We start from the raw sequence: 57,671 nt of genomic DNA, 5'->3' as shown, positions 1-57,671 counted from the left end.
AACGGGATCTTCCCCCAGAGCCTGCCGCAGGGGCGTGATCTCGTGCGGGGAACAGACCAGCCCATCCGCCCCGGCTTCCATGGCCAGACGGCCAAGCCGAATCACCTGTGCTTTCACACTGCCCGGCACGCCAATTTCATGCAGCCCGGCTTCATCCATGCTGGTCAGCACGGTCACACCCAGCAGCAGGGGACGGGCCTGCGCGGGAAACGTTGCGTCCACCGCCGCCCGTGCGGCAGCGATCATGGCCCGGCCGCCAGAGGCATGGATGGTCAGCATGGCGGGCCGCACGCCCGCAAGGCTGCCAATGGCGGAGGCCACGGTATTGGGAATGTCGTGCAGTTTCAGGTCCAGGAACAGCGGGCTGTCACCCGCCACGGCCCGCACCGCCTCCAGCCCGCTTGCATAGGTGAACTCCAGCCCCAGCTTGACCGCGCCCGCATGGGCGGCGGTTGCCTGCCGCCAGTTCACGGCCTGCGCCGTATCCTTGGTATCGAGGGCAACAATCAGGCGGGTGGACCGTCCACGCATTGGCGGTACTCCAGAAACGGGCAACAGGTTACGGGCCGGGACAGGCGGCAGGAATTCAGGAAGCCGGGGGCCGTTCCGTGGTAACAGGGGCTTCGGTCACGGCCATGCCCCCGGTGGATGGGGCCGCCGGCTGCGTCATCGCGGGCTGGCCTGCCGCATAGGCCTGCACCATGGGGGAATCAGCCGGGGCGGAGGCCAGTCCGGGCGGGCGGGCCCCTGCCGCATCATCAGCCGGCAGGCGTGCCCGCAGGGTGCGCAGTTCCTGTTCGGCACGGCGGGCGCGGCGCATCTGGCGCAGCACCACGATCCATGCACTGGCCGAGCCGGTGGCATAGAACAGGGCGGCCACCAGCAGGGCCAGCACGCCGGGCGAGGACGTCCATTTCCACTGCAGCCATGACAGTTCCACCGGCGCCTGGTTGCAGGCCGCGAAAATGATCAGTGCCACGATCACGGGCAGGGTAATGAAAAGACGTATCATGATCCTGTTCCCTACCCCCAACAACCGGCACCTGCAAGAAAATCAATTCATGCGACGGGCCGCTTGCGCCGCCGGCCGCCCCCATGCTTGCCTGCGGGAGAGGCACCATAAACCGGGACAGGGACAGGGCAATGGGCAAGGTTGTCGCATTCCGGACCACTGCACGCCGTGACGAATCCTGGGCGGTCGTGGCGACCACCGGGCGCGAGACACGCATCGCCAGCATCTACCCCACCCGCGCCGCCGCCGAGGCGGATTGCGAATGGCGCAGCCGGCAGGTGGCCGCCTACCGCAATTTTCTTGAACGCAATGCCGTCGCGATACCGCATTACAGCATCCGCCCCTATCGCCGCGCGGACCTGCCACGCGCGTGGCGCCCCCTGCCGGCACTGGGGTTCCTGCACGGGCGGTGCTGAACCCATGCCACCCGGACATGACAGGTCGCCCGGACACGGCGGGCGGCATGCCGGATTACCGCAGCCTGACCGGCTGGCCAAACACCAGGACATCCGCTTCGGGACAGTGCAGGACATGGGCGGGCGGCCCCATGTCCCTGTACAGCGTCGCCAGATCTTCCTTCCCGTCATCAACGAAGTAATTGAATACGGGCATGCCGTCGAAACCATGCACGTCATGCGCGTACAGGTCGGGATTATTACCCCAGATGAAGATGTGGTTCCCATCCGTCACCTGCTCGATCTGCAATGCCCAGTCCGAGGACGCCTCCAGCTTTCGCGACAGCCAGTACTGCGCCAGCCCGCCCCGCAGGCCCAGCCTGTCATGATTTTGGGAAATGCAGCTCTCAAGCGGGGAATGCCATCCGGCGAGCCTGTTTCCATGGTTGCCGATCAGCACGAAATACATGAACGCGCATGGCAGGCAGACCATCGCATAATCCGACATTTTCCTGACGGCAGCAGGATCAGGGCATGACACAAGAAAGATGATCGACCACCAGGTAACCGGCAGGGCATACCGGTAAACCGATACGTCAACATACGACACCGACAATATGCACAAGGATATTATGGATGCGGCATAGCCGTGGTAAAACAACCGCTCCTTATAAGGTGCGATGGCCTTTGCGGATATTTTCGCACCTATCCTGATGAACGGAATGATGGACAGCGCGAACAGGGCCAGACAGCAGAAGGCCCGGACACTGAAGCACGCGGAATACAGGATTTCCGGCAGGGCCAGCAGCGGGAAGTGCTTGAACACGCCCCCCAGGTTCTGCTTGTAAAGCAGTTCCTGCCCCACAAACCCGACGGTACAGGCCCCCAGCAGGAACAGGGAAGGCCCGATCCCGTCCTTCAGCGCGACCCGGACCGGGGTCGTGTCTTTCCTGTGCCGCAGCGCGAACAGGCCGGTCGACAGGGCAAAGGGGACCGCGAATGTTGTCACGAACAGGGGATCACTGAAGGTGGCGACAAGGCACAGGCAGGCTGTCGGGCAAAAATTCGCAATCCGGCCGCCCCTGCCATATTCCCAGTTCGCCAGTGTCGCCGCCAGCAGCGACAGCATGAAGGCACTGCCATGATAGGCGGGCAGGAACAGTTCCAGCAGCCCGGATACGTCACGAAGGCCCTGTACATGCACGCCAGCCGATACGCATGCCACAACAGCCGCCAGAGTAAAGGAAGACACGAACAGGGCCTGTGGCCAGGCCAGGTCGCCCATGCGCCAGATGACGGACGCCAGGCAGGCGGTCATCAGGCACAGCGAGAGCAGGAAAAAACCATCCAGCGCGACGCGCCAGTCCAGCCGGACACTTTCGGCCAGCCAGAACCAGAGCATGTCCGGAAACAGGCTGGGCACGCGCGGCCACTGGAAATGCTGCCAGGCGTGCGGTACATGCCACATCTCCCACCCCATCCGGGGCAGGACAAGACTGTCCGAATTGATGACCATATCCAGGATACCGGGCGCATCACAAAATATTCTTGTGTAAAAAAGATATGAAATGACAGTCGCACCCACGGAAAGCGACAGGTACTTCATGTTTTCCCATACTGTCATATTGGTAATTCAAAACCCTGTTCCGATCCTGACCCTATAACAGATATCCGCCGGGAACCATCAATTCCTCCATTGCGGGGCATGGCCCGGCCGGATGGAAAATATTGCCGCCTGAACACCCGTGCCTCTCCCACGCCCGTGGCCTGACGGATGCGACCCATAGCGCCGGGACACGTTGCTTTTGCATCCATAACAGGCACAATCGCCTCTCCCCGTCCGGGCTGCCGGATGCCTGTTTTCACATATGGAGTATGCATGACCGCCTCCCCTTCCACCCTTTCTCCAGTCCTGGAACAGGCGGACCGCACACTCGATGCGGCATTGGCGCGGCTGTTCGCGTTCCTGCGCATTCCCAGCATCTCCACCCAGCCCGAACATGCCGATGACTGCAGGCGGGCAGCGATGTGGCTGCGTGATGAACTTGACGGCCTCGGCTTTGACGTCACCATGCATGAAACACCCGGCCACCCCATTCTGGTCGCCCATGACCGCACGCCCCCCGCCGGGCCGCATGTGCTGTTCTATGGCCATTACGACGTGCAGCCCGTCGACCCGCTGGCCCTGTGGGCAAGCGGTCCGTTCGAGCCGGGGCTGGTTGCTGGCCCGGATGGCGCAAGGCGCATCGTCGCGCGCGGCGCGTCGGACGACAAGGGCCAGGTCATGACCTTCATCGAGGCCATCCGCGCCATCCGCGCCACCACGGGCACCCTGCCGGTGCGCGTCTCGCTGCTGATCGAAGGCGAGGAAGAATGCGGCGGCCCCAATCTTGTCCCCTTCATGGAAGCCCACCGGGATGAACTGCGCGCCGAAGTAGGGCTGATCTGCGATACCGCCATGCTGCCCGGCGTGCCCGCCATCACCACCACGCTGCGCGGCATGCTGGGCGAGGAAATCCACCTGCGCTGCGCAACGCGCGACCTGCATTCCGGCATATACGGCAACGCCGCGCGCAACCCGGCGGAACTGCTGTGTACCGTCCTGTCGTCCATCCGCGATGGTGAAACCGGCCGCGTCGTGCTGCCCGGCTTTTACGCGGGCGTGGAAGACCCCTCACCCGCGCTCCGTGCGCGCTGGCGCGAAATCGCACCCGATGACGCGACCTTCCTTGGGGAAGTAGGGCTTTCCATCCCGGCGGGCGAGAAAGGCTATACCGCCATCGAGCAGACATGGTGCCGCCCCAGTTTCGAGATCAATGGCATCTCCAGCGGTTATACCGGCGAGGGTTTCAAGACCGTGCTGCCGGGCGAGGCCGTGGCCAAGGTCTCGTTCCGGCTGGTGGCGGGGCAGGACCCCGTGCGCATCCGGCAGGCTTTCTGCGCCCATGTGCGTGCCATGCTGCCCGACGACTGCACGGTCACCTTCACCCCCTGCGGCGGCTCGATGGCCAGTGCGCTGCCCGATGATGCCTTCGGCCTGCGGCCGACCCTGCAGGCACTGAGTGATGAATGGAACACCCCGGCCGTGACCATCGGCTGTGGCGGCTCGATCCCGGTTGCGGGCGACATGCAGCGCATACTGGACATGCCTGCCCTGCTGGTGGGGTTTGCGCTGGATGATGACCGCGCCCATTCGCCCAACGAGAAATATGAACTGACCTCCTTCCACAAGGGCATGCGTTCATGGATCCGCATCCTGCACGCCATGGCCCCCGCAGATGCCTGAGGAAAACCGCCCCCTTGCCCTGACCATGGGCGACCCGGCGGGAATCGGGCCGGAAATCACGGCGGGCGCGTGGCAGGCCCTGCGCGGCGGCACCATCCGTTTTGCCGTGGTGGGGGACGCGGCCCTGATCGCGCGCCACGGCGTGCCGGTGCGCGACATCGGCACCATCGCGCAGGTGGCGGACGTGTTTGCCCAGGCAGTGCCCGTGCTGCCGGTCGCCCTTGCCGCCCCCGTCACCCCCGGCCAGCCGGACAGCCGCAACGCTGGCGCCATCACCACATCCATCGCGCGTGCGGTGGAACTGGCCCGCAACGGGCAGGCGGGCGCGGTGGTGACCAACCCGATCAGCAAGATCGTGCTGAAGAAGGCGGGGTTCGCCTATCCCGGCCATACCGAATATCTTGCCGCCCTGTGCAACGTGCCGGGGCGCGAGGTGATGATGCTGGCCTGCCCCGAACTGCGCGTGGTGCCCATCACCATCCATGTCAGCCTGCGCCGCGCGCTGGACGAACTCTCGACCGAAGGCATCATCGCCGCCACCCGCACCACCCATGCGGCCCTGATCCGTGATTTCGGCATTGCGGCCCCCCGCATCGCCATGGCCGGGCTGAACCCCCATGCGGGTGAGGACGGCAGCATGGGCACGGAAGAGCAGACCCTCATCATCCCTGCAATCGAAACCCTGCGCCGTGACGGCATGGACATCACCGGCCCCTGGCCGCCGGACACCCTGTTCACGCCCCCCGCACGCGCGCGCTATGACGTGGCGATGTGCATGTACCATGACCAGGCGCTGATCCCGCTCAAGACCATCGACATGACAAACGGGGTCAACACCACGCTGGGGCTGCCGATCATCCGCACGTCACCCGACCACGGCACGGCCTTTGACATCGCCGGGCGCGGCGTGGCCGACCCGGCCAGCCTTGTCGCCGCCCTGCGCATGGCAGGCCGGATGGCCGAACACAGGAACCCGACATGAACACCTTTCCCTCCGCCCCGGTCCGGCTGGGCGTGAACATCGACCACGTCGCCACCGTGCGCAACGCGCGTGGCGGCACGCATCCCGACCCGGTGCTGGCGGCACTGCTGGCCCAGGAATCCGGGGCGGATGGCATTACCGCCCATCTGCGCGAGGATCGCCGCCACATCCGCGATGCCGACCTTGAGCGCCTGCGCGCAGCACTTGCCATTCCACTGAACATGGAAATGGCGGCCACCGAGGAAATGACCACCATCGCCACCCGCCTGCGCCCGCATGCCTGCTGCCTGGTACCCGAACGGCGGCAGGAGGTCACGACCGAAGGCGGGCTGGACGTGCGCGGGCAGGCCGCAAGCCTTGCCCCGCGCATCACGCGCATGCGGGATGCCGGAATCCGGGTTTCACTCTTTATCGACCCTGATGCCGCCCAGATCGAAGCCGCCGCACAACTGGGCGCGGCCGTGGTCGAACTGCATACCGGCGCCTATGCCGATGCGGTGGATGAGGCCGCCCGTGCGGTGGAACTGGGCCGCCTGGCCATGGGGGCGGAACATGCGGCGCGATGCGGGCTGGAAGTCCATGCGGGCCATGGCCTGAGCTATGAAAACGTAAGTCCCGTCGCGGCCCTGCCGCAGGTGATGGAACTGAACATCGGGCATTTCCTGATCGGGCAGGCCATTTTTGACGGGCTGCCCGCAGTCATCCGCCACATGAAAGCGGTCATGGCGGCGGCACGAAGCGCTTAAAAAACAAGACGTTTTTGGTGAAGCTTTTTCCCAAAAAGCTTCGAAGAACGCCGCCTTTTTGAAAAAAGGCGGCACCCAAAAACGTCTGATCCCTATTTTTTATGGTTCAGCCGCCCGTGCCGCCCACGGTCAGGCCGGTCATCTTGAGCGTGGGCTGGCCAACGCCCACCGGCACGCCCTGCCCCGACTTGCCACAGGTGCCGATGCCGGGGTCCAGCGCGGGTTCGCTGCCAATCATGGTGACCTTGGTCATGGCATCCGCGCCATTGCCGATCAGGGTGGCCCCGCGCACGGGGAATGTGATCTTCCCGTCCTCGATCATATACGCCTCGGACGCGGCGAACACGAACTTGCCGGACGTGATATCCACCTGACCCCCGCCAAAATTGACCGCGTACAGGCCACGTTTCGTGCTGCGGATCATGTCCTCGGTCGTGGCGTCACCACCCAGCATGATGGTGTTGGTCATGCGCGGCATGGGCGCGTGGGCATAGGACTGCCGACGCCCGTTGCCCGTCGGCGGCACACCCATCAGCCGGGCATTGAGCCGGTCCTGCAGGTAGCCGGTCAGGATGCCATCCTCGATCATCACGGTGCGGCTGGTGGGGGTACCTTCATCATCGATGGTCAGGCTGCCCCGGCGCTCGGGCAGGGTGCCATCATCCACCACGGTCACACCCGGTGCCGCCACCCGCTTGCCCATAAGCCCCGCAAAGGCCGATGTGCCCTTGCGGTTGAAATCCCCTTCCAGCCCATGGCCCACGGCCTCATGCAGCAGGATGCCGGGCCAGCCGGCACCCAGTACCACTTCCATCTCGCCCGCAGGCGCGGGCCGGGCATCCAGGTTGACCAGCGCCATGCGCAGGGCCTCGTCAACCGCGCCCTGCCAGACCTGCGGTGCAAGCAGGCGGGTATAGGCATAACGCCCGCCCAGGCCGTGGCCGCCACTTTCACGCCGCCCGTCCTGTTCCACCACCACCGATACATTCATGCGTACCAGCGGTCGGATATCGGCCATGCGCTGCCCGTCGGGGCGGATGATCTGCACGGCCTGCCATTCCGCCGAAAGCGATGCCATGACCTGTACCACACGCGGATCACGCGCGCGGGCATAGGCATCCAGTTCGGACAGCATGGCGGCACGGGAGGCAAACGTGCCCTCCGCCAGCGGGTTGATGTCGGGATACAGGCGGTGGTTGGTCGCGCGCGGCCCCACGGCCAGCGTGCCGGTGCGGCCGGAGCGGATCTGGGTCACGGTCTCGGCCGCGCGGCGGATGGCACTTTCGCTGATTTCATCGGAATGGGCGAAGCCGGTTTCCTCTTCCAGCACGGCACGCAGGCCAAAGCCGGATGAGGTATCGAAGGTGGCGGAGCGGATCACGCCTTCATCAAGGGAAATGGCCTCGCTTTCACGATATTCTAGGAAAAGCTCGCCATCATCCATGCCGGTAAGCGCCTGGTTGACCAGACGCTCGGCATCCGGGCGGCCAAGGCGGGCACCGGCGCGTTCGTAAAACAGGGCATCGGTTGCGGCCAGCGGGGTAAGACCCTGAAGGGATGAGGGCATGAAGCGGCGACTCCGGTTGGCGGAACGGGAAAAAATCACGAACGCTCGGCCCATGTGGGGCCAAAAGGGCACCCAGCATAGCCGGTTTCACCCCATGGGGGAAAGCGGGTGCCTGTTCATGACAGCCACCATGCCTGAAAATGAACTTCCCTCCATCCGCACGGTTTCCCTTTGTGATACCAGACCAAGGCAGGGCATTGTGCAAAGATCAGGTTTTCATTGTTCGGAGAAATGGCGTCTCGTGAAAGTTTCCCTCCTGTGCGGTTCAAGTCTGTCCCGGTCCGCGCCCCGTCAGGCCGGGCTTGTGCTGGCCGGCCTTCTCTACGCCGGTACGTCAGCACTGGCCCAGACAGCACCCGCCACCCCACAGGCGGAACTGGCAGCTGCGCCCGCTTCCATCTCATCCGCACCGCACGGTACGGATGGGACGGCAGCGGCTCCCGCCCTTTCCACCCCGCCGCCCGCGGCCGAACCGGTAACTGACGGGGCGCAGACCTATTCCGTCCCGACACCCGAACCGCTTTCGGGGAGCGGCAGCATGCCACCCGCGCCACAGGACCCGACACCCGCCCCCCACACGCCGCCACAGGCCGCGCCCACGCAGGAGGCCACACCCGGATCAGCCCCCCCCACCGGGGCCACGGGCACGCAGCCTGCCCAGTCCGCACCACAATCCGCGCCGCAACCCGCGCCATCCGCCGCCCCGGCAGCACCGCCCGGCACCGCTACGGTCCCGGCACAGGACGGCGCACCCGCCGCCGCCCCACCGGCCCCTGCTGGCACGGCCATGCCCGCAGGCCCGGATCAGGCCAGCCAGACCGCGCCCGCCCCGCCGCCCGCGCCGGGCACCCAGCCCGCGCAGGTCGTGCACAAGGAAGGACCGGCTTCCAGCGGCAGCACACCCGTCCCCCCCGCCACCGCCCTGCTGTCCGACGCGGGGGCGCCGGCGGCACTGGCGCAGGACCTGCGGCCGCCCTCCATCGTGCTGGCGGGCCTGTTTGAGGCCATTGGCGAGGCGCATATCTATACCGATGCCAAGACCGCGGCCGACGCCATACCCGACGAGGCCCCGGCCGACCTGATGGCGGAATACAACACCGCCCGGCTGCGGCCCGATTTCTCGCTGAAGGATTTCGTGGCCCGGCACTTCACCCTGCCCGAACGCAAGACCGTATCCTACCAGCGCAGCCCCGATGAAAACGTGCGCGACTACATAAACGGCATGTGGGACGTGCTGAGCCGCCCGCCCGACACGCAGGTGGCCTATTCCTCCCAGCTGCCGCTGCCCTATACCTACGTGGTGCCGGGCGGGCGTTTCAGTGAGCTGTATTACTGGGACAGCTACTTCACCATGATCGGGCTGTACGAAAACCAGAAGATCGACCTCATGCGCGACATGATCCGCGACATGGCCTCGATGATCGACCGCTACGGCCACATTCCCAACGGCAGCCGGACCTATTACCTCAGCCGTTCGCAGGCACCGTTCTTCTCGCTCATGGTGGACCTGCTGGCCATGCATGACGGACAGGTGGCCTACACCACCTTCCTGCCCGAACTGCAGGCGGAATACGATTACTGGATGGACGGGCAGGATTCCGTGCCCCCCGGCGGGGCCTACCGCCATGTGGTCCGCCTGCCCGACGGCACGGTCATGAACCGCCACTGGGATGACATGGACACCCCGCGCGATGAAAGCTACCCGGAGGACATCGCCACCGCCGCCCAGTCCGGCCGCCCGAAGGAAGAAGTCTACCGTGACCTGCGCGCGGGGTCGGAAACGGGGTGGGACTTCTCCTCGCGCTGGCTGGCCGACGGGCATACCCTGTCCACCATCCACACCACGGACCTGCTGACGGTGGAACTCAACTTCCTGATCCCGCACCTGCAGCAGACCCTGGCGCATGCCTATGACCTGAAGGGCGACAAGGAAGCCGCCGCCCGCTACAGCCGCCTGGCGCAGGGGCGCATAGACGCCGCGCAGCGTATCCTGTGGGATGAACGGCGTGCCGCCTTCATCGACTATGACTGGAAGAAGGGGGAATCCACCTCCATCCTGTCGGGCGCTACCGCCGTGCCGCTGTTCCTGCAGATGGCAACACCGGAACAGGCCAAGGCCGTGTCCGAGACCATCCGCAAGGAACTGCTCAAGGTCGGTGGCCTGATCGCCACCGAACGCAGCGGCAGCGGCCAGCAGTGGGATTCGCCCAATGGCTGGGCGCCGCTGCAGTGGATGGCGGTCAAGGGCCTGAACCAGTACGGCTATGACGCGCTGGCCAGCGATATCGCGGCCCGGTGGATGGGGCGTGTGATCGGCACGTATGAAAAATCCGGCGTGCTGCTGGAAAAATACGACGTGGTCAATCCCTTCATCAGCCCCAAGGGCGGCAAGGGTGGCGGCGAATACCCCATGCAGATCGGCTTTGGCTGGACCAATGGCACGCTGCTTGGCCTGATGAACCGCTACCCGCAGAACACCCGCGTGGTGCTTGACCGCAACCCGGCGGCGGACCAGCCATCGCCCCAGCCCCTGCCGCCCATGAATGCCTATGGCGTGCAGAGCGACAGCGATGCCCTGAGCCGCTACACCCAGCCGACCGTAACCCTGACCCCGCGCCCGGTTGCCCCGACCCCGGCGCTGCCGCAGATGTCGACCGTGGGGGCAAGTGCCCCCACCCCCACCACGATCATACCGGGCGCGCCACCAGCCAGACCCGCCACTACGGCTACGGATACGCCGGCGGCCACGGGACAGACAGCACAACCCGCCGCATCACAACCCGCCAGCACCACAACCGGAACACCGGCGGCAGCCCCATCCGGCGCGCCCGCGCAGGCCGTGCCCGCCGCAACCGCCCCCGGGTCGGTACCGCCGGCTGGCACGGAACAGGCGGCCGGGGCCACGCAGGCGGCCACGCCGTCCTCCGCCGCGCCTTCATCAAAGGATGATGGCGCGACCACGGCCCCGTCCCCGACAGCGGATCAGGCCACACAGGACGCCACGACGGCTGGCCGCCCCGCAGCGGGCGAGAACGTGGTTCCTTCCAAATAGAACAGATCAGGGGGAGCCGCCGCAACGGGCGGCTCCCCGTTTTTCACGACCGGGAAGCGGTTCAGGCGTCAGGACGGCAGACGGACGCTTCTGTCCGTCTGGGGCCTTCATTCATTCATACCCGCCAGGGCGCGGGAGAACTGGGTGTAATCTGGCGTGCCGCCGCATTGCGAATTGACGTGATACAGGCAGACACCCGTCTTGCAGGTGATCTTCCGCGCATCGGGATTGAAGATGTCGAATCCGTCGCCCCCGATGACGTAGTTGTATTGCGATGCGGGCACATCGCCGTCACGGCCGGATGTCAGCAGATACAGGGCATGGCCCGGTTTCATGTGGCTGTAGCCACCCGACAGCCACCATCCGCCATCCCGCCCCACCAGCGCCATGCCGCACATGTCGGGCATCTGCGCCGCCTTCATCTGCATGACCATGATCCGGTTGTTGCGATGGATTTCATCCGCATAGGATGACGCAAAGACCCCCAGTTCCAGAACCACCATCCCCCCCACCACCAGTGGAAGGGGCATGACGCGGCCCGAGCGGACCAGTCCGGCAAGGGCCAGTGATGCCACAAGGATCACGATCGGGATCGCGGCATAGATGAAGGACATTTCCTTATGGGAAATGAGCGAAAAATATAACAGGATGAATAATGGAATGGATGCCATGTATTGCTGTTGCCGCATGCCTTTCCAGAACAGCCAGCATACCGGCACAAAGGCCGCGCCCCAGTAATGGAACAGTCCGAACAGGTAGAATGCCATAGGCATGCTGCCATAACGAAGGGCGACCCCTTCGTTCACGTTCATCTGGAAATTCTTGTATATGGACTGAAACGGATGGCCCAGCGTCTGGTAATCCACGATACCCAGCACACATACGGGCACGACCAGACCACCCGCGATCGGGACAATGGCACGCGGCCCCGCCAGATAGACCACAAGGGCGACTTCCAGCAGGAGTGCTGGCGCCAGATGGAAACGGAATGCAAAGGCGCAGCCGGCCAGCAGCCCGGACAGGAACAGCACGGGCGCGCGGACATGCGCCCTGCCCCGCCGTTTCATCGCGATGTAGATGACAAGCACACTCAGCACCAGCATGTTGCCGCCAATGGTTTCACCCAGCGTGCGGAAGGATGCATTGACCATGTCGGGCCAGAAGGCAGCGGCCATTCCACAGATCCATGCGCCCTCCAGCCCCTCGGTCAGCCATCCGGCCCAGACAAAACCCGCGACCAGCGCCAGTGAGCCCACCGCCAGCACACTGCGCACGAAACTGGCGCTATACCCAAGTCCAAGCGCATGACCGGCCTTCAGCATGCCCGCAATCATGTCCGGCAGCAGCCAGGAGCGGATTCCGTGGCGCCATTCCCATGTAAAGACACCATGGCCGGTAATATGATGGTAGGCTGGCTCCATATACTGGAAGAACTCGTCTGCCCGTAATGGCCCAGGGGACAGGAAAACCAGCAGGATACGGATGGCAAGCGCCAGGAACAGTATGACGGCCAGCGGCAGGTACACAGTCTCTCGGAAGGTGCCGGAACAGGATCTCATGCTACTTTTCTGCCATGACATAGCGGGAACGGGCGGAAGCGCCAGCCGTCCGGATGGTGTGGCGGCGTAATGCGGCTATCCGGTCCCGGGAGCCAGCCTGCCCGGTTCAGGACTGTCCGGGGCCGGACGGGACGGGCGTATGATAAACAGCATCATGCCACCGCCCGACAAGCCAATAAGTGTGACCATCGTGTTTCGGTCCAGCCCGAACGATGCCAGGCGTGCCCGGCCTTTCCTGCCCGTGCCGCGCCGATCCCGACACAGCCCCAGGCACGTCCCGCCTGGCAGGGAATGCCGCCGTCACCATTGAAAAAACAGAATTCCATGTCCCAACGCACAGGGCGCGCCGGATAGGGGTGATCCCCTGCGCTGAAACATTCCCGGTGCGCCATATTTGAGGAATTTCCCTGTTTCCTGCGACATTTGTCATCCCATGATGAATCTTGTCAGGAGATCGGACGTACCATATGGATAGCCCGTCTGACCGGGTGAAAGGAAAAAACTGCTTTGGGAAATCTGCGTGGAAGACAGATATTTCCAGCGCTGGCCGCCATGGGCCTCTTTGCCTTCATGGCTACGCTGTACTGTTCTGGCTTCACATCCCTCTACCGCAGTCTCATCAAGCTGTGGGGCATCCATCCCTTTCCCGTACCCTTCATCGATACCGATACGGTCCTTTCCGCGATCCGTTGCATCAACAGGGGCGTGGACGTTTATGTCGCCAACCCGTGCGACCTGCTGGACCGGGTCTATGACTATTCACCGTTATGGACCGTACTGCGCGTCTTTCCCATGACACCGGCCTGGCTGCCACCCATCGGGCTGGGGGTGGATATGGCCTTTCTCGCCTCCCTGCTGCTGCTGCCCGCGGGCCGGTCATGGCGCGATACGCGATGGATTACGGCCGGGGTCGTCTCCAGCGCCAGCCTGTTTGCACTCGAACGGGGCAATAATGACCTGATCCTGTTCGTACTGGCCGCCAGCGCGGCCACGCTGGCCTGCCGGTCATATGGCTTCCGCCTGGTCGGATATGGACTGGCCCTGCTGGCCGGACTGCTCAAATATTATCCCATGACCCTGATGCTGATCGCCACACGCGAAAGACCGCTCCGCTTCCTTGGTGTTGCGGCTGCCAGCACGCTGCTGGTGGCGCTGTTTGTCATCATCAGCTGGCATGACCTGACACGGGCACTGACACTGATCCCGACCGGTTCCTACTTTGGAGACATGTTCGGCGCCCGGACACTGGGGGGCGGCCTGACGGAACGCATGGGACTGCCAGCCACCGCGGCGCGGATCATGGAAGGCGTGATGTCCCTGGCCGCCTTTGGCACCGGTGTCAGGCTTGGCATCCATTCGCGCGCGACAGCGGCCCTGAACGAGCGGGAGCGTTCCTTCCTGCTGGTGGGGGCGCTGCTGGTCCTGAGTTGTTTCTTTACCGCACAGAACATCGGCTACCGTGCCATCCATCTCATCCTTGTGCTGCCAGCCCTGTCGGCCCTGCGTGATACAAGCAGCCTGCGCCGCTTTCGTTACGCGCTGCCACTGGCACTGGGGGCCTTATGGTCGGGCACATGGTATCATGACCTTGTTTCCATAGACGGTGCCCTGACCCACCGTCACGGCACGACCGTCGTCCAGTCGGCGCTCTGGCTGCTGCGGGAAGGAATGTGGTGGGTGCTGGTCACAATCCTGATAGCCTGCGTGACAGAACTCCTGCTTGCCTCCACCCTTGTCAGGGCCTGCCGTCCCCATGCATCGGACGGATGCATGCCATGCGATGCGGGCAACCCGCCTGTATAAAAAGTTTTTTTTCGCAATTCGTTACAGACTGTCATCACAATGCGCGATAATGACTATTCCGGTATTGAAACGTACCATCCCGCCGGAACATGCCGATGAATGTGCCTTACAGGAATAAAAAAGAAGTCCTTCTTCCGCTTGCCCTCTTTTCCCTGCTGCTTCTGGTCCGTTTCCATTCCGCCCTGCTGCAGGGTGGGCGTTTCATGGCGGAAGAAGGCAGCATATTCTTTGAAAAGGCCTGCACCTCCTCCTGGTACGATGCCCTTTTCTATTCCTATGGCGGCTACCTGAACATCGTGGCCAATGCCAGCACACTGCTGGCCTTCCACTTCATGCCGGTTGCGGATGCGCCCTATCTTACCATGGCCATTGCCCTGCTGTTCCAGCTCTGTGCGCCCCTGATTATATTGACCGCCCGGGATGCATGGCTTTCGACATTCAGGGTCCGCTGTACCGTTACCGCCCTGCTGCTGCTTGTTCCCGAATCCGCGGAAGTGTCCCTGCACAGCATCCATTCCCAATATCACCTTGCCCTGTGCTGCGGACTGATCGTGTCCATGGCGACAGAAACGGGATGGCGTGAATCCCTGCGCCGCATCCTGCTTTTCCTGGCGCCCCTCAGCGGCCCGGGAGGGGTCATACTGGCGCCGCTCTTCATCCTGCGCGCCCTGGTCGACCGTTCGCGTTCCAGGCTGGCCGAGTGCCTGATCATCAACCTGTCAAGCGCGATACAGATGCTCTTCTTCTTCCACAAGTTCAATGACAGGGTATACAACTTCAATTTCTGTGATTTCGTCCTGGTATTTCTTAGCCGCTACATCATGTACCCCTTCATCGGGTTCAAGCATTTCGTCGTCCATGCGGGCCATCATCTCCAGAAAATGGAAATGGCGGGCGATACCCCCTATTCCCTTGTGATTCTGACACTTCTCCTGATCGTACTGCTGGCCGGCATACTGGTCAGGCAGGCCATCCGCGACAGGGATGCGCGTGAAGCGGTCTGGTTCGCGCTGGCTGCGGGTCTTCATGGCTCGGCCTCGCTATACGGCGCGCTGGGCGGGGCGGTCACCGCGCTTCCGGCTGGCTGTGCCGAACGATATGTTTTTGTCGGCCAGTCCCTGTTTGCCGTCAGCATTGCCTGCCTGGCCGTGACGGGAACCCGGACCATCAGGAAAATCTGCGCGTATCTCGTACCCATCATGCTGGTGATGGGGGCCTATCATTATGTGGCCACCGGCAAGAACATGCTGCATGGTCCCTCATGGTGGGGTGAAGTCGCGCTGTGGCGGCATGACCATAGCCATGCCCTGCGGGTCTGGCCCGCGGAACCCGAATGGACCATGCATCTGCCCTGAATGATGTCCGTACGCCCCTTGCCGGGCACAGTGCACGGGGCGGAAAGGGACCTGAAATCCATCAGGACCGGGAACAGCCTGCTGATAAAAAACGAAAGTCCGGGATGTCGCCTTTTTTCAAAAAGGTGACATTGCCTGAGGCTTCCTGAAAAAAGCCTCGCCAGAAACCCTTACAATCCAGACGGCCCCCGGACGGTGGCGTCATCCGTCCGCTCTGGACAGGACCTTCGTAATGACGCGCGTCAGGTGCCAGATCAATGCAAAGGTGCCCACAACCCCTAATATCAGGATGGCGGCATGGACCCAGGAGATGCTTTCACCCGTGACAGACGTGAGACTACGGGCCGTCAGTGCCCCCATGGTGATGTAGCCCAGCAGGGCCGGCAGGGAAGCAAGCGTACCAATGAGGTAGGCCCGCATGGACAGCGAACTCATGCCCAGCGCATAACTGGTAATGGCAAATGGCATGATGGGAGAGAGACGGAACAGGCATGCAATTTTCCACCCCTCGGCAGAAAGAACCCGGTCCAGCCGGTCCAGCCGGGTCCGTTTACACAGGAACCTGTGGATAAGGCCGCGCAGGAAGGTCCGTGACAGGACAAAGGAGATCAGCGCCCCGATCATGGTGGCGGGAGCCGCCAGCAGGAAACCGTCCACAATACCGTAGGCCGCGCCGATACCCATTGCCGTGGCCGAGGCAGGCAGGATGCCGCACAGGGCAACCACAATCTGGATCAGTTCACACGCCAGCCAGCCGCGCCAGGCACTGTCTTCATGAACATTGGTCAGTACAGTCCCGATCACGGCCGCAATGTCATTATAGCGGACAAGAAACAGGATGGCGGCCAGTACGATGAAACCGAAAGCGATGGGTATGATCCTGAAACCGGTGCTGCGGTCTTTTTTCAAGACAGCATCGCATTTGCGGTCATCACCCAGCAACATGTTCATTTCTTGAATATTTTCTCACGGTAAATGCCCATCCGGTTCAACCGGTAGGAGGCGGATGTTTTCAGCACGCCCAGACCGTATTTCACGCTCCGGCGGAAATTGATGGACGAGGCTTCGGCAAAGTAGCGCGTGGGACATGAAATTTCGCCAATGCGGAACCCGGCATTGATGACCTGGGCCAGCATCTGGTTATCGAAGACAAAATCATCCGAGCACTGCTCAAGCGGTATTGTCTCCAGCACTTCGCGGCTCCAGCCACGATACCCGGTATGGTATTCGGACAGCTTGGCATTCATGAGGATGTTCTGCGTCAGCGTCAACGCCCGGTTTGCCACGTATTTGTACAGCGGCATGCCACCCTGCAGCGCCCCCTTGCCCAATATGCGTGAGGCAATGACCCCGTCATAATGCCCCGAAGTCAGCATGGCGGCCATCGCACGGATCAGGCGTGGAGAATACTGATAGTCCGGGTGCAGCATGATGACGATATCCGCACCCCGGGCCAGCGCGCTTTCATAGCACGTTTTCTGGTTGCCGCCGTAGCCACGGTTCGTGTCATGTTCAATCACATGAATGCCAAGCGAACGGGCGAGTTCCGCGGTATTGTCCCTGCTTGCATCGTCAGTCAGGATGATGTCGTCCACAATGTCCCTGGGGATTTCATCATAGGTCTGCTGCAAGGTCTTTCCTGCGTTATATGCGGGCAGAACCACCGCAATGCGCTTACCGTCCATCATAAAAGCTGAAGTTTCCTATCGATAGAACATGAAACCAAGGTCATCCACGCAGATGGTCTATCGTAAACCGCCCTGATTTGACATCTCTTTATGCAGCGCTAGTCGCTGGATGCGACCTGTATTCCAATCATACATCATAAGCATATCAGTCATAAACCATTCCTGTTACTGTCTTATGATGCGACATGCCGTGACGGGCACGGGAATAAGGACCCAACCCCTGGTGCCCGAAGGAATAACGACGAGCAAGCACAAGGATGTGTAGGGTCCATTTCATTGTCAATATGGATTGAAGTAAAGTTACAATAAGAGTAAATGTATCCTAAATACATTCACTTGCAGTTTCATAAAAATAAAGTAAATATTTTTTTAATATTGTTTTGTTTTGTAACGGAAATCATGCCTTCTGAAGGGAATGCTTTTGCAGGACTGGACCGGATAGCACAAGGCCATTCCTGCCCCCTCGCCACTGGACGCAGCCCGTGACGGACAACGGATGCCACGGCTTGCGCGTTATTTCTTTCGCGCGAATACGTGATGGGCAATCATCTGTCCGAACTGCAGCAGTACCTTGCGGTCCATCTTGCTTTCCCCTTCATGGCGCGAACGGAAAACAAACGGCAGTTCGACCACACGCGGCGCGGTCTTCTGCGCCATCAGCATGTCCAGCAGGATCTTGAATCCCGTGCCGGAAAGCCGGGCGACGCAACTGACAAACAGGTCACGCCGCACGGCAAAGAACCCGCTCATCGGGTCACTGATCCGCACCGACAGGAAATGCTGGGCAATGCGGATGCCCGCATCGGACAGGAACAGCCGCCATGCATTGGCAAGGCCGCTGTTATCGCCCCCTTCCACATGCCGGCTGCCGATCGCCACCTCATAACCCTGCTTCTGGATGGCATCGAACATCCGTGCCAGCAGGCGTTCATCATGCTGCATGTCGCCATCCATCACCGCAACCACCGGCGCGGATGACGACAGGACCCCCTCGATCACGGCAGAGGACAGGCCACGACGGCCAACACGCAGGATACCGCGCACGCGGCTGTCCGCCTGCGCCAGGCGCCAGACTTCGCCTATGGTACCATCGGGGGAACTGTCATCAACGAATATGAGTTCCCAGTGCAGATGCGGCAGCGCCCGTTCCACCGCACGGAACAGCGGCTCCACATTCCCGCATTCATTATAGCATGGAATGATGATGCTCAGGGCCGGACCTGATCGGACTGTCCCCCCGTCATACATATCCGGATGCGCGAGGGCTGAAGAAACTGGCATACTCGGTAAAGATCCCGGGGCTTGCATACGGATGGCGGGGCGGCGGATGCGCCATCGACGGATCACACATGACAGGGAACGGGGAATAAAGGATTTCCCGGACCGCTGCAATATCAGGGATATGCGCACCCGCAAACAGAAACAAGCCGGACGCCAAGAGCCTCCGGCTTGCAAATCTGGTCGGAGTGAGAGGATTCGAACCTCCGGCCCCTGCGTCCCGAACACAGTGCTCTACCAGGCTGAGCTACACTCCGTTGCAGGCGGCTATACAAGGCCGCCGGGCTTTAGGCAAGGGGATAAGATGAAAAGATTTACAGCGTCGCCACGGTATCGCGCGCGCCGGCCTGTGCGGGCAGCGCCTCCAGCGCCGCCATAAGCGCGGGTACATCCGGCACGACGGCAAACAGGTCGCGCACGGCGGGGGCCGCAAACCCGTCGGCAATGCAGCCTTCGATCATGGCCAGCAGGGAATCGGCCCATCCCGCGATGTTGACGATATAGATCGGCTTGTCATGCTGGCGCAGCTGCCGCCAAGTCATGATCTCGATCGTCTCGTCAAACGTGCCAAGCCCACCGGGCATGACCACAAAAGCATCGGACAGCGCGAACATGCGCGCCTTGCGGTCATGCATCCCCTCCGTCACGGTCAGGTCGGTCACCCCTTCATGCATGATCTCACGCGAATGCAGGAAGGCGGGAATGATGCCCGTCACCGCCCCGCCCGCGGCAAGGGCCGCGTCCGCCACCGTGCCCATAAGCCCCACATGGCCCCCACCATAGACCAGCCTGATCCCGGCATGCCCCAGCGCGCCCCCCAGCGCGCGGGCCTGCGCGGCATATTCCGGCCGCGAGCCGAAGCGCGACCCACAAAAAACGGCAACGGATCAAATCTGCATCGCCCCAGCTCTGCTCCTTGCAAGAATGTCAGCCAGCCACGCTCAGCGTGACAGGAATTTCAGCACAATGGTCGCACCCACGCCCGCCAACGTAAACAGGGCAGAGGTCACAAACAGCGCGCCATACCCCAGGGTCTGGATGACCAGCCCCAGCAGCGGGCCGGACAGGCCCACCGCGATATCCAGGAAAACGGAGAACGCCCCCAGCGCCGCCCCCCGGTTTTCCGGCCCCACACGCGCCACGGCCAGTACGCCCATGGCCGGAAAGACCAGTGAGAATCCGGCCCCCGTCAGCGCGGCCCCCAGCGCGGCCCCGCCGGGAGAAGCACACTGCCACAGTACCCCCAGACCCAGCGTTTCCACCAGCAGCGAGACAAATGCCACGACCAGCCCGCCCCGCCGGTCGATCTGCCGGGCGAACACGAAACGCATGAGCATGAAGGTCAGGCCAAACCCCGCCAGCGCCATGGCCGCCCCGTTCCAGTTGTTATGGGCATAGAACAGCGCAAGGCAGGCCGAGATCGTGCCAAACCCCACGGACCCGCAGGCCAGCACCAGCCCATGGGGCAGGACGCGCATGAACACCGTGCGGAACGGCATGGGCGGCCCCTTGCCGGGCACCGGGGGCACGGGCGCGTACTGGCGCGCCAGCATGAAACCGAACAGGGTCAGCGCCGCCGAGAGCGCCCCCACCACCGTCAGCCCGCCATAAGGCAGCGGCAGCCCCGCCAGCAGTTGCCCCACCGGCGCGCCAAGGGCAATGCCGCCATAGGATGTCACCCCGTTCCACGAGATCACCTGCGCGGTCCGCGCCGCGCCCACGCGGCCGATGTTCCACATGATCGCGCCCGTCGCGGTCCAGCTTTCCCCCACGCCAAGCAGGATGCGGCTCAGGATCAGCAGCCCGATCGACAGGGCCGCGAAATGCAGCATGACCCCCGACAGCAGAAGCGCCGCCCCCGACAGCGTGCAGACCGCAAGCCCGACCACCACAGTGGGCTTGGCCCCGCGCCGGTCGGCCTGCCGCCCGGCACTGGCGCGCGAGGCAAAGGTGGCCAGGTACTGCAGCGAGACCGCAAGCCCCGCCAGAACCGTGTTGTAGCCCAGCACCTGATGCACAAAGACGGGAATGACCGCCATCGGCAGGCCGATATCGATGTAACACAGGAGGTTGAACAGGACGACGGGCAGTATCCGCCGTGTCGGTGACCCAGATGACGCCTGCTGCCCGGTCATGATACGCTTGCACTCCAGAGTTTGAAAAAAACACAGGCCCTGCCCGGTCGTGGCTGGCGGCCATGCCAGCCAGCGGGCAGAATGCCTGTGGAACGACCCTTGATACCGCTTATGGAAAAAGCTGAAAAAACCAAACCACGCATTCGTTCCCGCACCACAGCACTGTGCATGACGCATGCGGGCATGATGGACACGATCAGGAAGGATGGCGTTTCATGACACAGTCTCCCACCCCGGATGCGGGTGGCTATACAACAGTTTCCACCCGTACCGCCTATGAAAACCCATGGACCCGGCTCCGTGAGGACATCATCATCCGTCCCAACGGCAGGCAGGGCCTGTATGGCGTGGTGGAACGGGGTGATTTTGTCGTGATCCTGCCGTTATGGGACGGGCCGGACGGCCCCCGCGTCACGCTGATCCGCCAGTACCGCTATCCCATCCGACAGCGGATGTGGGAACTGCCCATGGGCATGTGGGAAAATCGCCCCGACGCCACCCCCGAGGACGTGGCGCGCGGCGAACTGCGTGAGGAAACCGGGCTTGTGGCCGAACACATGCGTGACGCCGGGCTGATGTACCAGGGTGCGGGCTACACCACGCAGAAAGGCCGCGCCTTTCTTGCCACCGGCCTGCGCCAGGGACCACACCAGCGCGAGGACACGGAAGAGGACATCACCTGCCACACCGTAACCCTGGCCGAGATGCAGGCCATGATCGTGGATGGCCGGATTACCTGCATGGTCACGATCGCGGCATTCGGGCTGATCCGCGCCCATGGCTGGATCTGACCCCCGGCCGGGCCCGTTCCCTGCAGGGCAGGCCCGGCGCACCGCCTATGCGCGGCGCAGGGGGATAAGGTAGCGCTCCAGCTTGACCCGCAGCGGCATGAGATAGGTGTTCCCCCCCGCCTGCGCCACCGTATCCATCATCTGCCGGGCAAAGGCGATGTTGGCTTCAAGGGTGGGGTCGAAATCATGGGGGAAGATGACGTGATTGGTCGTCTCCCAGTACGAACGTGACCTGGGGCCGATGACGGGCGAGATGCCCCAGAACACGGTCTCCCCCTCCAGCCAGTTCATGCACAGGTCAAGCATGCGCATGTCAAAGATCGGCTGGGTAAAGAACCCCATGGCCCCGGCTTCCTTCTTGCGCTCGATGGCCTGCATTTCCTTGTAGGGCGCGCGGCGGTAGGGGTCGAACGCGGCATAGACATCCAGGTGCGGCGCCTCACGCCGGTAACGGGCAATCACGCTCTCGCTGGTATTGGGATAGGTGCGGTGACGCAGGTCGGTCGGCGGGTCCCCCTCCACAACCAGCACTTCGCGCAGCCCGGGATCATCCGCCCCCGGCAGCGGCGCATCAGGGGCAATGTCGATTGCGCGGACATGCGGCACCACGCGCGGGAAGATGGGGCGGATCAGGCGCGCCGCCTCCCAGCTACGCAGCGGAAAGCGCAGCAGGTCGGGAATATTGATCAGCTGCGCATCGGGGAAATGCTGGCTGACCTCGCCCGCATCGCGCAGCAGGGTTTCCCTGTCACGCGGGATCAGTTCGACAGCCGTCAGGCCCATGGTTCATTCCTTTCCCGGCAGCACGCTTCAGGGCGCGCGCCCTTCCACTATGGTGCGCGCCGCATCCAGCGTATTGCGCAGCAGGCAGGCGATGGTCATCGGTCCTACCCCGCCCGGCACCGGCGTGATCAGCCCCGCATGGGGGGCGACCTCATCAAACTTCACATCCCCCACCAGCCGGGTCCTGCCGCCGGGCAGGCTCACGCGGGAGATACCGACATCGATCACGGTCGCACCGGGCCTGATCCAGTCACCGCGCACCAGTTCGCGCACGCCGGTCGCCACCACCACGATATCGGCCTGCCGGGCAAGGGCCGCCGTATCGCGCGTGTCGATATGCGCCACGGTCACGGTGCAGCCTTCCTGCAGCAGCAGCTGCGCCATGGGCCGGCCAACAAGGTTGGAGGCCCCGATCACCAGCGCGTGCTGGCCCCGCATGTCCCCCACATAATGGCGCAGCAGCAGCAGGCAGCCCAGCGGCGTGCAGGGCACGATTCCCGGCAGGCCCAGCGCCAGCCTGCCGGCATTGACCACGCCCAGCCCGTCCACGTCCTTTTCGGGCACGATGGCATTGGTCACCGCCACCGGGTCCAGCCCGCCGGGCAGGGGCAGCTGTACCAGGATGCCGTGAATTTCGGGGTCGACGTTCAGCCGGGCGATCAGGCCCAGCAGTTCTTCCTGCGATGTGGTGGCAGGCAGCATGTGCATGAACGAGCGCATGCCCGCGCGATGGGTCTGCAGCGCCTTGTTGCGCACATACACCTCGCTGGCGGGATCATTGCCCACCAGCACCACGGCCAGGCCGGGGGTGATGCGGTGCCGGTCATAAAACGCGCTGACCTCGGTTGCGATATCCTGCGTCAGGCGGGCGGCGAATCCCTTGCCATCAATCAGGCGCGCACCCGACGATCCGTGGGCATCGGATAGTGCTGGACCGGTCATCATCCCTCCAAGGCGAACATGGCAATGCGTGCAGATAAGGCAAGATGCCCGTCCGCCACAATCATCGCCCCCCGCTTTTTTGCCCGAAACAGCGAAAAAATGCGCCCGCCCCGGCAGGCATGCACGAAAATGGCCGCGACAGGACTGTCGCGGCCACAAAGCGGGCCATCAGGCTGGCGGGATGTTACTGGTCATCATCATCGGGGCTGGCGGTGTCGGCATCGTCCGCGTTGGGACTGACCGCCACGAACACACTCTGCCCGTTCCGCACGACGCGCAGCAGCACGGAATGGTTGGCCTGCAACGCCTGCCGGATGGCGGAGACGGTGGCACGCGGATTTTCCACCGGCACGTCACCCACCGCCTGGATTACGTCGCCTGCATGGATGCCCGCCTGTTCAGCGGCGGAACCGGGCTGCACGTCGCTCACCACAACGCCACGCACGCTTTCCTCCAGCCCCAGCTGCTGGCGCAGGTCGGGCGTCAGCGGGGCCAGTGTCACGCCCAGTTTCGGGCCCTTGTCGGCATCATGGGTGGTATCGCCCACCGTGCCATCGGCCGTGCCGCCCTTGCCCAGGGTGGAGATCAGCACGCTGGCCGTCTGCGGCTTGTTGTTGCGCAGGTAGGAAAGCGTGGCCTTCGTGCCCGGCACGATGGTCGCCACCTTGACCGCCAGCGTATGCGGGGTGTCGATCGGCTGGCCATTCAGCTCGGTCACGACGTCACCCGCCTTCAGTCCCGCCTTTTCCGCCGGGCTGCCCGCGCTGACGCTGGCCACCAGCGCGCCGGTTGCCGGCGCCCCCGTGGCAGAGGGCTTCATGCCAAGCGCGCTGGCCATGGACGGCGTGATGGCCTGCGCCGTCACGCCAAGGTAGCCGCGCGTGACATGGCCGGTCTTTTCAAGCTGATCGACAATGTTCTTGACCGTGTCGGACGGAATGGCAAAGCCGATACCGATCGACCCGCCGGAAGGAGACAGGATGGCGGTATTCACCCCCACCACCTTGCCATCCTGCGTGAACAGCGGGCCACCCGAGTTGCCACGGTTGATGGGGGCATCGACCTGGATGAAGGAATCGTAGGGACCATCACCGATATCACGCCCGCGGGCGGAGACGATACCCGCCGTGACCGTGCCGCCAAGCCCGTAGGGATTACCCACGGCCACGACCCATTCACCCGGCTCGACCTTGTCGGAATCACCCAGTTCGATGAAGCGCAGCTTGCCCGAGGGGGAGACCTTGAGCAGGGCGATGTCGGTCTTGGAATCGCGGCCCACGATCTTGGCGGGGAGCGCCGTGCCATCATCAAGCGTCACGGTGACCTTGGTCGCACCCTTGACCACATGGTTGTTGGTCACGACATAGCCATCGGGAGAGATGACGAAGCCCGAGCCACGCGCCTCCACGGTGCGGTGGGCCTGCTGGGGCATCATCTGGAAGGGAAAGGGGAACGGGAAGCCACCGGGCATGCCACCGGGACCACCATCCTCGCCCGTATCGGCATCCTTGATGCGTGCCGTAATGGAGACCACGGCCGGTTTGACCTGCTTGACCAGATGCACGAAGTTCGGCAGCTGCTGGATCTGGGTATCAGGGTGGATGGCCCCGGTATCATCCGCGCGCACCGGGGGGGCTGCAAGCAGGCAGCCGCCCGCGACCGTGCCGACAACCAGCGAAGCCAGCAACCTGCTGCGAAACCGGCGGGAAGTGAGGGTGTTCGACCGCAATACGTCTGACATGGCATCCCTGAACATGATGGTCCTGCTTAAAACTCGAAACATACGGGCGGGACTGGCCGCCGTGGCTTACAGTCCCATCCCCTGCATTGTGCCGCAAGAGAGCCGACCCGTGTTATACCGTTGCATGACAAATAGGTTAGGCACGCAGCTGGCGGAAGAAGTCCTGCAGCAGCGTGCCCGCCTCACGCTCACGCACGCCACCCACCGTTTCAGGCCGGTGCAGGCAGCGCGGGTGCGTGAACAGGCGTGGTCCATGCTCCACCCCGCCGCCCTTGGGGTCATAGGCCCCGAACACGATCCGCCCCATGCGGAAATGGATGGCGGCCGCGGCACACATCGGGCACGGCTCCAGCGTGACATACAGCGTGCAGTCCACCAGCCGCGCGCCGCCACGCAGGCGGGTTGCCGCGCGCATCACCTGCATTTCCGCATGGGCGGAGGGGTCATGGCATGCCTCCACCCGGTTGCCCGCGCGTGCCAGCAGCCGCCCCCCCGGCCCCGCCAGGGCCGCGCCAACCGGCACCTCCCCCCGCGCCGCGGCGGCACGGGCTTCCTCCATCGCGATATCCATGAAATCTGCCGGACGGAAACATGAACCACTCATGCCCGGCACGATACCAGCGCCCCGTACGCCGGCAAGATGCGAAGCCTGCCCGGAGACCGGAGCTGACAATTTTTTTTCTGGATCAATGCCACGTCAACCTGTCACCATACGTTACAGGCCGGTAGCCACGCTGGAGTCCGCACGCCAGCACACAGGACGCCAGCACACAGGGAAACACAGGTCGGGGCACCGGCCGTGACGCCGGTAGCCACCGACCCTTCGGGAAGGACAGGGTCATGCATACGCTCACGCTTGTTCTTGCCACGGCCGCCATAGTGGCGGGCATGGCCACGTCGGACGGTCTACGCGCCCCCCGGAGCCAGCCAGAGGAAGGCTGCGTGCTGACCTGCATGCTGCATGCCCGCACACACTGAACGCCAGCACGGGCCTGATGGATGGTGCGAAAGCCTGCCTGCAAGACCTTATGGAAACATGAAGATTTCCCGCTCTCCCGTTTCCGCGGAAATGGGGCAGCGGGGTCCCTGCATTTTCCATCAATGGATCAGTGCGGGGTGAGCGCCTAATCCCCGGTCCGGCTCATCAGGACCTCACGCCGCCCGATATGGTTGGGACCACTGACACGCCCTTCCCTTTCCATCTGCCCGATCATCCTGGCGGCGCAGGAATAGCTGACCGGCAGAAGGCGCTGGAGGAAGGAAGCCGATGCCTTGTTCTCACGCGCCACGATGGCAACCGCCCGCGCATAGAGCGCGTCCGTATAGGTCTCATCCTCCGTCTGGTCGGGATCGATGACCGCCGCATGGGTGATGGCACGCGGACCGGTCCTGCCCATGGCGGGCTGGGGCAGTTCATTCACGGTCACGATGCGCCACCCTTCCGGAAGGCGTTCGATAATGCTGAGCGACAGGTTCTGGATGGAAAAATGCAGTGCCGTATCGGCATGAATCCGCAGGGCATGGGCCAGCGCGCCCCGAATGGCCCCACCATGACTGACCACAACCATGTCCTGCCCCGCATGGCGGGCGGCCAGACGGTCAAGGCACGCCCCCACACGGGCACAGACCTGCACCATGCTTTCGCCCTGCGGCGGCTGTTCGGTCGCACTGACGGACCAGAACGGATGGGCGGGCAGGTTCAGCCTTTCGGGCAGGGTATGGTGTTCAATCCCGTGCCATTCCCCCAGTGACTGCTCGATCAGGTCCGGTTCGACATGCAGTTCGTGCTGCCCGTAACCCGCTTCCTGTATGGCGCGCGCCGTATGCTGCGTGCGCGACAGGGGCGAGGTGAACCACAGCGCCGGATGCGGCAGGCGGCGCGCCAGGGCGGCATACATCCAGCGCTGGGTCTTCAGGCTGTCAGGACACAGGGCCACATCCATCGTGCCATACAGCCGCATGCGGGCATTCTGTTCCACCAGCGCGTGCCGGATCAGCCAGAAACGGGTCACACCTTTCTGCAACTGGGGGGTATCAAGAAAATTGCCGTGATTGGTTTGTTTGCTCACGCTTGAAATCCATCGGGTATGAAAATGCGGGAAAATTTCAGGCAGGCAGGATGGCCTGTGCCTGCCAGCCGCGTGGCAGGTAGGTCTGGACCGGGGCAGCATGGCCCAGACGGGACCAGTGGCGCAGGATCAGGCTGATCTTGGCCAGGATCTGGCCGACATTGCGGACTTCGCGCCCAAGCCGTTCGGTGGGGTCCATGCCCGCATGCGACGGCTCGCCCGAAACAAGCCGTGCCCCGGCTGAAATGCGCAGCGCCCCCGCAACCGCACCGGGCAGGTTGGGATGGGCCAGTGGCACCGGCTGGCCCACATGGCACAGCACGGCGGCAAGGACAGCATCGGGGTCATCCGCCGGAACCAGATCGGACAGGTCGGTATTGAGCCAGGCGTAAAGCTGGCGTGCCTGTGGCAGGGCCAGCGGGCGGAAGGTTTCACCCGTGCTGCCGGGTGCGCGGACAAAAAAGCTCAGTATGGTGGGCAGGCAGTCCCAGGCATTGTCCAGCACGGGCCGCGCGGGGGCCACGGGGGGCAGCAGTTCCAGCGCGGGGTCCGCCGTAATCCGGCCCGCGACGGCGGTCAGGAACCCCTGCAGCCGGTCATGGATCAGGGCACGGGGAATGGCGCTTAACGCCGCCATTTCCGCCAGGGCCGCCTGCCAGCGCAGGATCAGGCCGATATTGTGCCCCTGCGGCAGCACGTCACAGGCGCGCCCCACGGGCCAGGCGTGGCGGTAGCTGTAATCCCCCAGGCCTACGGGAAGCGGGCGGGCGCCATCCAGCCTGCGCCGGACACCGGCAGGCAGCAGCAATGCGCCGCAGAACGGCGGGCCGGTAAAGAATTTGGAGCCTGTCACCATGACCATCCACCCCATGTCCAGATAGGCCCGCACGCGCAGCGGGTCCAGCCGGGCCTGACAGGCATCCACCACCACGTCAGGGGGGCAGGCTTCACCGGCCTGCGGTGCGCAGGCATGCTCCAGGGCCGCAAGGCCAGGGGCCAGCAGGCCGGTCTTGGACAGGTCCAGACGGTGCAGCAGCACATGCCGGCCCGCGCGCCGCATCCGCCATGTCAGGCGGCAGGTCTCGGCATCCACATCCGCAGGCGGGCGCACATGGCCCGCCCCGTCGCGCATGGGCACGTTGATGACAAGGGTATCTTCCGCAAACCCCGCGATCCGCGCGCCCCTGGTCACCCGATGGCCCAGCGCGGTATCGTTGGCGAAATGACAGCCCATGGCGGCCAGCGGCACGCCGCTGCCGGTTTCCTCGGGGGCCAGCAGGATATTGCTGACCGGGCGGCCACCCGGCGCCAGACCCGCCAGCGCCAGTGCATACAGTTCACAGTCCGTGCCCGAGGGCGCAAGGACCACCCCCTCATCCCCCGTCAGGCCGAAATGCGCCGCGATCCGGGCCTGTATGTCGCCATCAAGCTGGCGCGCCGTGGCATCGCCCCTGCCCTGCAATGCGCCTGCCAGCAATGACAGCCGTGCCGTCTCCGCCCCGGCAAATCCCCGTTCGGACAGCGAGGACGCCGTAGAGGACGCAAAGGTGATGGCCCATGGCCGGGGCCGGTGCGAACAGCCATAATGGTTGAGGCCGGTCGCCGCATCCACGGCCAGCCGGGCGTCGCCCCCCGTGGCCATGAGATTCTCGGTCGGGCCCAGCATGGGCCACAGCGCCAGCAGGCGGGCATGAAGGGCCACAAAGGAATCGGGAGCGACATCATGGTCCGGGGCCGGTTGCAAAGGGGCAAGCAGGGGCCAGATCAGGCGCAGCGCTCCGGGCGTGGGCACATCGGCCCGCGCCATCTCCGGCACCCATGCGGCAGGCGCGTCGGTATCCGCCCGGCCGGTATCCAGATACCAGAACAGGGCCGCCGTGCGGGCGGCGCAGAAGGCGGCGCACAGGGCATTATGGGGAGCCAGTTCCAGCAGGGGCGCCAGTTCAAGGGCATGACGCAGGAAGAAGGCCGTCTCCTCCTGCTGGCCCTGCGCGGGCAGTCCCAGCACGATGGCGCCACCGGGCAGGATGCGGAAAGGAAGGTCGAGCGCCGGGTCCAGCATGATCTGCCGTCCGCCCGCGATCACCCGCAGGTCGGGCCGTTCCAGAACACGCAGCAGCTCCTGCGTCAATGTGTGGGCAAACACCGTGTTGCTTCCTTTTCCACGTTGCCGGGCGGAACGGCCCAGCCGGCCTGTGCCATCAGGCGGTCCATATGCGCGGGCGGCATGGCCATGGCATGCACGGGAACGTCCAGTGGCAGGTGGATGCTCCGGCTCATCAGGTGTAGCGCCCCCGCCGCCCGCGCGCCATAGCGGGCATCACCCAGTATGGGACAGCCAAGGGCGGCACAATGGGCGCGGGCCTGATGGGTGCGCCCGGTTTCCAGCACCAGTTCCAGCCAGCTTATGGGGTTGCCCGCCCCGTCCTGTCCCGTGGCAAGGGTGCGCCAGCGCGTGCGCGCGGGCTGGCCACCGCGGGCCGTCACCTGCATGCGCCACTGCCGTCCCTGTTCCACACGCGCAAGCGGGGCATCCACCGTGCCGGAAGGGCCAGCGGGCATGCCCTGCACGATGGCCCAGTACGTCTTGCGCGCCCGCCCTGCCGCAAAGCATTCCTGTGCCGCGACAAGGGCCTGCTTGCGCAGCGCCACCACAAGGCAGCCCGCCGTGTCCTGATCCAGCCGGTGGGCCAGCCACGGGCCGTTGCGGTGCCGGGAAATCAGGGGGAACCAGTCCTCGACACTGGGGCCGCCCGCGCGCGCCGGATGCACCGGCAGGCCGGGCGGCTTGTCCAGCACGATGAACCGGCTGTCATGGTACAGGACCGCGCATGGCAGGGAACGGGCAGGCGGCACGGAACCACGCGGGCGGGCGGGCGCGGTCATTCGTCTTCCGTGGTACGCCGCATGAGCACTTCACGCCGCCCGACATGGTTGGCCTCGCTTACCAGACCCTCCTTTTCCATCTGCTCGATGATCTTGGCGGCACGATTGTAGCCGATCGAGAGATGGCGCTGGATGAAGGATGTCGAGGCCTTGCCTTCGCGCGCCACGACCTCGACCGCCTGGGCAAACAGGCCATCTTCCTCCGCCCCGCCTGCGGGGGCGGAGAAAGGCTTGCCGGAACTGTCTTCCTCCTGCGGGGAGATGACATCGTCATCATAGATCGGCTCACCCTGCGTGCGCAGGAAGGCGACCACGGCCTCGACCTCGCTGTCATCCACGAATGGCCCGTGCACACGCGTGATCCGGCCGCCCGCCTGCATGAACAGCATGTCACCCCGCCCGAGAAGCTGCTCGGCCCCCTGCTCGCCCAGGATGGTGCGGCTGTCGAACTTGCTGATGACCTGAAAGGAAATACGGGTGGGAAAGTTCGCCTTGATGGTGCCGGTAATCACATCGACCGACGGCCGCTGGGTGGCCAGGATCAGATGGATGCCCGCCGCGCGTGCCTTCTGCGCCAGGCGCTGCAGCAGGGCCTCGATCTCCTTGCCCGCCACGATCATGAGATCGGCCATCTCATCCACCACGATGACGAGATAGGCCAGCGAGTCCAGCGCAAGCTGCTGTTCCTCGAAGGTGGGCTTGCCGGTTTCGGGGTCGTAGCCGGTCTGGACGCGGCGGGTCACGATCTCGCCACGCGCGCGCGCTTCGGCCACGCGTTCGTTATAGCTGGCGATGTTGCGGACCTGCAGATGGGCCATGGCGCGGTAACGGCGGTCCATCTCGCGCACCGCCCATTTCAGGGCCGCAACCGCCTTGGCCGGTTCCGTCACCACCGGCGTCATGAGATGGGGAATGCCTTCATAGATCGAGAGTTCAAGGATCTTGGGATCGATCAGGATCAGGCGGCACTGCTCGGGTGACAGGCGGTAAAGCAGTGACAGGATCATGGAGTTCACGCCCACCGACTTGCCCGAACCGGTGGTGCCCGCGATCAGCAGGTGCGGCATGGCGCCCAGATCGCTGTAGACCGATTCGCCCGCGATATCCTTGCCCAGCGCCAGATTGAGCCGGTTGCGCGAATGCGCCCATTGCGGGTCCTGCAGCAGTTCGGAGAAATAGACCGTCTCACGCCGTGCGTTGGGCACCTCGATCCCGATCACGTTGCGCCCCGGCACGGTGGCGATCCGCACGCTGAGCACCGAGAGCGAACGCGCCACGTCATCCGCCAGACCGATGACGCGGGCCGCGCGGATCCCGGCGGCGGGCTGGAGTTCATACAGCGTGACGACGGGGCCTGCGTGATAGGCCACGATCTCCCCCTGCACGCCATATTCGGACAGCACGGTCACAAGATGCGTGGCGTTGGCCTGGAGCAGTTCCTCGGTCGGTTTGGTCGCGGCATCGGATGGCGGCGGCCTGAGCAGCGACAGCGGCGGGAACTGCCATTCCGGCTGCGGGGGCGGGGTGTAGCTTTCCTCCTCCACGGAGGGCACGGTCGGCGGAGGGACGTATTCCTCCGGCCCGGCCTGGGGATCTTCGGCCTGACGGCCGCCCCCACCGGAAAACAGGCGCGACAGGAAGGTCGGCCGCGCGGGTTCGGGCGCGGCTACCGGCAGGTCGTCCTCGTCCTCGGGCGTGACGATGAAGGGCTTCGTCCCGGTTACGGGCGGTTCTTCATGCCACGGCGCACGATCCGAGGTGGGGGTGGGCACAGGCCCCCCCATGAGCAGCGGCGCGGAGACATCTTCATCCATGCCCGGTGGATGCATCCAACTGGTCTGGAGCGAAACCTGCGCCGGCCGCGCGCCATCCGTCTTGCGGGCTGGCAGGGTCCCGGGCTGTTCCTGTGACCCGGCCAAGGCTATGGACCTGTCCTCGGGCGCGGATACGGCTTTTGCTGGTGGCCTGCCCTCCAGCGGCATCATGGCGGTGCCGGGCGTGGGCGGGGTGGGTACGGGCGCGCGCTCCTGCCGGGGCGTACGGAACAGCGACGTTCCCGGCCCGCCCGGGCCTTCCCCCGCCCCGGCATCGGCTTCAGCGCCGCGTGTCAGATAATCCGGATAGGCCGCCGCGGGGGCTTCATCATGCGCAGGCCGGGTCCGGCCCTTCATGTGCCGCAGCCACCCTGCCAGCGCCATGGGCTGGCGCAGGACGAAACGGATGCCCCGGCCCATCGCCTTCCATTCGGACAGCGAAAGCGCCATGGCCAGCAGCAGCAGCAGCCCGCCAAGGACCAGCCCGAGCAGCCAGACCAGCAGCGGCCCCCAGTGCCCCATGAACACGGTCGCGGCCTGGATGGACATATGCGCCACCGACAGGCCGACCGCCCCCCCCACCCCGGCATCGGTTGGCCAGAGCGGGGCATGCAGGCCCGGCAGCAGCAGGGGCAGGGCCGCGATATCCGCCGCGATGACCGGCAGGCCGCATATAAGGGCGATGAACCGCAGCATGGCCGAGGCCAGCCCGTGGTGGCGGATCAGCCGCCAGCCCCATGCCAGCAGGCAGAAAATGGCCAGCATGCCCACGATCCCGAAATCCTGGAGCATGAAGTCGGCCATGTAGGCACCCGGCCTGCCCAGCAGGTTGGCCGGTGCCTGCCCGCTGGCGGTATTGGCCGACGGATCGCGCGGGTCATAGCTCCATAATGCCATGGCAAGGCATAGCGCCACGATCCACAGCCCAAGCCCACCCGCTTCCGCCAACCGTTCGCGCAGGCGCGAGCGCACCGGGCCGGAGGAAAGCGAGTCAGGGACAAAACGGCTGAAGATCGCCAAAAATCCATATCCTGATCTGAAGGTCCACCTGCCTGCACGCAGGGACCAGAGGCATAACAGGCCGGGCCAGCGCAGGCCTTACCCGCCCATTCCCGTCAAACGGCCTGACTATAACCCTGACCAATGGACGGAAAGAAGGCCAGTTGCATAAAATAGGGCAATCTCTTACGCCGCGTCACCCTGGCCGTTCCGCCAGACATACAGCTGGGCGGCTCCATGCCTGCGTGCAAGCAGCAGCCTGTCCGTCTCCACCGGCGGGTCCTCACCCGCCGCCATTTCCACCACGACAAGGGTGGATGGCCCCAGCCAGCCCCCGCGTGCCAGCACCGCCAGCGCCCGGGCCGGCAGGTCCTGATTATAGGGCGGGTCCAGAAAGACCAGATCAACCGGTCCCGCGGCACCGGCGGGCGGCAGGCGCAGCATGTCGAGCGCGCGCACCGTACTGCGGCCCTGCATGCCGCAGGCCGCAATATTCTCCCGCAGGGCACGCAGGGCGGCGCGGTCACGTTCCACGAAGCACGCACTGGCGGCCCCGCGCGACAGGGCTTCCAGCCCCAGCGCGCCCGTGCCCGCAAATCCGTCCAGCACGCGCGCGCCACGCAGGGTGTCCAGCCCGGCCCATGGCGCATGGGCCAATGTGTCAAACAGGGCCTGGCGCACCCGGTCGGCCGTGGGGCGCGTCGTCTGCCCCGCAGGCGCGTGCAGGGTGCGGCCCCGGCATTCTCCCGCGATGATCCGCATTACGGCCTGCGCTGGAACTTGCCACCGGACAGGCCGCCGGGCACCTGCTCGCGGATGACCTTGCCGGTCACTTCCTCCAGTTCGCCCCGCGTAAGCGTACCCAGTTGGAACGGCCCGTAGGATGTGCGGATCAGGCGACTGACATGCAGGTTAAGCCCCTGCATGACCTTGCGTACTTCCCGGTTCTTGCCTTCACGCAGGGATACGGTCAGCCACGCATTATCCCCCTTGGCCGAATCCAGATGCGCCTCGATCGGGCCGTAGCGCACGCCATCGAATTCGCTCCCCCTGGCAAGGGAGGCCAGCATGCGTTCATCCACCACGCCAAACACCCGCACCCGGTAGCGGCGGATCCAGCCATTGCTGGGCAGTTCCAGCCTGCGCGCCAGTTCACCATCATTGGTCAGCAGCAGCAGGCCCTCGCTGTTCAGGTCCAGCCGCCCCACACTTATGACGCGCGGCAGGCCGGGCGGCAGCGACTCGAACACGGTAGGACGGCCCTCGGGGTCACGGTGGGTGGTCACCAGCCCGTCGGGCTTGTGGTAGCGCCACAGCCGCGTGCGGTCAGGCGCGCCCACCACGCTGCCATTCACCTGCACGATGTCCCCTGCCCCCACGAAGGTTGCCGGGTGGTTCACGACCGCGCCGTTAAGCTGCACCCTGCCCTCGGCAATCATGCGTTCCGCGTCCCGCCTGCTGGCAACGCCCGAACGGGCCAGCCATTTGGCGATACGGTCGCCCCGTTCAGCGGAAGCGGAAGAAGAATGGTCCTGTGTCATGTTCCTGCCTGCCTTGCGGCGTCGATCAACCCTTCGAACAGGAGACGGTCCCCTGCCGAGATGCCAAATTCCGGATGCCACTGCACCCCGATACAGAAAGGGTGCCCGGGCAGTTCAAGCGCCTCGATCACCCCGTCGGGCGCACGCGCGCATACGACCCCACGCCCCGTATCGTGCACCGCCTGATGATGTGACGAATTGACCGGCAGGCAATCCGCCCCCACCAGCCGCGCCAGATGTGTATCCGCCATGATGTACACGTCATGCCCCGCCTCGTCACGCGGGTTGGGCTGTTCATGCGCCAGCGCGTGCGCCAGGGCATCGGGGATATGCTGCACGAGCGTGCCCCCCAGCAGCACGGCCAGCAACTGCATGCCACCGCATATGCCCAGTATGGGGATACCCTTTGCCAGCGCGGCCCGCACCAGTGCCGCTTCCGCCGCCGTGCGGCGTGGCTTGGTCCGGACACAGGCATGGGCTTCGGTGGCGCCATACAGGTCGGGTGGCACATCAAAGGCACCCCCCGTCACCACCAGACCGTCCAGCCGGGACACCATCCGCGCGGCCAGCGCCGGGTCATGCCCGAGGGCCACGGGCAGGCCGCCACACGCGGCAATCATGTCCATGTAGTTCTGCCGGATCGCATACCACGGAAAGCATGAATAGCCGCCCGCACCCTGTAGCGCAGGGGGTTCGCCATCCAGCGTGACACCGATCAGGGGAAGCCGGGCATTCATCGCAGCCATCCCTTGATCAGGCTCAGGCTGGCGGAAGGGAATGGACAGGTCATGAAGATCCCTTCCCTGTGCTGCATGAGGGAAACCATAGCGCGGAAACAAGGCCCGGGACGCATGATACAAAAAATCCCCACCGGCGGAGCCTTGATGGGGACTTGTATATTTCCGTTTAACCCGGTGGTGGGCGCACAAGGGCTCGAACCTTGGACCCGCTGATTAAGAGTCAGCTGCTCTACCAACTGAGCTATGCGCCCACAGGGTTACCCTCTCGGGTGAGAGGGCTTCTAGCAGTCACCCCACTGGCTGACAAGGGGTTTTCTGAACTTTTTTGAAAATTTCCTACTGCTGCAGCAGCCGCAGCAGGCCATCGAACTGCTCGAGCGAACGGTAATCGATCTTTATGCTGCCGCCCCTGCCGTCAAAACTGATCTGGACCTTCAGCCCCAGCCGGGCCGCGAGATCACGTTCCAGTGAGGCGATTTCGGGATTGCGGGCGGCTTTTTCCGCCTTTTCGCGTGCGGCCGCACTCTTGCGCTCCTGCTGACGGGCCAGCGCCTCGGTCTGGCGCACGTTCAGTCCCTGCGCCAGTACGATTTTCAGCGCCGCCACCGGGTCCGCATGCGCCAGCAGGGCGCGGGCATGCCCTGCCGACAGGCTCTGGTGACGCACCGCATCGCGTACCGGTGCGGGCAATTGCAGCAGGCGCACCATATTGGCTACATGCGGGCGGGACTTGCCAATCGCACTGGCCAGCTCATCCTGCGTCAGTTCGTAATCATCAAGCAGGCGCTGCAGGCCCTCGGCTTCCTCAATGGCGTTCAGGTCGGCACGCTGGAGGTTTTCCACCAAGGCAGCCGCCATGGCATCGCCATCATCAAGCGGGCGGATATGGACGGGCACATCATGCAGCCCCGCGATCTGGGAGGCACGCCAGCGCCGTTCCCCCGCGATGATCTGGTAAATACCCGCACGTCCGGGATGCGGACGCACCAGAATGGGCTGCAGGATGCCACGCACACGAATCGAACTGGCCAGTTCTTCCAGCGCTTCGGGTTCCATCTGCTGGCGGGGCTGAAAGGGGCCGGGTTCCATTACATCGACCGGCAGGCTGGCAATGACGTCCGATACCCTGCGCCCTTCCACAGCCGGGGCGGGTGGCAGCATATTGACCTGCTCGCCCAGCAATGCGGCCAGGCCACGCCCGAGACGGGGGCGACCGGCATCCTTTTTGGTTTTCATCACCGTGCCTTCCCTTTGCGTGCCCCATGCAGGGCAAGACGGTCCGATATTTCAGCGGCCAGCGCCTGATAGGCCTGGCTGCCTGATGAGCGCTGGTCGTAATTCATGACCGGCTGCCCATGGCTCTGCGCTTCCGAGATACGGATATTGCGCGGGATCAGGGTTTCAAGCACCTTTTCCCCAAAGAAACTACGGGCATCATCCGCCACCAGTTCCGACAGGTTGTTGCGCCGGTCATACATGGTCAGCACAATCCCCTCGAGCATCAACCCGGGATTGAGAGACTGCCTTACGCTGTTTATGGTCCGTACCAGCTGGCTGATCCCTTCCAGTGCAAAGAACTCACATTGCAGCGGCACGATAACCGACTGCGCGGCCACCAGCGCATTGAGGGTAAGCAGGCCAAGGCTGGGCGGGCAGTCGATCAGCACCACGTCATACGCCACGCCCACCTGCCGCAATGCATCGCGCAGGCGGTATTCACGCTGCTCGGCCATGACCAGTTCCAGTTCCGCCCCGGCCAGTTCCGTATCCGCCGCAATCAGCGACAGGCCGGGAACGGCACTGGCCTGCACCACATGCGCAGCCCGCGTGCCATCTTCCAGCATGGCATAGGTACCGCTGCGCCGGGCATCGTACCCCACGCCCAGCCCGGTGGAGGCATTGCCCTGCGGGTCCAGGTCAACCAGCAGGACCTTCAGCCCCGATGCCGCCATGGCGGCCGCAAGGTTGATGGCCGTAGTGGTCTTGCCCACGCCGCCCTTCTGGTTGGCCAGCGCGATAATGCGGGGGGAAGATGAGGTCCCGCTTCCCGTATCATTCATTGTTATGGTCTCTGACACGCCTGATATCGCTCAATTCTAGAATCACACCATCCGCATTCGTGCGGCTTGGAATCCGGTTTACCGCCATGTGCCAGCCAGCATGGGCCGCCGCCAGTTCCTCTGCCGCATTGCGGCCTTTCAGGAACAGGCAGACACCATCGGGCCGCAGGAAACGCGCGCCCCATTCCAGCAGCAGCGGCAGCGGGGCCAGCGCACGGGCCGTTACCACCAGCGCGGGCGGCACATCCGCCTGTTCCAGTCGCTGTGCGCAGACCCGCACCTGCACACCCGCCACGCGCGCCGCCTCCCGCAGGAAGGCGGCCTTGCGCTGGTCGGACTCAATCAGGGTAACACGCGCATCGGTCGCGCAGGCAATGACCAGACCGGGAAAACCGCCGCCCGATCCCATATCCACCAGACCCGGCGCACCCGCGGGGATCAGTGCAGCCAGTTGCAGGCTGTCGGCAATATGGCGCGACCACAGATGCGGCAGGTCATGTGGGGAGACCAGATTGATCTTCTGGTTCCACCGCAACAGGATATCGGCATAGCGCTCAAGCCGCTCGTGTGTTTCACGTGAAACATCCAGACCGGACGGCAGGGCCGGGACCGCACTCATGCCGCCACCGGCCTGTGGCGCACATGGGCCAGCAATGCGACAAGGGCGGATGGCGTAATGCCGGGAATACGCTGGGCGGCCCCGAACGTAACCGGGCGCACCTGGGCCAGACGTTCCTGCATTTCCGTACTCAGGCCACCGATCTGGTGGTAATCGAGATCGGCTGGCAGGACAATCCGGCTTTCACTGGCAAGCTGGCGGATCTCGCGCTCCTGCCGGGCAATATAGCCGCTGTAACGGGCTTCGGTCATAAGATGCTGCGCCACACGGGGCGACAGGTCAGCAAACCACGGGGCGACGCGGGCAATGACGTCGGGCGTCGCGTCCGTCGCCAGCACATCCATGAGCGAACGCGCGCGACCATCGGCAGAGACATTCACACCTTCCCGCCGCAGCGCATCCGGGGTGCAGGTTTCACTGCTGGCGCGTGCCATGGCGGCATCGATCGCCGTACGGTCAGACAGGAGACGGGCCGCGCGTGCCGATCCCACGCATCCCCATTCCAACCCCAGTGGGGTCAGGCGCAGATCGGCATTATCCGCCCGCAGGGTCAGTCTGTATTCCGCACGCGACGTAAACATGCGGTACGGTTCCGAGACCCCCTGCGTAGTCAGGTCATCAATCATCACGCCTATATACGCCTGTCCGCGTGCCAGGGTCACCCCTTCCTGACCCGCCGCATGCCGGGCCGCATTGATACCGGCAATCAGCCCCTGGGCACCCGCCTCTTCATATCCCGTGGTGCCATTCACCTGACCCGCCAGAAACAGGCCGGGCAGGTTCTTGAGTTCCAGGGTGGGGGCCAGTTCACGCGGGTCAACATAGTCATATTCCACTGCGTAGCCCGGCCGCACCATGCGGCAGTTTTCCAGCCCCGGAATACTGCGCAGCATTTCAAGCTGCACATGCTCCGGCAGACTTGTGGAAATGCCATTGGGATAGACCAGCGCCCCATCCGGGTTACTGGGCAGGCCTTCGGGTTCCAGAAAGATCTGATGCGATTCACGCTGCGCGAAGCGCACGACCTTATCCTCGATGGAGGGGCAGTAGCGCGGCCCGCGTCCCGATATCACACCGCCATAAAGGGCTGAAAGCTGAAGGTTCTCGCGTATGATTTCATGCGTGCGCGGTGTAGTGGCCGTTATGCGGCACGATATCATGGGATTGGTGATGGCATCCGTCATGCGGCTGAATGCCTCGGGCACGGCATCCCCCCTGTCTTCGGCCAGACTATCCCACTCAATGCTGTCGCGCGCGATCCGGGCGGGGGTTCCGGTCTTGAGCCGTCCCATGCGCAACCCGAGTGCTGCCAGACGCCGCCCCAGTGCATTGGCAGGCCTGTCCCCCACCCGGCCTGCCGGTTCGCTCTCATGGCCAATATGGATCGTGCCACGCAGGAACGTGCCGGTGGCAAGCACCACGGCACCAGATGCAAAGCTGCGACCATCCTCGCAGACCACGCCTTCCACCCCACCCTGTGCATTCACCAGCAGATCACCCGCTGCCCCTTCAACAATATCCAGCCCTTCGGTACGCGCCAGCAGGTCCTGAATGGCCAGCCGGTAGAGCGTACGGTCCGCCTGCGCGCGCGGACCATGCACCGCAGGCCCCTTGGAGCGGTTGAGCAGCTTGAAATGAATGCCCGCACGATCGGCGGCAATTCCCATCAGCCCGTCAAGCGCGTCGATTTCGCGCACAAGATGTCCCTTGCCAATCCCCCCGATGGCGGGATTGCAGGACATGACGCCGATTGTATCAAACCGGTGGGTCAGCAGCAGGGTGCGGGCACCGGCGCGCGCGGCGGCGGCGGCGGCCTCGCATCCCGCATGCCCCCCGCCCACGACAATCACATCATATGCGCGCTTCATCCCGCCATCCCTCCTACTTGCCAATACAGAACTGGCCGAACACCGTATCCAGCAGGGCTTCCACATCCACCGCCCCAGTCAGGCGCCCCAGCGCGCGCATGGCCAGCCGCATTTCTTCCCCGCGCATTTCGGGCCACGGCATGGCCAGGGCCTGTCCGATATGGCGCACCGTCTCCTCTATCGCGGCACGATGGCGCGCACGGGTAAATGGTGCCACAGCCCGGCCTGCCGTAAGCGCGCGCGCCTTATCGGCCAGTACTGTTCTTAGCACATCCATGCCCGTGTTTGTGAGCACACTGATACCGATTGCCCCATCTGGTGCCGGAGTCAGGTCGGTCTTGTTGCACACCAGTACATCCGCCCCATCCAGACTAGGCGGCGCGGGATTTCCCGCAAAAACCTGCACCACGCAATCAGCCTGTTTCACGTGAAACAATGAACGCCGCACGCCCTCGGCTTCAATCTCGTCCTCTGTTTCGCGCAATCCGGCGGTATCGACAAGCGTTACCGGCACATTTCCCATCACCATACGCACTTCAATCGCATCGCGCGTGGTGCCCGCGCGGGATGAGACGATGGCGGCATCCCGTCCCGCCAGGGCGTTCAGCAGGCTGGACTTGCCCACGTTCGGCTCCCCCACAATGGCAAAAACCAGTCCGCGCCGCAGCCGCTCCGCCCCGGCCCCTTCGGCCAGATAAGCCTGCATCGTGTCATGCAGCTCCCGCAGGCCGTTACAGAGTTCCTGCTCCACTTCCGGCGGCAGTTCCTCATCAGGGAAGTCGATCAGCGCTTCCTGATGGGCCAGCAGGGTTCGCAGCCGGTCGGCCCAGTGCTGATACAGGCGGCTCTGGGCACCATCAACCTGTGAGAGCGCCTGCTGGCGCTGGGCTTCCGTCTCGGCCTCGATCAGGTCGGCAATGCCTTCCGCCTGCATGAGGTCCATGCGCCCGTGCATGAAGGCCCGGCGACTGAATTCACCCGGTTCGGCAGGCCGTGCCCCCAGGGCAACCAGCGCATCGGCCACGGCATTGATCACAGCCTGCCCCGCATGTAGGTGCAGTTCCGCGCTATCCTCCCCCGTATAACTGTCCGGGCCGGGGAACCAGAGCACCAGTGCCCGGTCCAGCAGCACGGGTGTGCCCCCATCCCGTCGCCATAGTCCCCGTAACGAAGCCCGGCGCGGCGCCGGCAGGCGGCCACACAGGCTTTCGACAATCCGGCCCGTACCCCGGCCACTCAGCCGCATCACCGCAATGGCGGCGCGGGACAGGCCACTGGCAAGGGCAAAGATAACGGGGGGATGACCATCACGTTCCTGCATGAAAATCTCCATAATGGCCATCGTCATTTTGCCAGTGGCGGGAACGGCGTTATCGTTCACCTCTTTGTCCTGATCAAGGTGACTCATGCCACAACTTTCCATGCATTCGCCACTGGCGCCGCTGACCGTATCCGTTGAAGACGAAAAGATTGTCGCGCTGGACTGGGGCTGGGGCCGCGATCAGGAAGAAACACCCGTCCTGCTTCAGGCCCGCGCATGGCTGGAGGCCTATTTTGACGGTGATCCCGCCCCGTGCACCCTGCCACTGGACCCTTACGGCACACCGGAACAGGTCAAGGCCTGGCGCTTCATGCTGACCATACCCGCAGGCCAGCATGTGTACTGGAAGGATGCCGCCCGTCTGGCCGATGTCACGCCCGAAACCATTGTCAGCGCGTGTGGGGAAAACCCAATTCCCATCCTGATCCCCTGCCACCGCATCGATCTGGATGACTGCCCGGATTATGACCCCGAGACCTATCCCGGCGAGGAAGGCGCGCAGGACCGCCAATTCCTGCGCAACCTGGAAACCCTGTGCGTCACTCCCAGATCCTGAACCCCTGAGCGGAACCAATGAATGCCATGAACACCGTCATCCGCGTCCATGAATATGGAGGACCCGAAGTTCTCCACGTTGAATCCCTCCCCATCCCCATCCCCGCGGCCAATGAGGTCGTGCTGCGGCAGGAAGCCATCGGGGTCAATTTCATCGACACCTATTTCCGCAGCGGGCTGTACAAATTCCCTGCCCTGCCCGCCATTCCGGGCATGGAGGGCGCAGGCACGGTTACAGCGGTCGGGGCGGACGTGCAGGATATCCACCCCGGCATGCGGGTCGCCTACCCTGCCACACCGGGCGGCTATGCCACGTACCGCACCATCGCCGCCGACCGCATCGTGCCACTGCCTGACGCCATCGGTTTCGATACCGCCGCCGCCATCATGCTGCGCGGCCTGAGCGTGCACATGCTGCTGCGTGAGGTCCATTGCGTCCAGCCCGGTGAGGACATACTGGTCTATGCCGCCGCCGGTGGCGTGGGCCTGCTCATGTGCCAGTGGGCACGACATCTTGGCGCGCGGGTCATCGGCGTTGTCTCGACCGAAGCCAAGGCCGAACTGGCCCGGGCCAATGGCGCAGCGGATGTCATTATCGGCACGGACCATGTAGCCGAGCAAGTGCGTAACCTGACAGATGGCCGCATGCTCAAGGTCGTGTACGACAGCATTTGTGAGTGCTGGTTGTAATCTCCCCAAATGTGCTGGTTGAAAATTCCCCAGTTTGAGGACTGTGCGTGATCGTCATGGGGGCATGCCCCCATGACGATCACGCGGCACATTTATCCCTGCTGATGCCAAAGGAAGGGCGAGCAGGTGATAGGACTCAGGGAGGTCGTTTTGATCCAGGAACTCAAAAGACAGGGGCTCAGCATCAGCGCCATCGCGCGCCAGACAGGGCTCGATCGCAAGACAGTGAAGAAGTATCTGGCCAATGGGCTGGAGACTCCAGCCTATGCACCGCGTAAACCGGTGGCCAGCGCAGCAGAACCTTATCGAACCTATCTGTTGGAGCGGATGGCAAGTTATCCCGGACTGCCCCATCTGCATCCATTGCCTGCCCTGCGCTACGATGCTGTTCTGAGCGTCGAGCGGCGGATCAGCCGCGAGGGGATGGTGGCGGTGGCCGGCAATTATTACAGTGTGCCTGACACTGCCCGCCGTCGCGTGGTCGAGATCCAGCACCATACACATGAAGTCCTGATCTTCGAGGAAGGGAAACTCATCGCCCGGCATCCCGTGCTGGAAGGCAAAAACCGTAAGCGGATCGAGCCAGGCCACCGCAAGGCCCCACCGGTTCAACACGCCGAGATGTTGCCGACGACACCGGCGGTGCCGATCCTCCAGCGTCCTCTGGCTTTCTACGGCGCGGTGGGTGAACGCCTGGCCAACATCAATGCCAAAGGGACCGCATGATGTCTGTCACCGAACGCATCCGACAAAGCCTGCTGGCTCTCCATATGGCACGCGCCCTCGAAACGCTTGATCACACGCTGGGCAGGCTGGAAAAGGGCGAGATCAGCGCCATCGAGGCCATCGACGATCTGCTGGCCGAAGAACTGAACCTGCGCGAGGGACGGCGCATCAGCGTAGCACTGCGCACCGCCCGCCTCATGCCGATCAAAACTATCGAGAGCTTCGACTTCTCGTTCCAGCCTTCACTCGACAGGCATCGCATCACCGCGCTGGCCCAGCTCGAGTTCATCAATCGGGCCGAGGTGTTGCATTTTCTGGGCCCGCCAGGCACCGGAAAATCCCATCTGGCCACAGCCATCGGCGTGGCCGCCGTCAGGGCCGGACGCAGCGTCTATCGCTGCTCTCTGGCAGAACTGCTCGAGGCGCTCACCAGAGCCGAACGCGAGGGGCGTCTGGCCGAGAAAATTCGCTTCTACACGCGGGCTTCGCTGCTGATCGTCGATGAAATTGGCTACCTGCCAATCACGCCAGGTGGTGCCAACCTCTTCTTCCAGCTGGTCAATGCCCGCTACGAAAAGGGAGCGATGATCCTGACCTCCAATCGCGGTTTTGCCGAGTGGGGCGAGGTCTTCGGCGACCCGGTCGTCGCCACCGCGCTGCTCGACCGGCTACTTCACCATGCTGTCGTCGTCCACATCGAAGGTGCCAGCTATCGCCTGCGCCAGCATGCCGATCTGATCCCCGAGCATACACGGGCCCACGCCAATCTGATGCCACCGGCAGCGCCAAAGCGCCGCGGTAGGCCCCCAAAGCATGGAGCTATCGATCACCTCAATGGCTGATCACCATATCCGTGCTGGGGAATTTTCCGACAGCACATGTGGGGAATTTTGAAACAGCATTTACAAGCATTGGCAAGACGACGTTTGAGACCAGCCTGTCCTGCCTTGCCCCACGCGGCCTTATGGTCAGCTACGGTAATGCATCCGGTGCCGTGACGGGGGTGGATGTTGGTACACTGGCGGCCCATGGCAGCCTGTACCTGACACGCCCGCTGCTCATGACCTATATCGCCCAGCGCCCTGCCCTGCTCCATGCCGCGCGGGAACTTTTTGGCCTGGTGGAAAGGGGCGTGATCAAACCCCGTATCGGCCAGTCCTTTGCCCTGAAAGATGCGGCACAAGCCCATATCGCCCTGGAATCACGCAAGACCACGGGCAGCACCATCCTGCTGCCCTGAGCCTTTCATAAAGAAGTTTTTGGTGAAGCTTTTTTCAAAAAGCTTCAAAAGAACGCCGCCTTTTTGAAAAAAGGCGGCACCCAAAAACTTTTATACTTTTATAAATAAATCATCAGGACATAAAAAACCCCGGCTGAAAGGCCGGGGTTTTTGTCGTCACGATAATCCGGTGCGATCAGGTATTCATCGCATCGAAGAAATCATGATTGGTCTTGCTGTATTTGAGTTTGTCGAGCAGGAAGTCCATCGCATCCATCGTGCCCATGGGGGCGAGGATACGGCGCAGGACCCACATCTTCGCCAGATCGGCACGATCAACCAGCAGTTCTTCCTTACGGGTACCGCTCTTGGTGATGTCAATGGCCGGGAAGGTCCGCTTGTCAGCCAACTTACGGTCAAGAATCAGTTCGGAATTACCCGTACCCTTGAACTCTTCAAAGATGACCTCGTCCATCCGGCTGCCGGTATCGATCAGGGCAGTGGCGATGATGGTCAGCGAGCCGCCTTCCTCAATGTTACGGGCTGCACCAAAGAAGCGCTTGGGGCGCTGCAGCGCGTTGGCGTCCACACCACCGGTCAGCACCTTGCCCGATGAGGGCACGACGGTGTTGTAGGCACGGGCCAGACGGGTGATCGAATCCAGCAGGATCACGACATCACGCTTGTGCTCGACCAGACGCTTGGCCTTCTCCAGCACCATTTCCGTTACCTGCACATGGCGGGTCGCGGGTTCATCAAAGGTAGAGGACACCACTTCCCCCCGCACGGAGCGGGCCATGTCCGTCACTTCTTCCGGGCGCTCGTCAATGAGCAGCACGATCAGGAAGACTTCGGGATGATTTGCGGAAATGGAGGACGCGATGCTCTGCAGCATCACGGTCTTGCCGGTACGCGGCGGCGCCACGATCAGCGCGCGCTGGCCCATCCCGATGGGAGAAACCAGGTCGATCACGCGCGACGTGAAATCCCGGTTCGGTGCCTTGCCTTTCCCCTTGCCGTTGGTGGGGACCTCATCCGCACCGCCAACAGCAGAATTCTCGACTTCCATCTTCAGCCGGCGCTCAGGATAGAGCGGGGTCAGGTTGTCAAAGTTGATGCGCTGGCGCACCGCCTCGGGCGGTTCGAAATTGATTGCGTTGACCTTGAGCAGGGCGAAATACCGCTCACCATCACGCGGGGCCCGGATCTGGCCCTCCACCGTATCACCGGTACGCAGTCCGAAGCGGCGGACCTGGCTGGGGGAAATGTAGATATCATCCGGTCCAGGAAGGTAATTGGCCTCTGGCGAGCGGAGGAAACCGAAACCATCGGACAGGATTTCAAGCGTACCGTCCCCGTAGATGGCCTGATCATTATCGGCCAGGGTCTTGAGGATCGTGAACATCAGCTCCTGCTTGCGAAGAGATGATGCGTTTTCAATATTCAGACTTTCAGCATAAGCCAGAAGGTCTGCTGGAGATTTGGCCTTGAGTTCGGCGAGTTGCATGCAGGATATGCCTAAATTAAGTGGGCAGTTCACGAAAGGAAGAACGGTAAGCCAGCAACTCATTGAACAGGGTGCACTGATGTGCAGGACCCTGACCCATGTCACAATCAAGATGGTTGATGCTGCTTAACGGATAAGGTGGGAATTCCAGCCAAAAACTTTAAGTCTGCCGGAATATGGAAAAGTTATATACCTTTAACCATGCGCTGTCAAGCCTCTCGACAGATTTGTAAAGATATGGCCATAACAGCGCCCAATCGGCGGACCGGCCTGTCGGCATTTGGATGACTGGCATCATCCTGGCTACCCTAGTTCCGTCCGCGCCGTGAACCGGGGGCTGGAAATCCACTTGATGATGCTTACCAGGGGACAGGAACCACTCTGATGGTCAACAGACGAAAGTACACCATTCGATGAGAACATCCGAAGCCAGGCAGAGCAGTTACCAGAATCTGAAGGCTGCTTTCGGTCGCCAGCTACGCGTCATCTATGCCCTGATCATGCGCGAGATCCATACACGGTACGGACGCGAAAACATCGGCTTCCTCTGGGTGCTCGGTGAACCCATCCTGTTCTGCGCAGGTGTTGCGATCCTGTGGACGGCCATCCGCCCCTCGCATGAACATGGCCTCCCGATGACGGCCATCGTGATTACGGGGTACGTTCCCCTTACGATGTGGCGCCATTGTCTTGGCCAGTCGATCAAGGCGTTTGAATCGAACGGCAGTCTGCTTTTCCACCGTCAGGTGACACCCGTCACGATCATCCTGGCACGTTCGGGACTGGAAATAATCGGCACCCTGATGGCCGGCCTGCTTGTCGCCTGCGGCGCAATTTTCCTGGGCTTCATGAAGCCGCCCCAATATTACGGCATGCTTTATCTTGGCTTGGCATTTCATGCCATATTCTGCACGGCAACCGCCATGATCTTCGCGTCCCTTAGCGAAATGTCGGAACTTATTGAAAAGGTAATGGGGGTTTTCAGCTATCTGTCGCTGCCCTTCACGGGCGCATTCACCATGGTCAGTTGGCTGCCGCCCAAATACCGCTGGTACATGATGCTATCCCCCAGTGTAGATAATATTGAAATGATACGCGAAGGCCAGTTTGGCCTGAATGCGCACTCTCATTACAACATCGCGTATTGTTTTGGCATAAATCTGTTCCTGATGGTTGCTGGCTTCTATCTGTGCCTGCGTGTCCGTAAATACATTCTTGTTCAGTAAGTATTCCCTGCTGCCGTTCTGCCATGTCATGTTGCAATTCATGATTGCGCCATCGCTGGCAGGACGATGATGCACAATCCCTCCCACGGCGGATGTTGCCGGACAGATGGTCACCAGCGATGAAACCGGAGGGATGCTCAAAAATAACACAAATAAATCAGTGCGTTATAATCACCCCTTTCTTCCGAAAGCACAATGCGATATCTTTGGGACTGTCCCCGCCCCTACTGTGGTTCACATTCATCCTGAATTGATATGCTCAGAAATCAGAAATTGCGTTCCAAGGCGCGTAAGGCAGCCCGCAGTGGCCAGTGGGGTGAAGCCGCCCGGTACTATCGGGAACTGTGTAAACAACGTAATCCATCGGTAAAGGACCAGATCCAGCTCGGACACGTCCTCAAGGAAAATGAGGACTTCGATGCGGCCCTGACAACCTACCTGCATGCTGCGGATACCAATCCGCATTACGTTGATGCCCAGAGGCAGGCAGGGCTATTCCTGAAGCTGCGGGGATACAGGAAGGAAGCCGCCACCTATTTTGCCCGGGCGCTGGCCATGGACGGCAGCCTGAGTGACATGCGCGACGAACTGCGCAGTGTCGGCGTCAAGGATGATACTGCCCGCGATGCCTGCCACCTGCGCGGCGGCCTGACCAGCACGGAAGTGCAGGGACACGCCCCCGGCCTGCTGGCACGCCTGCGCATGGCGTTGTCATTAAGGCAGGCCCGGGCGGCAGCCCGCAGGAAGGCCTGGCCCGAGGCGGAAAACAGCTACAGGAAAGTCCTGAAATACGCGCCCGGCCAGGTCCGGTTCCTGATCCAGCTTGGCCATGCACTGCGGGAGCAGGACAAGGCGGATGAAGCGGTTGACTGCTACCGGCGCGCCCTGCTCCTGACACCCCGCGATCCGGAACTCTATATCCATCTGGGTGCCGCACTTAAGCAGCAGGGGCGTATAGATTCCGCGCTGGGGGCCTATCTGGCGGCATGGCGGCTCAGGCCGGGCCTGCCCGCTGCGGAAAGAGAAATACGCGCAATCAGCGGTGACCTGACTGATGACCAGATAGCCGACCTGTCGGGGGCCTACCTGCGGATGGATGCATCAGCGCCTGACGCCTCCTCCCTTGCTTCCGAAGGTGGCGGGCGGCGCAGGCTTGTCGAGAAACCGGGGCTGGACCACGGACAGGGCACCATTTTCAGGTTCCTCGCAGGCTCCCTGGCATACAAGGAATAACGGACTCCATGCGTATCGTCATTGATCTGCAGTCATGCCAGAATGGCAGTCGCCACCGTGGCATCGGCCGTTATGCCATGAGCCTGACCAAGGAAATGATTACCGTCGGCAAGGAACACGAGTTCCTGATTTTCCTGACGGACCGCTTTCCCGGCTCTGTCGACTATGTTCGCAAGGAACTGGCCGGTTTCCTGCCCCAGACTTCCATTTACGTCTGCAGCCTGACGGACAGCGTGGAAGCCGCCAGCCCGGACAATGCCTGGCGCACCCGCGCCGCCGAGATCCTGCGCACGGCCTTCATCACACGGCTTGAGCCCGACATGGTATTCATCCCCAGCCCCCTTGAGGGGCTGTGGGACAATGTGGTCGTCTCGATTGATCCCGCGCCCTATCCGGTCGCGGTCACCATCCATGACCTGATCCCGCTGGAAGATCCCAAACGCTATATTCCGGCCCAGAATGACCAGGATGCCTATGCGCGCCGTATCAGCACCGTAAAACAGGCCGATCTGCTGATCGCGATTTCCGATTTCGTAGCGGGCGAGGTCAGGAATCGCATAGGCGTGGAACCGGAAAAGGTCATAACCGCCCTCAATGGTATCGACCATCGGTTTACCCTCCCCAAGCCGGGCAGTACGAACCATACGGCCCTGCTGGGTCGCCTGGGGATATCAAGGCCGTTTGTCCTCAACACAAGCCCGCTTGAATATCGCAAGAACCTTGAAGGACTTATCGCGGCCTTCGGCAGCATGTCCCGACAGGTCAGAAGCAGCCATCAACTTGTCATCGTGGGCAAGATGAACGCGGATGCTCGTCCCTATCTTGACAAGCTGGTACGGGCAGAGGGACTGCCAGCCGATACCCTGGTGCTGACGGGTTTTGTCTCTGACGAAGATCTTGTTGCACTCTATGCCGCCTGTTCCCTGTTTGCCTTCCCCGCATGGAGCGAGGGATTCGGCCTGCCCCCGCTTGAGGCCATGGCCTGTGGCGCGCCGGTCATTTCCGCCAATACGACATCCCTGCCGGAGGTCGTGGGGCGTGCGGACATGCTGGTTGATCCCTCCTCCCCCCTTGTCTTCGGGCAGGCAATGGAGCGGGTCCTCGGCAATCCAGCGGTTCAGCAGGACCTGCGTGCGTATGGCATCGAGCGGGCCAAGGCCTTCACATGGACACGCCCCGCCCGGATCATCCTTTCTGCCTTTGAAAAACTGCATGCGCAGTCCCGCGCGCGCCAGCCTGCGCAGCAGCCCATCCTGCCACAGCGTCCCCGCGTTGCCCTTGTCTGTGCGCGGATGGATACGGACAGCCATGTGGCGGGCCGCCTGTCCGGTCTGGTTTCGGCCCTGAGTGCCGGATGCGACGTCACGTTGTATTCCATGACGCCCGACGACCATCTGGACCAGTGGACGGCCGCACAGGTCGAATGCCGGACACTGGAGGCACTGGACTGGGATGCCTCGCAGTTCGACCAGATCCTTTACGCGGGGGATTGCCATGACGCCCCGGTGCTGTCCGCCCCCATGGCCGCCCATCCCGGTCTTTTCATGCAGATGCGCCCGCTGGAATCCATCGATGACGGGGAGGCTGGCACTGCCATCCTGACGCCCACGATGCAGCGTGACATCGTCGCCTCCCAGGGCCTGGCCGGGCTTGTCACGGCCAGACAGGATCCGGGCACCCTGGCACAATGGAAGGAACTGGCGGGCAGCAGTCTTTCCCTGTACGCCCTGCGGACCCTGCCGGAAGGCAGCGCGGCCCTGCCTTTGCTCCCCCTGTCCGGTGACAAACATGCGGCAGCGCATTACCGCAGCTTTGCGCAGGTTGCCGATGATGCACCACTTGTTGCCGTCGTGATGTCCCGCAGTATTACGGTTGGCAGTTTCCTGGCAGCCTTCCGTGGCCTTGGCCGCACATTGCCCGATGCACGCATGGTTATCCATGTAACGGGCGAAAGGGCGGTCGCACCGGCGTCGGAAAAGCCCACGCTCCTGCAGGGCGGCATTCACACCTTTACAGGTCCGCTGACCCCGCATTATCGCGGCCTGCTGTCTGCCGCGGATCTTATCCTGCTCGGTTCGGATCTGCCCGAAGAGCTGGCGGAACGCTGCCTGAGCGATGCACGCGGACTGAAGCGCCCCGTTGTGGAAGCAGGCGACACGCGCACAGACCTTTCACGCGAAATTGCCGATACTATCGGCCCCCTGGGCACAAACGGTGCCCAACGGGTGGAACCGACCATGCTGCCGCCCTCCCGACCGATCGGGGCATGGGTCGAAGCCATAATGGCGGCGCAAAACGAACCCATCAGCAGCACGCCTTCACAGCTTTCCCATGTTCAGGCGATCCTGCCGGGCAGCGTGCGGAAAATACGGGCGGATTCAGACGATCTGGGGGCGGTTGCGATCGCACTTGCCCATAACGAGGCCATCGAGCGGGCACCACGCCTCTTCATTGATGTCACAGCCTATGCCGCGCCTGACGCCATCCGGCGTCTTGATTCCATGGCACGGCAGCAGCTTGCTACCCTGTTCCGGCAGGGTGGCAAGGATGTTTGTGCCGTCTATGGCGCGGGTGAGCATTTCATGCTTGCCAACCAGTTTACGGGCAGGCTGGCAGGCATAAGAAATTTCTACCTGCCAGATGAAATACTGGCCACACGTCCGGGGGACCGCATCATCGGGCTGGATTTCCTGTATGCCACCCTTGAGCCGCAGGCGGCATGGCAGCAGGCCCAGGCATTTGGGGCAACGGCGCTGTATTTCGCCGCTGGCAGGATTGCCGCGCAGTCAGGATGTGATAAAGCACTTGCAGACCTGATCCTGCAATGGGCCAGGGAAGCCACGACGGAACGGTCGCTCTCCGTGGTGATTCCCGCATCGGCATGGGAAAAACAGGTCTCAAATATCCAGCTTACGGAACTGCTGGGCCGCTTGTCCGGGCAGGGCAGGGCACTCGGCATTTTCTCGCTGGAAGGCCGTCCGGCCGACTGTGAAAACAGGGAGCAGACCGGAGCCATTACCCCGGTGAAGGCATCCGCTACGGTGGACCAGGCCGTGGAGGCACTAGACCAGCAGGTGATCACGGCATCGGACAGTGAAGTGTCGATGCAGTATACCGTCATGGGTCATCTGCTGGGCAGCTATAGCCTGGCAATCATCAACCGTGCCGTCGCCACCACACTGGAACAGGCCTATCCGGAGCGCACACATTTCCTGCCGTTCGAGACAGATCCCATCAGCCATACCGAAGGCGTTCCGGCCGACGAAAAGCAGCTGATGATCGATCTGTGCGCACGGCCACAGCCCGATCCGAACCGCGAAGTGATCATCAGCCAGCACTGGCCGGTCATGCCGCCTCCATCGCATCCACGACTGGCACTTTCCCTGTTTGCATGGGAGGAAACCCGCGTTCCGTCCGATATCGTCCAGACCCTCACCAACGGGTTCGATGCGATCATCTCGCCAGCCCAGTGCGTTACGGATGCGCTGAGCCTGTCTGGCTGCCGCCTGCCCATAGACACGATCGGTCAACCGGTTGAGCTTGCCCCCCTACGGGCACTGGCGCGCCAGCGCAAGCCCGTTACCCGGCCGATGCGCCGCTTCCTGCATATCTCGTCGTGCTTTCCCCGTAAGGGCGTGGATGTCCTGCTTGCCGCATGGGCCAGGGCCTTTACGAAAAAAGATGATGTCGAACTGGTCATCAAGACCTTCCCCAACCCCCATAACGACGTGCAGGAACAACTGGATGCCCTGCGCGGGCAATATCCGGCCATGGCTCCCGTCCAGATCATCAATCGTGATGTGGAGCCAGAGGAACTACTGACGTTCTACAGGACGGCTGATGTCATGGTCCTGCCCACACGCGGGGAGGGCTATAACCTGCCCGCACTTGAAGCGATGGTGGCGGGCCTGCCCCTGATCGTGACCGGCCACGGGGGGCAGAGGGATTTCTGCGGGCCGCATCAGGCAAGGCTGATCCGCTTCACTTTTGCCCGTTCCGGCAGTCATGTCGCAGGTTCACATTCGCTATGGGTGGAACCGGATGTGGACGACCTGACGGCTGCCCTGCGCGAATATGCCGACCCCGCCAATATCGCATTGATCGAGCAGCGGCGTCAGGCGGCGCTGGTGGCTGGCAATGTGGAAAATGACAATACCGCATGGGTACGCCGCTTCAGTGGCATGGTGCGTGACCTGCTTCAGCCGCAGGACCTGACAGCGCCCAGGGTCGGGTGGGTCAGCACCTGGAATATAAAATGTGGCATTGCGCAGTATTCCAATTACCTGATCGACCATATGAGCGATGAGCAGCAACAGAATATTACTGTTTTCTCCGATCATCGTTCAGAAAAGAACAGCAATCCCATCGCCTTTACACCCGTATGGGATTATGTTCAGGACACAGCACACGATGTTGCCGCAGCCACCGTGGAGCACGGGGTTGAAGCGCTGGTCATCCAGCATCAGGATGGGCTGATGGCATGGAACGAACTGGCCAGACTGGGGCAGGACCCACGTCTTTCCGATGTCGTGACCGTCGTCATCCTTCATAATGCCCGCAATCTACGGCGTGCCGACAAACAGACAATCGAGCAGACCGTACAGGGACTGAACCAGATGTCCCGCGTTCTTGTGCACAATATCGATGACATGAACTATCTTGTCAGTCTGGGCGTGCAACGTAATCTGGGTCTCTTCCCCCATGGGGCCTTTGCACCAAAACAGACTCCCTGGCCCCGCATCCTGAAGCGAAACGACGCGCCCGTTATCGGCTGTCACGGCTTTTTCTTCCGTCACAAGGGGATCGACAGGCTGATTCAGGCCGTTGCAAAATTGCGCCGCCAGTGGCCGGGCCTGAAACTGAGGCTGGTCAATGCCCGCTTCCCTGACGGCAGTCATGATCAGGTTATCGACCATTGCCGTGAATTGGCGGCAAAAGCCGGTCTTAAAGATGCCATCGAGTGGCATCTTGATTTTCTGCCGGTAGCAGAAATCGAAACCCTGCTTGAGGGCTGTGACGTAATTGTTCTGCCTTATGACGAAAGTGATGATTCCGCCAGCGGCGCGGTACGGACCGCGCTTGCCACCATGGTGCCGCTGGTCGCCACCCGCGTGAAAATTTTCTCGGAACTGGAGGGTGCGGTCGCCTGGGCCGATAACAATGATCCTGATGAGCTGGCAAAAGTCATTGCGCCATTACTGGAAAGCCCGGAAAAACGCCGCGCCATACAGGCCGGCATGCATGATTGGCTTATGGCCCATGACTGGCAACACATTGCACGCAATCTGGAAAACATGCTTTACGGACTGGTGCGCCAGAAACGTCTGGACTGGAATCATCCGCGCAACCGTTTCGATTAAAAAGGCAACATACCTGCGCAGTGCTGTGACCGACCTATAATGGCCCTGCGCTGGTCGACCGTTCTGCCACCCCATTGGCTTCGGATGCAACGGGCCGACCATGCAGGTATGAATGTCGCCAGCCATCCGGCAGGCCGGCGATCATACCCGAACCCTTACGGGCAGGTCGCAGCCTGAGGCAACCGCCTTTAAAGAGATCTTGTACGGTGTGGCATGTTCAAACGCTTCAGGGTCGTGCATGTCACTGCAATACTCCTCTGAGCGTAAGAAATTATTCAGATGCAACGCATTGATATGAATGAAATATTTCAGGAGCCACACTCCTTTAAGGAGGCAATGCTTCTGCAGCGTTCTGAATAACGGGCTACAGATCGGATGCTTCCAGCTGAACGGCAATCAGTGTTATGCGACCTGTCTGGCCGAAAGCGCCACGGCCTGTTTCGAACACCCTATCGGCAGATGCATATTCTTGCATGCCTGCAGCAATGATACCCACTGGTTAACCGGGCCCTATGGATACAACATGCGTATTCTGCATATGGCCAGCCTACAGAAAACCTGATAAAAGGCGATCCGTTGATAGTGCCTGTGCCTCTTGGTAGTATGCATGATGCATGAGGTTATTTCGATTCCAACCGTTTTTTGCCATAATTCTCAGACACGGTGCTAAATTGACAATCTTCTGTTTCCCAAAAGAGTTGAAGCCACATCAACGTCATGTTCGAAACAGAAGATGGATCATCGCACTGACCGGGGGACTTCTGCTGCTGTCAGGCTGCAATTCCTTACCCGATAGTGGCCCGACCGAATCACGGATCAACAGTTCCCAGCGTAATCCAAAAAAAAATGCGGTTGGCTATAGCATCATCCCCATTACACCACAGCTGATCTCGTCCCTGCAAAGCGAGGCCCCCCCTCTTTTCAGCAGTCTGGACAGCGCCGATCCCCATCCGATGCGCACCAGCACCAATGATACGATTGGCCCCGGCGATGTCATTCAGGTTGCCGTCTATGAAGTTGGGACCGCGCTCTTTGGTTCATCCAGTTCAGCCATGAGCGCGGCAAGCAGCAGTTCCGGCAATGGTCTGCTGGGGGCTGCCCAGCCCTCCCCCATTCCCCTGTTGGGCGTGGATGGTAATGGCAACGTTCAGGTTCCGTTTGTGGGCCAGATCAATGTAGCCGGCATGACGGCCAGCCAGGCTGCCCAGGCCATCCAGTCCAGGCTGAAGCAGAAATCTGCCGCCCCCCAGGTCATGGTCCGGATTGCAACGGATATTGCCAATTCAGTGATGGTTTACGGCGGTGTCCGGCGCCCCAGTCGCATTCCGCTCACGCCAAACCGGGAGCATATCCTGGATGTCATCGCACTGGCGGGCGGACAGGAACATGCCAGTCAGACCCAGAATCAGGTCCAGAACCAGATGGACGAGGACTATATGGTCCGCCTGACCCGCAATGGTCGCGTGACCGAAGTCCCTCTCAAGGTCGTCGAGGATGACCCCAGCCAGAATATCGTCATGCAGCCGGGTGACCGGGTCCAGCTAACATATGAACCCCGTACCTTTACATCGTTTGGTGCAAGTGAGCACGTAAACCAGATCCAGTTCCCGACACCGATCCTGACAATGACGGATGCGATTTCCCTCATCGGTGGCCCATCGGATGCACGCGCCGACCCGAATGCCGTCTATCTCTTCCGTTTCGAGCACACGGATGTCCTTCAGCGCATGGGCATATCGGTTGACACAAGTGCCCCCACGGCACCGGTGGTTTATCAGATAGACATGATGAACCCCAGCAACTATTTCCTTGCACAGAAATTCATTATGCGGGACAGGGACCTTATTTATGTAGCCAATGCCGCCAGTAACAAATTCTATAAATTCTTCAGCCTCATCAGTACGGTCATTGCACCGGGAATTGCAGCAGCATGGATTGTCAGATAAAAGCCGCGCCCAACAAGTAGCAGGACCATCAGAAATACCTTCCATACCTGTTACAGCAAGACACCCTCCTCTCTCCTCTCCCGGAAGTCCATTTTATGAATACCGATCTACATGCTCCTGATGAAGGGTCGTATCGCCCCGAAGATGTCTCCGTGCTGGCACGGCTACTGGGCGGAATTCAGAACCGGATACGGGACAATCTGTATTTCATTATATTCGTTATTGCACCGACTTTACTGACAGTACTGTACCTGACATTAATCGCTACACCTCAATATATATCAGAAGCACATTTCGTGGTGCGCGGCCATTCATCACAGTCGGGCATCTCACTGAGCAATATCCTGCAATCCAGCGGCGGAGGAGGCGGGGTTTCCTCAGAAAATACATATGTAGTCCAGGACTATCTCCAATCCCGCGACGCAGCCGAACTTCTGATCAAGCAGAATAACCTGCTTGATGTCTACACACGTCCGGAAGCTGACTTTATTGCCCGCTTTTCCGGTCTGTCCGGGCTTGGATTCAAGAAAGACTTCGAGCATTTTTATAAATACTACCAGAATCATGTACTGGTTGAGCAGGATACGGAAACCAATATTTCCATTCTGACGGTTCGTACTTTCCGCGCAGCTGATTCCCAGAATGTTGCCCGTGCCCTTCTGAATGCTGGCGAAAACCTGGTGAACGAAATCAATCGGCGCCAGCGTGAGAACCTGATTCATATGACCTCACTTGATGTGCAGGCATCAGAGGCGAAGCTGCGCGAAATCAACCAGAAACTGGCAGAATACCGTAATGTCGTGGCCCTGATTGATCCCCTGCGGCAATCTACCCCGATGATCAGCTTTGTAACCAATCTGCAGAACATGCTGACTTCCACAAACATGCAGCTGAACCAGTTGCAGCAATCAGCGCCGAACAGCCCCCTGATTGCCGCCTACAAGCGACAGGCTGCCATTTTAGAGGAACAGATAAAGCAATCCGGCAAACTTATTACAGGTTCCGATGAGTCGCTTGTTCCCAAAATTACCGGCTATGATGACCTGATGGTACAACGCGAACTGCAGCAGCGTATCCTGGCCAGTAATGTTGCATCGCTTGAAGCTGCCAAGCAGCAGGCCAACCAACAGATGATCTATGTGGATGAAGTTGCCCAGCCCAATGCACCCGACTGGCCCGAATACCCCCGCAATCTTCTGGTTCTCAGCATCGTGTTTATGTCCCTGCTGGGGTTGTACGTGATGGGCAAGCTTCTTATTGCCAGTGCTCAGGAACGCAATCTGCACTAGATGGTCCGATCCGTTTCATGACGTAATTTGCAAAAAAGAATCCATCATGCTGCGCTGTATAGACATCGTTAAAGACTACCATATCGACAAAGGCTCCCGTCGCATACTGGACCGTGTCAGCTTCCAGATCGAACGGGGCGAAAAGCTTGGTATTCTGGGACGTAACGGCGCAGGCAAATCCACGCTGATCAAGATTATCGGCGGCGTTGAACTGGCAACCTCTGGCCGGATTGAACAGAGCATGTCTGTTTCCTGGCCCCTTGCATTTGGCGGCGCGTTTCAGGGCAGTCTGAGCGGACTTGATAATCTTCGATTTATCTGCCGTATCTATAATCTGGATTATAAGAAAACACGTAAATACGTTGATGATTTCTCAGAACTGGGAAAGCAGCTTCTTGATCCTGTTAAAACATATTCGTCTGGTATGCGGGCACGACTTGCCTTTGCGCTTTCTGTTGTAATCGAATTTGATTGCTATCTTATTGATGAAGTAATCATGGTTGGCGATGCCCGCTTCTATCAACGCTGCCGCGATGAACTTTTTACCAAACGCGCAGATCGGGCGCTGATTATCGTTTCTCATGACATGAACTTCATTAAAGAAATATGTGACAGAAGTGCAGTGATACATAATAAAAAAATGATTGAATGTAGTAGCGTTGAAGAAGGTATCGATCTTTACCATTCTCTTTAGTTCATGTGAATTTTTATTATATTATTGTGCGTGACTTCTCAAACTAGATGTTTAGCCCCAGGATTTGATGGTGCATTATTTTCACGAGAGTGGAAGGATGCGCTATGGGTCAGGTTCACCACGGGAACGCCACGACGACAGCGGCAGTCCGTCGAGCGATACAGCATAGTCAAGAGAGCCTGAGGGCTCTGGCG

Annotated in this window: 44 protein-coding genes, 2 tRNA genes and 5 pseudogenes (2 of these 51 cut by a window edge); 21 read left to right on the top strand and 30 right to left on the bottom strand. The window is 62.2% G+C overall.

What is annotated here, in order from left to right; translation table 11 throughout:
* Positions 1-531 carry the 5' portion of an orotidine-5'-phosphate decarboxylase gene (gene pyrF, locus GWK63_RS00495; protein WP_007397121.1) on the bottom strand. 177 nt of this gene lie to the left of the window's left edge, so the window shows 531 of its 708 coding nt (coding positions 1-531); its start codon is at positions 529-531; its stop codon lies off the left edge, out of view.
* 55 nt (positions 532-586) lie between these two features.
* Complete coding sequence (locus tag GWK63_RS00490) at positions 587-1,012, bottom strand: LapA family protein (protein ID WP_007397122.1); 426 nt, start codon at positions 1,010-1,012, stop codon at positions 587-589.
* 131 nt (positions 1,013-1,143) lie between these two features.
* Here GWK63_RS00490 and GWK63_RS00485 point away from each other — a divergent pair, with 131 nt between their 5' ends.
* On the top strand, positions 1,144-1,428 hold the full coding sequence (locus tag GWK63_RS00485) for a hypothetical protein (RefSeq protein ID WP_007397123.1): 285 nt from the start codon (positions 1,144-1,146) through the stop codon (positions 1,426-1,428).
* A 55-nt stretch (positions 1,429-1,483) separates the two neighbouring features.
* Here GWK63_RS00485 and GWK63_RS00480 read toward each other — a convergent pair whose 3' ends face one another.
* The gene (locus GWK63_RS00480) at positions 1,484-2,923 is read right to left on the bottom strand and encodes a hypothetical protein (protein ID WP_034927242.1); all 1,440 of its coding nucleotides are present in this window, start codon (positions 2,921-2,923) and stop codon (positions 1,484-1,486) included.
* A gap of 363 nt (positions 2,924-3,286) precedes the next feature.
* On the opposite strand from GWK63_RS00480, the gene GWK63_RS00475 reads away from it, so the two are divergent.
* The 3 genes from GWK63_RS00475 to GWK63_RS00465 are packed head-to-tail and all read left to right on the top strand — an operon-like array spanning position 3,287 to position 6,421.
* Complete coding sequence (locus tag GWK63_RS00475) at positions 3,287-4,693, top strand: M20/M25/M40 family metallo-hydrolase (protein WP_039998529.1); 1,407 nt, start codon at positions 3,287-3,289, stop codon at positions 4,691-4,693.
* Complete coding sequence (gene pdxA / locus GWK63_RS00470; RefSeq protein ID WP_007397126.1) at positions 4,686-5,675, top strand: 4-hydroxythreonine-4-phosphate dehydrogenase PdxA; 990 nt, start codon at positions 4,686-4,688, stop codon at positions 5,673-5,675. Before GWK63_RS00475 ends, pdxA begins: the two co-directional genes overlap by 8 nt.
* Complete coding sequence (locus tag GWK63_RS00465; RefSeq protein WP_007397127.1) at positions 5,672-6,421, top strand: pyridoxine 5'-phosphate synthase; 750 nt, start codon at positions 5,672-5,674, stop codon at positions 6,419-6,421. The genes pdxA and GWK63_RS00465 overlap by 4 nt, the downstream gene beginning before the upstream one ends.
* Positions 6,422-6,527: 106 nt before the next feature.
* Here GWK63_RS00465 and tldD read toward each other — a convergent pair whose 3' ends face one another.
* Positions 6,528-7,988 (bottom strand): metalloprotease TldD, encoded by a 1,461-nt coding sequence (gene tldD / locus GWK63_RS00460; protein WP_007397128.1) that lies wholly within the window; start codon positions 7,986-7,988, stop codon positions 6,528-6,530.
* Between the two features lie 787 nt (positions 7,989-8,775).
* Here tldD and treF point away from each other — a divergent pair.
* Positions 8,776-11,040 carry an alpha,alpha-trehalase TreF gene (gene treF / locus GWK63_RS00455; RefSeq protein WP_396415495.1) on the top strand — a complete coding sequence of 755 codons (2,265 nt, stop codon included), beginning with the start codon at positions 8,776-8,778 and terminating at the stop codon, positions 11,038-11,040.
* Positions 11,041-11,147: 107 nt separating this feature from the next.
* On the opposite strand, the gene GWK63_RS00450 is transcribed toward treF, so the two are convergent.
* Positions 11,148-12,599: a glycosyltransferase family protein gene (locus GWK63_RS00450; protein WP_157772022.1), complete on the bottom strand. Its 1,452-nt coding sequence runs from the start codon at positions 12,597-12,599 to the stop codon at positions 11,148-11,150.
* Between the two features lie 507 nt (positions 12,600-13,106).
* On the opposite strand from GWK63_RS00450, the gene GWK63_RS00445 reads away from it, so the two are divergent.
* Positions 13,107-14,402, top strand: a complete 1,296-nt coding sequence (locus GWK63_RS00445) for a hypothetical protein (protein WP_007397133.1) — start codon at positions 13,107-13,109, stop codon at positions 14,400-14,402.
* A 95-nt stretch (positions 14,403-14,497) separates the two neighbouring features.
* Complete coding sequence (locus tag GWK63_RS00440; protein WP_223846598.1) at positions 14,498-15,757, top strand: hypothetical protein; 1,260 nt, start codon at positions 14,498-14,500, stop codon at positions 15,755-15,757.
* Between the two features lie 201 nt (positions 15,758-15,958).
* Here the strand turns inward: GWK63_RS00440 and GWK63_RS00435 are convergent, their stop codons facing one another.
* The 6 genes and pseudogenes from GWK63_RS00435 to GWK63_RS00410 form a co-directional block, all read right to left on the bottom strand.
* Positions 15,959-16,666 carry a TVP38/TMEM64 family protein gene (locus tag GWK63_RS00435; RefSeq protein WP_223846597.1) on the bottom strand — a complete coding sequence of 236 codons (708 nt, stop codon included), beginning with the start codon at positions 16,664-16,666 and terminating at the stop codon, positions 15,959-15,961.
* A 38-nt stretch (positions 16,667-16,704) separates the two neighbouring features.
* Positions 16,705-17,445, bottom strand: coding sequence for a glycosyltransferase family 2 protein (locus GWK63_RS00430; protein WP_007397136.1), 741 nt, complete (start codon positions 17,443-17,445; stop codon positions 16,705-16,707).
* A gap of 513 nt (positions 17,446-17,958) precedes the next feature.
* Complete coding sequence (locus tag GWK63_RS00425) at positions 17,959-18,618, bottom strand: polyprenol monophosphomannose synthase (protein WP_007397137.1); 660 nt, start codon at positions 18,616-18,618, stop codon at positions 17,959-17,961.
* Between the two features lie 285 nt (positions 18,619-18,903).
* Positions 18,904-18,980 (bottom strand) — tRNA-Pro (locus GWK63_RS00420).
* A 57-nt stretch (positions 18,981-19,037) separates the two neighbouring features.
* Positions 19,038-19,610, bottom strand: a pseudogene (locus tag GWK63_RS00415) (LOG family protein); the annotation flags it as partial.
* A 54-nt stretch (positions 19,611-19,664) separates the two neighbouring features.
* Positions 19,665-20,858, bottom strand: coding sequence for an MFS transporter (locus tag GWK63_RS00410; protein WP_007397140.1), 1,194 nt, complete (start codon positions 20,856-20,858; stop codon positions 19,665-19,667).
* Positions 20,859-21,073: 215 nt separating this feature from the next.
* Between GWK63_RS00410 and GWK63_RS00405 the strand changes: the two genes are divergently transcribed.
* Complete coding sequence (locus GWK63_RS00405; RefSeq protein ID WP_007397142.1) at positions 21,074-21,649, top strand: NUDIX domain-containing protein; 576 nt, start codon at positions 21,074-21,076, stop codon at positions 21,647-21,649.
* Positions 21,650-21,694: 45 nt separating this feature from the next.
* Here GWK63_RS00405 and GWK63_RS00400 read toward each other — a convergent pair whose 3' ends face one another.
* The 4 genes from GWK63_RS00400 to GWK63_RS00385 all read right to left on the bottom strand — a co-directional run bounded on the left by GWK63_RS00400 (position 21,695) and on the right by GWK63_RS00385 (position 25,719).
* A complete protein-coding gene (locus tag GWK63_RS00400; RefSeq protein WP_007397143.1) occupies positions 21,695-22,432 on the bottom strand; it encodes a methylenetetrahydrofolate reductase in 738 nt (245 codons plus the stop codon).
* A 27-nt stretch (positions 22,433-22,459) separates the two neighbouring features.
* Positions 22,460-23,374: a bifunctional methylenetetrahydrofolate dehydrogenase/methenyltetrahydrofolate cyclohydrolase FolD gene (folD, locus tag GWK63_RS00395; protein WP_034927234.1), complete on the bottom strand. Its 915-nt coding sequence runs from the start codon at positions 23,372-23,374 to the stop codon at positions 22,460-22,462.
* Positions 23,375-23,558: 184 nt separating this feature from the next.
* Positions 23,559-25,130 (bottom strand): Do family serine endopeptidase, encoded by a 1,572-nt coding sequence (locus GWK63_RS00390; protein WP_034927231.1) that lies wholly within the window; start codon positions 25,128-25,130, stop codon positions 23,559-23,561.
* A 121-nt stretch (positions 25,131-25,251) separates the two neighbouring features.
* Complete coding sequence (locus GWK63_RS00385; protein ID WP_099963278.1) at positions 25,252-25,719, bottom strand: nucleoside deaminase; 468 nt, start codon at positions 25,717-25,719, stop codon at positions 25,252-25,254.
* A 236-nt stretch (positions 25,720-25,955) separates the two neighbouring features.
* On the opposite strand from GWK63_RS00385, the gene GWK63_RS17020 reads away from it, so the two are divergent.
* Positions 25,956-26,093: a hypothetical protein gene (locus GWK63_RS17020; RefSeq protein WP_007397149.1), complete on the top strand. Its 138-nt coding sequence runs from the start codon at positions 25,956-25,958 to the stop codon at positions 26,091-26,093.
* A gap of 146 nt (positions 26,094-26,239) precedes the next feature.
* Here GWK63_RS17020 and GWK63_RS17140 read toward each other — a convergent pair whose 3' ends face one another.
* The 14 genes and pseudogenes from GWK63_RS17140 to mnmE form a co-directional block, all read right to left on the bottom strand.
* Positions 26,240-26,512: a DNA translocase FtsK gene (locus GWK63_RS17140; protein WP_223846724.1), complete on the bottom strand. Its 273-nt coding sequence runs from the start codon at positions 26,510-26,512 to the stop codon at positions 26,240-26,242.
* Positions 26,513-26,521: 9 nt separating this feature from the next.
* Positions 26,522-27,184, bottom strand: a pseudogene (locus GWK63_RS00375) (histidine phosphatase family protein); the annotation flags it as partial.
* Between the two features lie 37 nt (positions 27,185-27,221).
* Positions 27,222-29,330, bottom strand: a complete 2,109-nt coding sequence (locus GWK63_RS00370; RefSeq protein ID WP_007397151.1) for a hypothetical protein — start codon at positions 29,328-29,330, stop codon at positions 27,222-27,224.
* Positions 29,312-30,070: an RluA family pseudouridine synthase gene (locus tag GWK63_RS00365; RefSeq protein ID WP_050800555.1), complete on the bottom strand. Its 759-nt coding sequence runs from the start codon at positions 30,068-30,070 to the stop codon at positions 29,312-29,314. Before GWK63_RS00365 ends, GWK63_RS00370 begins: the two co-directional genes overlap by 19 nt.
* Entirely contained in the window at positions 30,067-32,904 is a 2,838-nt protein-coding gene (locus tag GWK63_RS00360) for a DNA translocase FtsK (RefSeq protein ID WP_099963279.1), read from the bottom strand. Before GWK63_RS00360 ends, GWK63_RS00365 begins: the two co-directional genes overlap by 4 nt.
* A gap of 165 nt (positions 32,905-33,069) precedes the next feature.
* The gene (gene rsmD, locus GWK63_RS00355; RefSeq protein WP_007397155.1) at positions 33,070-33,645 is read right to left on the bottom strand and encodes a 16S rRNA (guanine(966)-N(2))-methyltransferase RsmD; all 576 of its coding nucleotides are present in this window, start codon (positions 33,643-33,645) and stop codon (positions 33,070-33,072) included.
* On the bottom strand, positions 33,645-34,424 hold the full coding sequence (locus tag GWK63_RS00350) for a pseudouridine synthase (RefSeq protein ID WP_007397156.1): 780 nt from the start codon (positions 34,422-34,424) through the stop codon (positions 33,645-33,647). Before GWK63_RS00350 ends, rsmD begins: the two co-directional genes overlap by 1 nt.
* Positions 34,421-35,161: a gamma-glutamyl-gamma-aminobutyrate hydrolase family protein gene (locus GWK63_RS00345; protein WP_007397157.1), complete on the bottom strand. Its 741-nt coding sequence runs from the start codon at positions 35,159-35,161 to the stop codon at positions 34,421-34,423. The genes GWK63_RS00350 and GWK63_RS00345 overlap by 4 nt, the downstream gene beginning before the upstream one ends.
* A gap of 178 nt (positions 35,162-35,339) precedes the next feature.
* Positions 35,340-35,415, bottom strand: a tRNA-Lys gene (locus GWK63_RS00340).
* Positions 35,416-35,500: 85 nt separating this feature from the next.
* Complete coding sequence (locus tag GWK63_RS00335) at positions 35,501-36,400, bottom strand: ParB/RepB/Spo0J family partition protein (protein ID WP_034931229.1); 900 nt, start codon at positions 36,398-36,400, stop codon at positions 35,501-35,503.
* Positions 36,400-37,224: a ParA family protein gene (locus GWK63_RS00330; protein WP_034931231.1), complete on the bottom strand. Its 825-nt coding sequence runs from the start codon at positions 37,222-37,224 to the stop codon at positions 36,400-36,402. The genes GWK63_RS00335 and GWK63_RS00330 overlap by 1 nt, the downstream gene beginning before the upstream one ends.
* On the bottom strand, positions 37,217-37,843 hold the full coding sequence (gene rsmG / locus GWK63_RS00325; RefSeq protein ID WP_007397161.1) for a 16S rRNA (guanine(527)-N(7))-methyltransferase RsmG: 627 nt from the start codon (positions 37,841-37,843) through the stop codon (positions 37,217-37,219). Before rsmG ends, GWK63_RS00330 begins: the two co-directional genes overlap by 8 nt.
* A complete protein-coding gene (gene mnmG / locus GWK63_RS00320) occupies positions 37,840-39,711 on the bottom strand; it encodes a tRNA uridine-5-carboxymethylaminomethyl(34) synthesis enzyme MnmG (RefSeq protein ID WP_007397162.1) in 1,872 nt (623 codons plus the stop codon). Before mnmG ends, rsmG begins: the two co-directional genes overlap by 4 nt.
* A 13-nt stretch (positions 39,712-39,724) precedes the next feature.
* Positions 39,725-41,032 carry a tRNA uridine-5-carboxymethylaminomethyl(34) synthesis GTPase MnmE gene (gene mnmE, locus GWK63_RS00315; protein WP_240601517.1) on the bottom strand — a complete coding sequence of 436 codons (1,308 nt, stop codon included), beginning with the start codon at positions 41,030-41,032 and terminating at the stop codon, positions 39,725-39,727.
* Positions 41,033-41,132: 100 nt separating this feature from the next.
* Here mnmE and GWK63_RS00310 point away from each other — a divergent pair, with 100 nt between their 5' ends.
* The 5 genes and pseudogenes from GWK63_RS00310 to GWK63_RS00290 form a co-directional block, all read left to right on the top strand.
* Entirely contained in the window at positions 41,133-41,588 is a 456-nt protein-coding gene (locus tag GWK63_RS00310; protein WP_007397165.1) for a methylated-DNA--[protein]-cysteine S-methyltransferase, read from the top strand.
* A gap of 26 nt (positions 41,589-41,614) precedes the next feature.
* Positions 41,615-42,259, top strand: a pseudogene (locus GWK63_RS00305) (quinone oxidoreductase family protein); the annotation flags it as partial.
* Between the two features lie 144 nt (positions 42,260-42,403).
* Positions 42,404-43,003 (top strand): transposase, encoded by a 600-nt coding sequence (locus GWK63_RS00300; protein ID WP_166498081.1) that lies wholly within the window; start codon positions 42,404-42,406, stop codon positions 43,001-43,003.
* Positions 43,000-43,845, top strand: coding sequence for an IS21-like element helper ATPase IstB (gene istB / locus GWK63_RS00295; RefSeq protein WP_007396167.1), 846 nt, complete (start codon positions 43,000-43,002; stop codon positions 43,843-43,845). Before GWK63_RS00300 ends, istB begins: the two co-directional genes overlap by 4 nt.
* Before the next feature lie 59 nt (positions 43,846-43,904).
* Positions 43,905-44,243, top strand: a pseudogene (locus GWK63_RS00290) (zinc-binding dehydrogenase); the annotation flags it as partial.
* Positions 44,244-44,418: 175 nt separating this feature from the next.
* Here the strand turns inward: GWK63_RS00290 and rho are convergent.
* Positions 44,419-45,729 (bottom strand): transcription termination factor Rho, encoded by a 1,311-nt coding sequence (gene rho / locus GWK63_RS00285; protein WP_007397168.1) that lies wholly within the window; start codon positions 45,727-45,729, stop codon positions 44,419-44,421.
* Positions 45,730-46,142: 413 nt separating this feature from the next.
* On the opposite strand from rho, the gene GWK63_RS00280 reads away from it, so the two are divergent.
* The 7 genes and pseudogenes from GWK63_RS00280 to GWK63_RS00250 form a co-directional block, all read left to right on the top strand.
* On the top strand, positions 46,143-46,955 hold the full coding sequence (locus GWK63_RS00280) for an ABC transporter permease (RefSeq protein ID WP_007397171.1): 813 nt from the start codon (positions 46,143-46,145) through the stop codon (positions 46,953-46,955).
* Positions 46,956-47,228: 273 nt separating this feature from the next.
* Positions 47,229-48,188 carry a tetratricopeptide repeat protein gene (locus tag GWK63_RS00275; protein ID WP_157772023.1) on the top strand — a complete coding sequence of 320 codons (960 nt, stop codon included), beginning with the start codon at positions 47,229-47,231 and terminating at the stop codon, positions 48,186-48,188.
* 8 nt (positions 48,189-48,196) lie between these two features.
* A complete protein-coding gene (locus tag GWK63_RS00270; RefSeq protein WP_007397173.1) occupies positions 48,197-53,548 on the top strand; it encodes a glycosyltransferase in 5,352 nt (1,783 codons plus the stop codon).
* A gap of 671 nt (positions 53,549-54,219) precedes the next feature.
* Positions 54,220-55,494, top strand: coding sequence for a polysaccharide biosynthesis/export family protein (locus tag GWK63_RS00265; protein WP_007397177.1), 1,275 nt, complete (start codon positions 54,220-54,222; stop codon positions 55,492-55,494).
* A gap of 95 nt (positions 55,495-55,589) precedes the next feature.
* Positions 55,590-56,783, top strand: a complete 1,194-nt coding sequence (locus GWK63_RS00260; protein ID WP_034930507.1) for a capsule biosynthesis protein — start codon at positions 55,590-55,592, stop codon at positions 56,781-56,783.
* Between the two features lie 46 nt (positions 56,784-56,829).
* Positions 56,830-57,477, top strand: a complete 648-nt coding sequence (locus GWK63_RS00255) for an ABC transporter ATP-binding protein (protein ID WP_034930510.1) — start codon at positions 56,830-56,832, stop codon at positions 57,475-57,477.
* Positions 57,478-57,581: 104 nt separating this feature from the next.
* Positions 57,582-57,671: pseudogene (locus GWK63_RS00250) on the top strand (IS481 family transposase) (it continues 879 nt past the right edge of the window).

The sequence above is a fragment of the Komagataeibacter rhaeticus genome (assembly GCF_011611525.1).
Taxonomy (GTDB): Bacteria; Pseudomonadota; Alphaproteobacteria; order Acetobacterales; family Acetobacteraceae; genus Komagataeibacter; species Komagataeibacter rhaeticus.
This window is presented reverse-complemented; position numbering and strand designations above follow the sequence as displayed.

Excerpts from the sequence above, each read along its gene's own strand:
- GWK63_RS00490 (WP_007397122.1), bottom strand. The coding sequence starts at position 1,012 with ATGATACGTCTTTTCATTACCCTGCCCGTGATCGTGGCACTGATCATT.
- GWK63_RS00485 (WP_007397123.1), top strand. The coding sequence starts at position 1,144 with ATGGGCAAGGTTGTCGCATTCCGGACCACTGCACGCCGTGACGAATCC.
- GWK63_RS00480 (WP_034927242.1), bottom strand. The coding sequence starts at position 2,923 with ATGGTCATCAATTCGGACAGTCTTGTCCTGCCCCGGATGGGGTGGGAG.
- GWK63_RS00475 (WP_039998529.1), top strand. The coding sequence starts at position 3,287 with ATGACCGCCTCCCCTTCCACCCTTTCTCCAGTCCTGGAACAGGCGGAC.
- pdxA (WP_007397126.1), top strand. The coding sequence starts at position 4,686 with ATGCCTGAGGAAAACCGCCCCCTTGCCCTGACCATGGGCGACCCGGCG.
- GWK63_RS00465 (WP_007397127.1), top strand. The coding sequence starts at position 5,672 with ATGAACACCTTTCCCTCCGCCCCGGTCCGGCTGGGCGTGAACATCGAC.
- tldD (WP_007397128.1), bottom strand. The coding sequence starts at position 7,988 with ATGCCCTCATCCCTTCAGGGTCTTACCCCGCTGGCCGCAACCGATGCC.
- treF (WP_396415495.1), top strand. The coding sequence starts at position 8,776 with ATGCCCGCAGGCCCGGATCAGGCCAGCCAGACCGCGCCCGCCCCGCCG.
- GWK63_RS00450 (WP_157772022.1), bottom strand. The coding sequence starts at position 12,599 with ATGAGATCCTGTTCCGGCACCTTCCGAGAGACTGTGTACCTGCCGCTG.
- GWK63_RS00440 (WP_223846598.1), top strand. The coding sequence starts at position 14,498 with ATGAATGTGCCTTACAGGAATAAAAAAGAAGTCCTTCTTCCGCTTGCC.
- GWK63_RS00430 (WP_007397136.1), bottom strand. The coding sequence starts at position 17,445 with ATGATGGACGGTAAGCGCATTGCGGTGGTTCTGCCCGCATATAACGCA.
- GWK63_RS00410 (WP_007397140.1), bottom strand. The coding sequence starts at position 20,858 with ATGACCGGGCAGCAGGCGTCATCTGGGTCACCGACACGGCGGATACTG.
- GWK63_RS00405 (WP_007397142.1), top strand. The coding sequence starts at position 21,074 with ATGACACAGTCTCCCACCCCGGATGCGGGTGGCTATACAACAGTTTCC.
- GWK63_RS00400 (WP_007397143.1), bottom strand. The coding sequence starts at position 22,432 with ATGGGCCTGACGGCTGTCGAACTGATCCCGCGTGACAGGGAAACCCTG.
- folD (WP_034927234.1), bottom strand. The coding sequence starts at position 23,374 with ATGACCGGTCCAGCACTATCCGATGCCCACGGATCGTCGGGTGCGCGC.
- GWK63_RS00390 (WP_034927231.1), bottom strand. The coding sequence starts at position 25,130 with ATGTTCAGGGATGCCATGTCAGACGTATTGCGGTCGAACACCCTCACT.
- GWK63_RS00385 (WP_099963278.1), bottom strand. The coding sequence starts at position 25,719 with ATGAGTGGTTCATGTTTCCGTCCGGCAGATTTCATGGATATCGCGATG.
- GWK63_RS17020 (WP_007397149.1), top strand. The coding sequence starts at position 25,956 with ATGCATACGCTCACGCTTGTTCTTGCCACGGCCGCCATAGTGGCGGGC.
- GWK63_RS17140 (WP_223846724.1), bottom strand. The coding sequence starts at position 26,512 with ATGGGCAGGACCGGTCCGCGTGCCATCACCCATGCGGCGGTCATCGAT.
- GWK63_RS00365 (WP_050800555.1), bottom strand. The coding sequence starts at position 30,070 with ATGACCGCGCCCGCCCGCCCGCGTGGTTCCGTGCCGCCTGCCCGTTCC.
- rsmD (WP_007397155.1), bottom strand. The coding sequence starts at position 33,645 with ATGCGGATCATCGCGGGAGAATGCCGGGGCCGCACCCTGCACGCGCCT.
- GWK63_RS00350 (WP_007397156.1), bottom strand. The coding sequence starts at position 34,424 with ATGACACAGGACCATTCTTCTTCCGCTTCCGCTGAACGGGGCGACCGT.
- GWK63_RS00345 (WP_007397157.1), bottom strand. The coding sequence starts at position 35,161 with ATGAATGCCCGGCTTCCCCTGATCGGTGTCACGCTGGATGGCGAACCC.
- GWK63_RS00335 (WP_034931229.1), bottom strand. The coding sequence starts at position 36,400 with ATGAAAACCAAAAAGGATGCCGGTCGCCCCCGTCTCGGGCGTGGCCTG.
- GWK63_RS00330 (WP_034931231.1), bottom strand. The coding sequence starts at position 37,224 with ATGAATGATACGGGAAGCGGGACCTCATCTTCCCCCCGCATTATCGCG.
- rsmG (WP_007397161.1), bottom strand. The coding sequence starts at position 37,843 with ATGAGTGCGGTCCCGGCCCTGCCGTCCGGTCTGGATGTTTCACGTGAA.
- mnmG (WP_007397162.1), bottom strand. The coding sequence starts at position 39,711 with ATGAAGCGCGCATATGATGTGATTGTCGTGGGCGGGGGGCATGCGGGA.
- mnmE (WP_240601517.1), bottom strand. The coding sequence starts at position 41,032 with ATGCAGGAACGTGATGGTCATCCCCCCGTTATCTTTGCCCTTGCCAGT.
- GWK63_RS00310 (WP_007397165.1), top strand. The coding sequence starts at position 41,133 with ATGCATTCGCCACTGGCGCCGCTGACCGTATCCGTTGAAGACGAAAAG.
- istB (WP_007396167.1), top strand. The coding sequence starts at position 43,000 with ATGATGTCTGTCACCGAACGCATCCGACAAAGCCTGCTGGCTCTCCAT.
- rho (WP_007397168.1), bottom strand. The coding sequence starts at position 45,729 with ATGCAACTCGCCGAACTCAAGGCCAAATCTCCAGCAGACCTTCTGGCT.
- GWK63_RS00280 (WP_007397171.1), top strand. The coding sequence starts at position 46,143 with ATGAGAACATCCGAAGCCAGGCAGAGCAGTTACCAGAATCTGAAGGCT.
- GWK63_RS00270 (WP_007397173.1), top strand. The coding sequence starts at position 48,197 with ATGCGTATCGTCATTGATCTGCAGTCATGCCAGAATGGCAGTCGCCAC.
- GWK63_RS00260 (WP_034930507.1), top strand. The coding sequence starts at position 55,590 with ATGAATACCGATCTACATGCTCCTGATGAAGGGTCGTATCGCCCCGAA.
- GWK63_RS00255 (WP_034930510.1), top strand. The coding sequence starts at position 56,830 with ATGCTGCGCTGTATAGACATCGTTAAAGACTACCATATCGACAAAGGC.